This is a genomic window from Enterococcus hulanensis, from assembly GCF_005405485.1.
GTDB lineage: Bacteria > Bacillota > Bacilli > Lactobacillales > Enterococcaceae > Enterococcus_A > Enterococcus_A hulanensis.
In genome coordinates this window covers 57,672-103,702 of the sequence record NZ_BJED01000018.1, presented here as the reverse complement: position 1 = coordinate 103,702, position 46,031 = coordinate 57,672, and the positions used below count along the sequence as shown (strand labels likewise).

Genomic DNA, 46,031 nt, shown 5'->3' with positions numbered 1-46,031 from the left:
TTTTTCTGGTAGAAAAATAAGTCTGTTTTTCATGCCGTATATCATTCCTCTATACATCTGAAAATTTGAATTGATCTAACATCGATTTTTTCTTTTTTATTCTAGCAACCTGCTAAAAGAGGAACTGACATCCTTATTCTTATTAATGTATTTATTTTTCTGGTAGAAAAATAAGTTTGATTTTCATATCGTTTGTCACTATTTAATGATTTTGCGATAAATTTCTTTAATTTCTTCTGCCGTAAACTGAATTGGATTGGTCTTGAATGTTGTATCATTTAATGCGTTGTTTGCGATGACATCCTCAGCGGACAATGCCGCTTCTTCTTGAACACCAAAGCTATTCAATTTAATCGGCGCCTTACATTCGATCGCTAATTGCTGAACAGCTTGAGAAAGATTTGAAACTGCTAAATGATCCGGCAAACTCGGTGGACAAATACCCAATTTGCGTGAGATTCTCGCATAATTCTTTCTTGTCTCTTTATTCTTACTGTTTGCTTCTATGACATATGGAAGCAGCATCGAATTGGCTAATCCGTGAGGAACTTTAAAGTTTGCGCCTACTTGATGCGCGATTGCATGACAAACACCTAATCCGGCTGCGTCAAATGCTAAACCAGCTAGCGTTGATGCCTCATGCATTTGAATTCGAGCATCTAGTTCCATTCCTTGATTTACACAAGTCGGCAAATATTGAAAAACCAATTCTGTCGCTTTTTCTGCCAAAGCGTTCGTATAATTTGTCCGATTCACTGAAGCTAGTGATTCTATCGCATGAGTCAAAACATCCAAACCGCTGAAGGCCGTAACCGATGGCGGACTAGACATCACTAAACTCGCGTCTAAGATCGCCTCATGCGGGATAATGGCTTCATGAAAAATCGGATACTTTATTTTATTTTGCGTGTCCGTTATAACAGAGGCGCTGGTTACTTCCGATCCAGTACCGCTTGTTGTTGGTATGGCAACGAATCTTTTTACCTTATTGCCTGTTGTTCGTTTGTAGAAGAACAGCATCGCCTTAGCTGTATCAATCGCAGATCCTCCACCAACTGCGATCACCACAGTTGGCTGAATTTTCGTCATTCTTTCGATTCCTTCTACCACGGTCTCGATCGGAGGATCTGGGATAATATCAGAAAAAATTTCGACACTGTTTGTCCGCTTCACATAGCCTAAAATTCTTTTTAAACTGTCGGATTCCGCTAAATAAGGATCGCATACGAAACAGAGGTTCTCTTTTTCAAACTGCTGCAGCCGTTCCAGACTGGCAAAACCAGAATAAATTTCTGGTTTCATTGACCATTTTTTCAAAAAGAATCCTCCCCTCTAGCGAATTGAAAATCCGTCCGTCAGCACACAACGACGTTTCCGAGCAAAATCACGAGCTGATGTCGTACACTCTCCCGTCGGTGTTGCGATCGTAAACGTTGTCGGTCCTTCGCCGCCAAAACCTAATCCGGCAAATGATGACCCGTTTTTAACAAAGATCGATGTTTGGAATTTCTTAGCCGCCAGATTCATCCGGCCAACATTTTGTGAATGCATTGTCGCCGTGTGATGGCGGCGATTTTCGATCTGCAACGCAGTCGCTAATCCTTCATCAAAATCTTTCACGGTAACGATCGGCAGAATCGGCATCAGCATCTCCTTCACAACGAAAGGATGAATCTTATCTGTCCGTAAAATGATGACCCGCACATCGAAATCTACCTTGATACCTGCCTCAGCTAAAATATAGTTGGCATCCTTCCCAATAAATTTCCGGCTCGGTGCCCCATTTTCCATGATCGTCATGTCCACCATTTTTTGAATAACGGCTTCATCTTGAACTAGATATGCACCGCTTTTTTCCATCTGAAGAATCAGATAGTCGGCAACTTGTTCAACGACCACGACACTTTTTTCAGCAGTACACAAAATATTGTTGTCAAATGAAGCACCGATCACGATATCCTTCGCTGCTTTTTCAACATTTGCGGTCTCATCAACAAGTGATGGCGGATTCCCTTCACCTGCTGCGATAACTTTCTTCCCGCTTTTCAATGCTTGCCGTACAACTCCCGGTCCGCCTGTGATCGCCAACAGCGGAACATCTGGATGAACCATCATTTCTTGAGCCGCTTCGATCGAAGGCTCCGCAATTGTTACGATCAGATTTTGAATCCCGCAAGCTTCATAAACCAGCTCATTCATTTTGCTTACGACCCAGCGGGAAATTTTCTTCGCTCCCGGATGGACACTGAAATAAATTGCGTTTCCAGCCGCCAGCATACCGATCGAATTACAAATCAACGTTTCAGCCGGATTGGTACTTGGAGTAACCGCTCCAACAACACCATAAGGAGACAGCTCATACAAGGTCATCCCATTGTCGCCGGTTAAAGCTTCCGTGTGTAAATCTTCAACACCGGGTGTCTTATCTAAAACTAGTTGGAGTTTTTGCAGCTTGTCTTCATACCGTCCCATTCCAGTTTCTTCTAATGTATCGCAGGCGATCTTTTCAATATGCGGTCTCATCCCGCAACGAATCGCGTCAATCACTTTTCTTCTTGTTTCTAAGGTTTGATTTTCGTAACATTCTTGGGCAAATTTCGCCGCATGAATCGCTTCTTCAACGGTCTCAAAAACACCAAATTCCTTCGCTGGAGAGGTTGTTGTTTGAGCTTCTTGAAGAATTTTTACGATCAGTTCTTTTATTTCTTCTTCACGCATATCAAATCTCCTTCAACTTCTCTAAACCTTTTTGAGCGATCGCCATATCTTCTTCAACTGCACCGCCGCTGATACCTAATCCGCCGATAATTTCACCCATCGAATCTTTGATCACAAAGCCGCCGCCAAAAGTAACGACCTGTCCATCAGTTAGAGTCTCTAATTGATAAAGATCGCCAGCTGGTTGAATCAGCTCCTTCAATTCATGAGTATTGGCTTTCATCGCGACAGCCGAATAGGCCTTTTTCTGAGCCAAAGCCTCACTGACTAGCAGAGCGCCTGACATTCGATAAAAACTTACTAGGCTGCCTGTTTCATCAACCAAAGCCATTGAAACAGGAACACCCATCATCTCTGCCTGTTCTTCACAGGCTTGAAAGATTTTATGATGCTTGATCAATCGGCTGCTTGGCATTTGAGTGCCGCTTTGTTCAAGGTAACGCTGTAAAATCTCATCCACCAGCTTTTTTTCGGTTTCAGCTTGGTCCTCCATCCGCGCAAAAATATACAGACAATCGGATAACCGATTAACAAATTTTCGCACGTCTTCTCGTACCTCTGCTGTTTCCGATAAAGCTGTCAGCAGCCGCTCCCCTCGCCGACAAATAGCTCGCGCCACATGCAGTTGAGCTGCTGAGAGCGTCTGACCCGGTAAAATGAAACTATGCAATTCAGGCAAGCGTTTGGTGTATTGATCGATCCATTCTTCCATTTGCTGAATATCGCTTGATGCAATCAATGTGCTCTTTGCCTCCAGCTTGGTGAGATCCTTTTCCGTCGCAATTTCTGCATTCAATCGGAACAGCTTTTGCTGAACCCATTCCAAATGCTGAATCGTTTCTGAATCCTTAGCTAGCTTCTGAGCGACACTGACTTGTGCGCAACATTCATCAAATGTCCCGTAAGTATCGACTCGCAGATCTGATTTTTTTACCCTTGTTCCATCAAAAAGGCTCGTTGTTCCTTTATCTCCCGTTTTCGTATAAATCGCCATATACTTTCCTCAGCTCCCTAAAAATCAAACGTGTCAATAATTCCAACGATTGCATAATCAACAGCATCTGAAGAAGTCGAAAACAGTTTTCTGGCAGAAGAACCACTAGTCAATAAGACGTAATCCCCAATACCAGCCCCTACTGTATCCGCCGCCACCTGTTGGAAGCGAATATCCTGTTGCTCAGAGTTAATCGGTTGAATGATCATTAATTTCTTTCCTACTAATGATTCATCCTTCTGGGTCGAAACTACACTCCCAACTACTTTTGCCATCAGCATAGGGTTGAACTCCTTTCTACAACAATGACTTTCTTTTCCTTTAAGCGCTCTCTTGCCAAGTCCGTAACTAATTGCTTAGAGGCCAGTAATAAAATATCCTCCTGCGTCAGCATAGCTATTTGCTGGTAAGTGATGACTTTGTTAGAAAATCGGAAATATTGTTTTCCTTGATTGTTAAGCAATTTCACACTGCACTCGTTGAATAATTCATTTGGAATCAAATCCGTGTTTGAAAAAGCCAGTTCAAAGGTCAGACAACAATCATAGTCATAGCTTTGATACAGCCATTTCACTAAAGGGTCTTGATCGTCTTTTTTTATGAACCGCTCTAAAAATAGGATATCTACCTCGGTCAAATGAATATGCTTATTGTATAAAAAACCTCTAATTCCTTGATTAATATGGGAAGGCGTATGACAAGAAAGAAATAAGGTATTTTGTTCACGCTGATTGATGATTGAAATAATACGCTCAACTAACTCGTCCATATTCTTACTCCCAATTCTTATTGCAGATATAGTTACTATTCAATTGGAACACTGTTGCCCATCCACACGATCAGTCAATGATTGGAATGGAAGACATCGCGATTCCAATTGGCGTTACAAATTGAGGATATTTTGGTTTATAAACCTTTTGCTCCAAATAATTGGAGAATTCTTTTTCAAATTCAGTGAGATACGAAGCGCCGCCAACCACATAGATAGGATCCGCTGGATGCTTTTTCAATACATTGGCGGTAATGTTTGCCATTCGTTGAATCACTGGACGACAAATAATAAAATTCTCTCGATCACGTGCTGGATCTCGTTTGATTTGTTCAGCTTCTTCGATGGAAATTTTATTATTTCCGGCAATCACTAATGTCATATGCGTTCCGCCGGTAGGTTCATCTTCGACAATGATCGGCTGACCCTTCTCAAAAATACTGATACCAGTCGTTCCGCCGCCAACATCCACGACAGCTCCTTCGTCTACATCCAGAACTAAAGCGGCTGCTGTTGGTTCATCGACTAGTTGATCTGCCAACATATTCGCACTTTCGATGACATTCGCCACCACTCGTTTATTGTTTCCAACCGTTCCCGGTGGAATAGCTCCTGATGCAGCCTTTAGAGGAAAACCCAGCGCCTCTTCTGCTTCAGCACGCAAACGATTAACGATTTGAACGGATTGTTGATAATCAACGACCAGTCCATCGCGAATCACATCCGCATACTCAAAAGCACCAAAGATTGGTCGATTTTTCCCATCTAAAACAACCAATACAATAGAGGAAGTACCCAAATCGACCCCAACTTTATAGCCATCTTCAGGATTAAATTCCTGTGCTTGCTTTGTGTTCACAAGTTCATGAAAAGATGTTAATAATTGATTGGCTTTTTCGATTGATTCCATACTTCCTCCTTTGGACTATTCTCTGATAATCCGTCCTCGTGTATTTGGCTGAATATCTGCACCATTCGCTTCATCTGTATCCACATGCATTTCTAAAACGAAATTCTTTCCGGGACGCAATTCAACATCATGAAAAATACAGCGCCGCGTACCTTCGAAAATTTCTACCGAAACAACTTGACCTTCTTTTAAATTCAAACGCTCCATGTCCTGATAGTTCAAATGGATATGGCGTTTTGCCACGATCGCCGCGGGAATCGTCAACTCTGCCGCCTCACTGCGAATCATGATTTCGACAGCATCAGCTAAATGACCGGATAAACGGATCGGCGGCTGCACACCTAAATTCCGTGCGTCGGTTTTTGAAATCTCCACTTGCGAATGCTTCCGCAGCGGGCCTAAAATACGCACCTTTTTGATCTCACCTTTTGGCCCAACTAAGCTCACCGTCTGCTTTGAGGCAAATTCTCCCGGCTGCTTCAAAGGCTTCAAGGGTTCGATCGATTCATTTGGAAATAGAATATTAAAATGTTCTTCCGTTAAATGTATGTGTCGGTTAGAGATGCCGATTGGAAATGTTTCTGCCTGCATCTCCAATAACACTTCACGAACAATTTTTCTAATTTCCTCAATGCTGTAATTATTCATTGCCTACTTTGGGTACTAAAATTTCGTCAACATCGTGATGTGGTCTTGGGATTACGTGAACGGAAACCACTTCTCCCACTTTTTCAGCAGCCGCACTTCCTGCATCTACTGCTGCTTTGACTGCACCAACATCGCCGCGAACCATAACCGTAACTAGTCCTGAACCAATTTTTTCAGTTCCAACTAGTGTGACATTCGCTGCTTTGACCATCGCATCGGCTGCTTCCACAGCACCAACGAGCCCTTTTGTTTCAATCATTCCTAATGCATCATTCATGTCTATTCCTCCTATTACCGTCTATGATTACTTCTTCTTTTTTGACTCTGAAGCTTTCCTTGAACCCTTTGGTGGATTTTTTTTCTTTTTAGATTCCTCTTTGGCCGGTTTTTCTTTAACCGGAGCTTCGTTAGTCGGCTCTTCTTTTATTGCTTCATTTTTACTGCTGTCGTCTTTGATTGGTTCGTCGATCACTGGCTTTTCAACTGGTGTCGCTTCTTCCTCAACTTGCACAGACGGTTGTGGGTCACTCATCCCTGGTGTTTTTTCTGAGCTTTCAGCAGATAATTCCAATTGCTTTTGTTTCTTCATAAAAAATATTTTTTCTAAATTATTGGCTGGGCGAGGAATAACCAGTGCAGATAGATAAACGTTGTTCGCTACTGCTTTAGCTTTACCAGCGTCTACCGCTGCCTTTACAGCACCGACATCACCAGCAACCTTAACGGTCATCCAGCCGAAGCCTTTCGCTTTTTCAACACCTAAGAGTTCAACGTTGGCCACCTTGACCATCGTATCCGATACTTCGATGGCACTAGCTAACCCTTTTACTTCCACTAAGCCAATTGCTTGATTCATAGTTTCACCTCCGTAGGATCAATTGATTTGAATGGCACGCCCTTTACCAAACGTGCCGCATTCCCGCCGAAATTTTTTAAAATCGCCGGCGGACAAGTTACAACTCGTTGAATCGATTGATAAGGAGTTTCTGGTGCCAAATTTTTATAATGAAGGGCTGCTTCATTATTTACATACCCGATTCCGACATTGAGCGAAGAAGTATTGGACGCAACATATGCGGCTGCTATCGCATTTGTAAAATCCCTTTGCTCTATTGAAAAAGGAATTTTTTCCTCTTCCAAACCGTAAAGGATGTACTGAATATCATCTACCACAGCATTTTTAGAAATATAGATCAGTACCATTGGTCGAACATTTAGATCAAACTCCATCGAATCCCTCCCTCAAATAGGAAAGGATCAAGCCAGTCGCTACAGCGTTTCGCGGTCCTTCGATTTGCCGAATATTCCCGCGGCCTGCTACCAAGCCGTAATGAGACAGCGCATTGGTTACAATCTGCGGAATTTCAAAGTCTAGCGCAGAGCCACCAACGATTACAACAAATGGAATATCTCGAATACTTCCAGTCGGACTGACACGTCGCAAGGCTCGCAAGGCGTTTGTTACAAAAACACGTTCCTTCGCAGTTTGCCGAATCAAGCGAATTTTTTCAATGGAATCATCCCCTGGGATCGGTACATAACCATCCGGAGTAACCACCACCACTTTGGCAAATAACGCGGGATCTAAAGGTTCATCAAAAAATTGGACCGAGCCGTCTTCATGCCGGATATAAAAAATATTTTCCACTTTAGCTAATGGGTATTTCTTAATATCTTCGGCTAAATAAACATCCTCCAAGCCCAGCTCTGATTGAATCAGCATTGTAACCATGTCTCCTGCACCAGCCAAATGTGTAGCAACGATTTTCTCATCTTTTTTGATAATAGAGGCATCTGTCGAACCCGCACCTAAATCTAAAATAGCTAACGGTGCAGAAGTTCCCGGCGTTGTTAACGCCCCTAATATCGCGGCTTCTGCCTCCGCGCCGCCGATCTCAACTTTGATCCCTAGATCTTGTTGGATTTCATCGGCGATTTTCGACATCTGCAAATGATCAGATTTGACCATCGAGGCTATCCCAACCGCCTGCTCCATCGAGAATTCACCGGCTAATCCGCCTTTGACACTGATCGGTACAAAGGTATCCACCGCTAATAAATCTTGGATGAAGATTTGATTGACTGGACGATCCGTCAGCTCCGCCATCGTTAAGCGAACCTTTTCCAACATGCCGCCAACATTCGTGCCCGATTCTCCGGTTACGTTGTCGATCACTTCAAAGGCCGAAACAGCTTCCATAATTTTCTCAGCACCTGCCGAAATACCAACTGTACTCCGGCGATTGCCGCCAGTAATCTCGATTTTTCCAGCCGGTATCGTTCGCGCTTTGACATCGCCTTTGGGTGTTTTAATCACAACCGCAGAGCGATTGCCAATTAGCGCTCGGGCAACTGGAACAATGTTCTTAGTTGCCTCAGAATCAAGTTCAAAAACCGTTGCGATCCCATATGGATTGGATAACTGCGATACACCGCGGCCTGTTTCAGCAACTTCGACTGCTGCCAGCATATTGACGGGAACCTTATCGATATAAGAAACCTCATCAACGATCGGTATTTTTTTGGTTAAGCGATTGTTTACCAATACCCCATCATCTGATTGCATGATCGCAGCAGTGATGAGATAACCATTTGCTACAAAATGATTGATCTGCTGTGCGACATCATCAAAATCAAAAGACTTCTCAATGATCAAAATATAAGGAGTATCCTTCTTGCCAATCTTTTCAAGCTCAGCAAAGCGAAGCGTGGTTCCTACACCCAATCCTAAGCCGCCTGGCGTTTTTGGATTATGACCGATCATTGTAGACTCAGTGATGATCGTTTCGGTTATAGTCTCCATGGCAACATCGCCGATAACAGGCGTGGCCTCATTGATTCGAATCAAATCAATTTCTTCGACCTTTAATCGATTCTTAGAACAAGCCTCGTTGATCGCCTTGTAGATACCAAATAGATTTTTCTTCGTTCCTTTTATTCCGGTCGTATCCGCAATTGCTGATTCTAGGAATCGGACATGCTGATGGTCATCAATTTCAACCAAAGCAACTTCAGTTGAGGAATTTCCAATATCAATCCCAATTACACGTTTCATCATTCATTGCTCCTCTTCCTGAATTTCCGAACTAGAAATTAGTTATCACCTTTAAGTTTTTTCCGTTTTTCATAATGCGCAGCCGCTTCACGAATATACGCCGCACTGATTTTCGCATCATATTTCGTTTCCAACTCGCTCGCGATATCCAACAGCTCTTGTTTGCTTGAACGATAAGGCCGCAGCGCATTGTACATTTCCAGCACTCGTGCATCAGGAACAGCCGTTAACTCCGACGCGCGGTCAAAGTTATTAGCGATCGTTTTTCTACCTGCACTAGTTGCGATTTCTCCTTGTGCCTTCAAAATACGCGGCGTAATTTTCAAATCATCCGGTGTTAATGAGCCGTTCAATACATTTTCTAAAGTAATATCATCTAATGTCTTACCAGTTTTAGTTTTGATCCAATCTGGATGATTTTTTGCGATCGGATAATCAGCAACGGTTGCTGCTCCAGAACTTATTGGACTTTCTGATGCGGAAGAACTTGCACCATTATTCATATCTTTTAAGATTCCTCGAACCAAACTTTCGATAGATTGTTCATTCATTCTAGTCACCTCACTATAAAGTTACAGAAATTTCTTCTGCTGGTTTTCCGATTACTACGTGCTTCGTTTCCTTAATATGGAGCAATGCTGACAAAGCTTGATATTTCGGCCGAGCCATTTGATCGTTCATCATCGGCACTGGACTTGGTGACTCGCCTTTGGCATATTTCGCAGCGTTTTTCCCAATCGCACGATACGTTTCCAACGTGATCAGCGGAGCTTGCGGGAATAATTCTAAGTTTGATAACGGTTGCAAATCTTTTTGGTGAATGATTGCCGTGCCTTTTGATTGAATTGACACACAAACGCCCGAACCAGATAATTTATCTCCTTCAACACCCGCAAAGGCAACATCAGAAGTACGATAAACTTTAACTACTCGTGCCTTCAAGCCTTCTTCTTCAATCCCCGCAATCACTTGTTTTAGAATTTCTTTGTGAGGAACACCAAGAATATTGGTTGTTTGTGAATCTGCAAAGGCCGGTGCCACCGCAATAACTACTTCATCCTGAGAATTTCCTGGTTGGGCAACGCCAACAGATTTAAACCAATCAGACGATGCTGCAGGCTCTGTCTTTGATTGTTCAAAAGCAACAGGTTGATCTCCAGTATTCGCTTCCATTTCAGTTAAGACTTCTTTAATAATGGAGCGCAAAAGATTTTCATTCAGTTCTGTCATTTTAATCCTCCTAATTCCTATTAATGTATTCATTTTTTCTGTAAGAAAAAATAAGTTTGAGGTTCATGCCATATACCACTCTGCTAACTTTTGATTCCTTCTTTTCAGCAGAATGGACATCCTTAAATATCTTTCGGATTGATTGCTTTAGGGATTGCTTTTACTTTTTCCCACTCTGAACCATCAAGTCGGTAGCCTGTTCCCGGTCCAGCATAATCATTCTTGTCATTGACAGCAGAGATAACATTCCAGTCTGCATCAAAGATAGAAGACGTTTGTAAGAAATCTCCAGCTACACGTTGTTTCAAAAGATTGAGCAAGCTTGTTGCTACATCTTCAAAGCCGCTTTCTGATAACCCTCTAACAAGGTCTAAGCCTGTCTTTCCTTGTGTTAATAATTCTTGCGCCGCTTTGATATCTTGAACCATGTCGCGTTCTGGCATATCTTGTGATCCGCGAGCATAAGTTGCCGCTTCAACCTCTTCATCCGTGATTGTTGGCAAGCCTAACTTATCAAATAGGCCTTGCAACGCTCTCGCTGCTTTATTACGAACTGCGATTACGTCTTCTTCACTCACAGGGCGTAAACCGCCGTCAACGCGCAGGTCACGTTGGATGATATTATAATCATCGAAATCATCGGCATCGAAGTTTGAACCAGCAAACATGTTGTCATAGTTCGGTGTTGCAGAATAACCTGATGAAATGAAATCTGTTCCCGGCAAGAATTGCATCAACAAACGAGCAGTTCTACGAATATCAGAATGTGAGAAGGTTTGGTCATTTCCTGAAGCAACTTCCAAATCAAGCAGCATTGCAATCAAGTTTTCAGCTAAAATTGCTCGAATTCCTGATGGAACCGCACCTGGTACCCCGATACAACTGATCGAACCATTTTGCAATCCTTGAACCCCAGCAGCTTTTGCTAAATAGATACAACGTGTTTCAAGATAAAGCATTGATTTTCCTTCTGCATACCCCATTTGTACCTCTGAACCCGTTCCAGAAGTAAAGCGCATTTTCAATCCGCGAGAGGCATAACAAGAAGCTAAAAATCCTTTAGACCAAGGTGTGTCGTCACCATCGGTAAATACTTGTTCAGTTCCATAAACAGAGATCGTTTCAGCGTAGGCAGTAAATCCGCGCATCCCAAGGTCAAGCTCTGTCGCTTCTTCTAACGAACATTGAGTCAATACACCTGGACGGCCAGTTTGAGACCCTACCATGATCGCTACGGCATTGAAAGGTGCGTAACGAGCTACGGCAACGGTTGTTTCTTGTTCATCGAATCCACGTAAAGCACCTTCAGCTGCATCGGCAGCGATCTGAACAGGATTATCGCGGACGTTTGTTACGTGAGATTGGGTTGTTGGGCGACGACGTGCACGCATTTTTTGAACAGCCATCATCATTTCAACTACGTTCATATAACCAACAACGTCATTCAATTTACCTGGTGTAGCAGCCGTAGTTAATTGAACGATTTCTTCTCTTGAAATATTTGGATCAACGATTTTATTCGCTAATTCTTTAGAAGGAATAGCCATTACTTCTTCGGTGCGAGTCAAATCGATCCCGTATTGAGCAATATATGAATCGATCAAATCAAAGTCGGCTTTGTCTTTTCCATCAAGTTCAACTACTTCGCCGTTGACAATCTTGATACTTGGCTTAGGGTCATTAGGACTTTGCATCGCAATTAATCCTTCTTCTACCCATTCATCCACGAAACCATCTTGATTGACCGGTCTTTTTTCTAGTTCTTCAAATCGTTTTGATTTCATCTATTTTTCACTCCCACTCTTAAATGTATGATGGTTGATCATTTTTAGGCGTACTTCCCATAGTTCCCAGCAATTGGCAACCAATGTCGCGAGCTGAAATAATCGCTTGACGAACAGCACCTGAATCTCCTGTAATTGTCATCGTTACCTCATTTGAGAAGCTTTGCCCATTTTGCGGTGTTGCGTAAGAAACTACATCAACATTCGCTGATTTCAGTGCCGTATCAGCCATTACTACGCCAATTGCAGCAGGAGCACCAACTAAAATCCCAAACGCTTTTCCAACTGGAGCGCCAAATACTTTATTGCAGGCATAACTAGCACGTGCTGTATATTGACATTCGATATGCCCAGCTTCGTTGCCGTATACATCTCCGAATGTGCGGGTATCGACTTCCTTCAAGGTAACTTCAACCGCACGCTTCACATCCGATACATCGTCGCCGCCGAAGATCACGATCGATCCATGACCAGCACCGCCTTTAGTGTCACGAGGCATTTCAATCAAAATCACTTCAGTATTTGTTGCCTTAACCGCTTCATCAGCCGCCATAATATGAGGTCCGGCACCAGTACGGGCACCAACAATTCCGATTGAACGATATTTTTTCTCTAATTTCATTGTTTCTAATAAAGATGAATCTACGTTAGCAATTACTAAACCAATAGTGTCTCCAAACTCTGTTGCTCCTACAAATTCAGTCAATGCACATTGCTTTTCAATCATTTTTTGATCTCCTCCGTTTGTGGTTTTCATCTCATTTCCTGTTTCCATTTTTGCGAGCACACGCTTCATAATCTCTTCGATTTTTTGATCTGTGTTTGCCATCAGCTATTCCACCCTTCTTTCTATTCTGACTTAGGGAGCAAGCCTTCAACTTCAGTATGTGGACGTGGAATAACATAATTAGAAACAACTTCTCCTACCGCGTTGGCCGCAGAAACTCCCGCATCAACTGCTGCTTTTACCGCACCTACATCTCCTCTTACCATGACAGTGACTAATCCTGAACCAATTTTTTCCGTTCCAATTAAGGAAACATTCGCAGCTTTTACCATCGCGTCAGCTGCTTCAATGGCACCAATCAACCCCCTAGTTTCAATCATTCCTAACGCTTCCTGTTGCATAAAACATTCCTCCTAATTATTTTGATAGCACTTACATTTATAATGATAAACAAAAAAGATAGAACAAATTTGTCCTATCTTTTAGTCCGATTATTCGCGATGTTAATATTTTGTCATGGGAAAGTGTCAAGACAACGTCAAATAAGACCTAATTGATGATCAATTAAGTTCAAAAAATATCAATATTTTGTCTTCTGCTGGTCAAAATAATGTTATTGGTCTAAACAAGATTTAAAATAAATTTGTGTTCTGGTAGAATGATAGATGACTAGGAGGCGCTTACATGGAAAATATCAGTACATTGAATTCGCAAAGTTCCTTGCAACTTTCCAAAACAATCCAAGATTTCGCCCTTGCAGCAGATTTTGGCTCGGTCCTTGTTGACATACATGGAAAGGAGACTTCCGACCTGTATAACTTTTCCCCTTTTTGTCAGATAATGCGTTCAAACCCGGAATTCAAATCGCTTTGCCAAAAATGTGATGCATTTGGAGGCTTAGAGGCCTCAAAAAACGGTAACCCTTGTATTTATCGTTGCCATGCCGGACTCACAGATATTTCATTACCTATCATTCGCAATAATCAATTAATTGGATTTGCACTATTTGGCCAAGTAGAGATGAGTGGTGACACTGAGAACCCATTTACCCGTATCCACCCGATCGTTACTCACTGGGAATCTTCCCCAGAATTACGTCAAGCAAGAAAGAAAGTTAAGACTGTCAGTACGACTCAAATTGAATCTGCGGCTGCTTTACTAAAGACAATTGGCGACTATCACTTTAACGACACTGATCCTCGTGATCAAATTAAATTTAACTTCCATCCAAATAAAAAAGAAACAAAAGATTCGATAAGCTCAAAAAATGATGAAATTCGCAAAGCCATTTCTTATATTGATACCAACTTAACTACAAACTTAACACTCGAAGACGTTGCTAATCATGTTTATCTGAGTCAATTCTACTTCAGCCGTTTGTTCAAAAAAGAAATCGGTGTCAGCTTTATTACCTATTTAAATCAGCAGCGAATTGAACAAGCAAAAGTCCTTTTGACTCAATCCAATTTGAGTATTAAGTCTATTTCACAAAATATCGGTTATTCGCAAACAAGCTATTTCTGCAAAATATTCAAAGAACTTGTAGGGATGACACCAGTGAATTATCGAAAAATAAAATAATTTTTATTAAACAGCCGAATTACGGCTGTTTTTTTTCGCACAAAAAAATGAGGTGTCTGGAAGACACCTCACCAAATAAACGTCACTTTGACTATTTTAAGGTGAAATAATTCTCCCAATACAATTATCTCAGCAAAAGGGCAGGTATCCTGACTTCGCTTCATCCTCCATCTCGCCTTCCCGAAAGTGGCCTATTGAGATTTCGTCTGCTTATACAGTAGAAAGGGTCTGCCAAGGATTCGCACCTTGTTCCCTGTTCCAAATGCTTTTATTCAATTATTCACGAATTCATAATAACGCAGAATGTATCCGTTGTCAAAATTCATTTTTAAGTAAAAATTCTTTCAAAATTGAAATTCCATCTTGATTTACTGACGACAATGAAAAAATCTTTTTAGCGCCAGCTAGCCTTAATCTTTTTTTGGCTAAGTCAAACTCATCTTCACTATGCTCTAAATCAGTCTTCGTAATAATTCCAATCATCGGTTTAGTAAAACGCGAAGAAAAGCATGGCGGAAAATAATTTTGCTTGCTTGTAATGCTTTGAACGATGGCAACGCAGTCAGCTCCAACTGCCGAGCTCACCAATGCATTATAATAAAAACGATTTTCCATGAATTCACCAGGTGTATCAATCACGTTGTCCGTAAAATAGACCTGCTGTGTTTTATGGTACTTGATTTCCCAATCATTAAGAATCTGCATTAGTGTTGTTTTTCCTGAACCGGTTTCCCCAATAAAAATGACCCGCTTCATAATTATGTCCTAGTAATTTCTGCAACATCAAAATCCAAAATCGTTGCGAGTGAATTTATTACTTGTTTTAACGCAAATTCTACAGACGATACTTCGCCGATAATCACTACTGCTCCACTAAAACGATCCATAAAACCAATCGAAACATTTCCTGACTTTTTGGCAATATCCGCACCAATAATCGATGCTTCACTTGGTGTAATGGTTAAAATTCCGATCGCGTCACCGGTATGTTCAAGACCAAGCTTCTCAAAAACCTCCTGATTGGCATGAGGGATCAAGTGAGCAAGTGTGACTTGTTTTCCGGGAACGTATTCTTGAATGGAACGCTCAATATTTCTTTTTTCGCTCATGACAGTCACTCTCACTTTCACAAAAAGTTTAGCACAAAAAAATAGCATAGTTTTGTTCTCATACAACAAAATTATGCTTTCAGATTTTTAGCTTTAAAAAGCCTTTGCCGCGATTGGCAAAGGCTTAGTTATTTATTTACTTAAACGTTCGACGTCACGAGCAATCATTACTTCTTCATCAGTCGGGATAACATACACTTTCACACGAGAGTTTTCAGTAGAAAGTTCTGCTTCTTTTCCGTGAATGCTCTTGTTGATTGCTTCATCGATCTCAATCCCGAACCAAGTCATGTTTTCTAAGACCATACGGCGAACTGGATCAGCATTTTCACCAACACCTGCAGTAAACACGATAGCATCTACGCCATTCATTACTGAGATGTATTGAGCGATATATTTACGAATACGATCACAATAAATTTCTAGAGCTAAAATTGCCTCTTCATTACCTTCGTCGGCACCATTTTCGATGTCGCGCATATCACTTGAAATACCAGTCAGTCCTAAGATACCTGATTTTTTATTCAACACATCGATCATTTCGTTGATATCTTTGATTCCAGCTTTTTCCATTAAATATGGAAGTAATGAAGCGTCGATATCTCCAGCACGAGTTCCCATTGTTAATCCTGCTAACGGTGTGAAGCCCATTGATGTATCGACTGATTTACCGCCTTCAACCGCAGTAACAGAACCGCCATTTCCGATATGAGCAGTGATGATCTTTGTTTCTTCGATTGGTTTGCCTAATAATTCTGCTGCGCGTTCTGAAACATAGCGATGGCTTGTTCCGTGGAATCCATATTTACGTGCCGCATATTTATCGTAATATTCTTTCGGAATACTGTATAAATAATTTACAGCTGGCATTGTTGCATGGAAAGAAGTATCAAAAACAGCCACGCTCGTTACATTTGGTAAAATATGGCGGAATGCTTTGATTCCCATTGCATTAGCTGGATTGTGCAGCGGTGCAAATTCGCTTAGCTCTTCAATTTTTGCTAAGACATCATCATCGATCAAAACAGAATCTTTGAAGTATTCGCCACCAGCTACGACACGGTGACCAACGCCGGTGATTTCATCAAACGATGCAATGATTTTTAGTTCAAGCAATTGATCTAGTAACATTTGAACCGCAACTTCGTGATCTTTAATATCCAAAATTTGTTCAAATTTTTGTCCATTGCCATATTTGATTGTGAAGATTGAATCGTTCAATCCGATCCGTTCAACGATTCCTTTTGCGATGACTGACTCTTCAGGCATTTGGTAAAGTTGCCATTTTAGACTTGAACTACCTGCATTGATTGCAATTGTTTTTGACATTTTAACTCTCCTTTATAATTGAAATGCTTTTCGCTCATTTGAGCAGTTTATAAATTAGAAGACTTCCAGTCCTCGAATTTTTTGAAAAACTCTGTTACTTGATTCGGATCTTTTAATGACGGTAAGTGAACCAACAATACTTTTTCTGCTTGTTCGGTCATTTCACTTTTTTTCTGCAACAGTATAATACTTTTTCGCGAATGCTCAGACATGAATAAATCATTTGGCAGTTGAATAATCCCCTGCAAAAATACTTCATCCTTAAACCATTTTTGCAGCAGCGGCCCTTGCTCCGTCTCAAGAAAGTTGCTTGGCACTAGAAATAGCCCAAAGCCGTCTGGTTTCAAATAGTTCATCGCCTGCTCCATCAATAGATGATGCGCATAACTGTGTTCCTTTTCTGAATGCGTTACAAACTTTTTAGCTTGCTGATCATTTGGATAATAGCCAACTGGCAGATCACCGATAACATAATCAGCTGGATCGACTAGCAGGTCTTGCAGACTATCTTGGTGGAATAATTTAATATCCTCATCCACTAATATACTATCCGCAGCAGTAACGGCAAGTAACGTCTCATCGTTATCCACGCCGACACCTTTAACCGAATAGTTTGCCGCCTGCAAATTGATCAGTGTCGTCAATAAAAGATTGCCCATGCCAACGGTGATATCTAAAATTTCCAATGGCTGTTCTTTTTTTAATGTCAACTGTTCGATCAAAAAGACAAATAAAAAACCAATACTATCAGGCGTCAATTGATGATTGGGCTGTATGCTTTCAGTTTTTGATCCTTTAAGTAAAATCAATTGCGTTAGCTTGCGCCAATCTTCTTTCTCTAACTTTAAGTCCAAAAGTTTTTGATAAAGCGCCTCTACTTTTTTCACAGTGGCTTCATCTGGCTGTTGATCAAGTACACGTACTTTTGCATTGTCAACTAAGTTCTCCGTATTTTCGATGTAAGCGTCAAAAAAAGAAGTTCCTAGTGAACGTTGCAATGCGATGATCGCTTCTTCCATTAAAGGAAAAGCCGTCTCGATTTTTTCTGGATTCATCTTGCACCCCACTAACTAATATAACACTCACGATACCTGTTCTATTTTAGCGGACATGTTCCAATTAATCAATCGCTTTCTTTCTTTTATCATTGTTTTTCTAATTCAACATAAAAGTATCTTTTACAATATATCCGGCTATATTTGCTCGATCCCGCAGGCTATATCAATCTGAAGAATTTGATGTGCTATTTTTTTCATAAAAATGATATGTTTTCTTTTTAATTTTCACTGTGATCTTCACTTGATTTTGTTCCGTTTCATAAATTAATTCTCCTAAATTAAACATCCACGTACCATTTTTTGCGTCCAAATCAGGATAATCCGCTAAAAAAAGTTCCTTCGCAATTTTGGCCTGATACAACTGTTCGGTGCGTGAAACTAAATCAGCTGTTTGATGGTAGCTCGTGGTTAAATTCAGCAATAAAAAACTAAACAAAAAAATAGCCAATAGCACGGAGAGCAAAACTCCGCCTTGGCTATTTGAAAATCCACGTACCTTCTTTCTGTTTTCCATTAGTGAACGTAACAACAAAATCCACTCCTTGATTTTTTTCTTGGCAAACAAATTGATCCACTCCTGTCAATAATGGTTGATTCCCGCCAGATTGTCGTTTAATAATTTTTTTATTAACTTTCTGTATGATCAAAGGAACCATCTTGCCTTTATCTTCTACTTTAGTTGAAATTTCATTATGAGTGGTTGTTATGTACTCTGCATCATCTAATTCATTGTCTAACTGAAGCAAAAATACTTCCCACTCTAACTGATGATACCCGCTTAAAGCCTGCTCCATTCTATGTGCATGTTGAATTAATCCTGATAGCAGCAAAAGAATTCCGCTGAGCATCAAGAGTGCGACTAAACTTTCTAACAACGTAAAACCGTTACTTTTTAACAATCAGAATTCCTCCTTGTCGATTTGAGGCTAATCCTTGTTCTAAAATAATTTCAATCTGCGATTTAGTTGCACTAACAGAATGCAACCGACAACGGCGAGTTTCATTATAGAGATCACGATAATTGGATAGTTCGCTTAAACGTTGCCGGCTCTCCTTTTGCAGCTCAACCGTCACCTCTATGTAACTTGAGACGATCACTACTAAAATTGCTAAACTAATCAAACTCTCTAACAAGATATATCCCTTATTTTCTTTCAAAACGTCCACTTCCCATTTGAAATTGATAAACTACTTGGCCTTCATCAGAAAAAACGACTTTGGGAATATTCCCATTTCCCGGCTGATCAGTAGAAATATTTCCTTTTCCTGCACTAAAAAAGACAGTCCCCTTGCTTTCTAGTTGAATCGACTGAGGAACATTGAGTTGTTTCCATGGCAATTCTGTATGAATCGTATAAAAAATAATCACTTGCTGATCTTTATGAAGTTCGATCCGAGTCCCACGATAATCTGTGATCGCGACCTGCTGAAGATGTAAAATCGATTTTTCAAATTGATAGTAGAAAAAGGTTTTCTCTAATTGACGCTGCCAACTTTTAAGCGCAATCGTTGGCAACAAAACAAAGCTGCACACCACTATTAATACGATCAGGATCTCAATTAAAGTAAAACCAGCATTAGTCTTTTCCCTTATTACGTTCATAGGCTTCATATTGTTTCTCCTTAACATAGCCTTGATCAATCAATTCCTGCTTATTCGGCGCTCGACCATGATCTAATTCAAATACTTCAATCTGAGTCTCGACAACTTTTGCAATGGCTGCATCACTTTTTTTCGTCGCACTGTCTTTTTGATTGATCAGCTTAGGTACAAACAGTAACAACAGCAAACTAATAACGAAAAGTACAACTAACATTTCTAATAATGTAAAACCTGACAATTTCTTTTTCACAAGATTCCCTCCAAATTTGTTAAAGGCAGGAGCATCGTTAAGTACAAACTGACGATTAAAAGCGCGACAATCAAGAATACAAAGGGCTGCAACCAAGAACACATAAACTCCAATTGATTAAAAAAACGACGCCAGACTAATTCGCTGTAAGTCAATAATTCTTTAGCTAAATTCCCGCGAGCTTCTCCTTGGAAAACAATGCGGCTAAATTCCTTTGTCAAAAAAGGGTATCTTTTTAATTCTTCAGCTAACGTATTTCCTTGTGCTAAGCGTATTTTCAGCTCAGCAGCCAATTCCTGCATTAAAGATTTCCCTTCAATAACCAATAAGCATTCGATTATTTGGTTCAATTCTAGACCTTGTTGAAAAAGCTTTCCCCATTCTAAAGCAAAATAAGCAGAATAATAGTTGCTGAATAATGTTCCAATTAAAGGAATTCTTGCTAAAAAACGAAATCGAGTTAAAAAAGTGTGGCGCTTTCCAAAAGATCGCCAGCCTAAAAGAAGGAATAGTAAAAAAATAATCAATCCCAAGCCAAATACTGGTACTGATTTGATTAGCTGAACTGAAAAGTCTTCTGCTCGAATCATTCCGCTAGCCAATAATTGTGGTAATAGAAAAAAGCGCATGCCTAATAAAATCACGATCAAAAAAAATAGTAGAAGCAGCGGATAAGAGATTGCTTTGAGAAAATTTTCTCTTTGGCGCTGGACCAGTCTCATTTGTTCTGCAATACCCAATAATGTTTTCGCGAGATCACCATGAGATTCGGCCAGTTTAATTTGTAAAACCTGATCGTTTGAATAATCCAATTGACTAAAGCTCATCGCTAAGCTGTTTCCCTGATGAAGCTCTTGTTGTACATCGGCTAAAATTGAGGGAAGAAAAAGATTGGCATTGATAAAAAAATCAAATGCTTGCTGCAAACTGAAGCCATTCTCCAATAAATCGCCTAGTAAATGTACAAAATCAATTCTCTGTTTTCTAGTTAATCTGGATCTATTCCACACGTCTTCAACCCTTCTTCCCAAGTAAATAGCAAATCATCCTGATAAAAACGATAACTAGTCAATAATCCGATCGTTTCATTTATCGGTAAAAGTTCTTGATAAACGATGCCCTGCAAGCATTCTTTGAGTAATGAAGCTTCACCGCCTAATTCAAAAATCCTCGCATGTGCTGATTCCAAACTGGCCGCATGCAAAGTTGCGTAAACGCAATGACCTGTCAGAGCTGCTCTGATCGCTCCTTGAATCGTCTTTGTATCTCGTATTTCCCCGATGATCAACACATCTGGATGATGCCGTAAGGACAATTTGATCAATTCATCATAGCTCTGATAGATTTTTTCATTTACCTGCAGCTGTAAAAAATTAGGTTCTTCAATTTCTACTGGATCTTCAATCGTCAGCACTCGTCCGTCCATTTCCCGAGCCAACTTATACATCAATGTCGTTTTCCCTGAGCCCACAGGACCGCAAAACAAATAGAGCCCTCTCTTTCGAGTATGTTCCTGAATTATGCCTAACTGTTCGGGTATATGATAAACTTCCCTACTACGGCCAAATTGGTGTAAAAAACGAATAACTAGACTTTCACGCTGTAAGTAATCTCCTACAGTGGAAAGCCTCAACCTTTGAGTACCATGAGGTAAGGAATAGGAGATCGCACCCAATTGAGCTTTTCGTTTTTCACTGACATCCATCTGACCCAGATACTTGAAACGATTAATCAGCTGCAAGGCGGTAACTACACACAATTCATTTTTAGCATTAGTTAGATTTGATTCTTCGCGCTCATAGAAGGGTCCTCGGCGAAAGAAGCAACGGTACTTCTCTCCCTGAGGTAATAAATATAAATCTTGCATCTGATGTTCGAAACCGTACTGGATCAATTCGTCTGAAAGCTTTTCAATCTCCATTCCTTTCACCTCACAAATAATATACGTAAAAAAATCTGCTGACTTCAAAAAAAAGAAGATGAATCAAAAAAAGATTCATCTTCGTAAATTACATATTTTTATTTTTTGGTTTTATCTTGGAAACGCGCCTCTACTCGATAAATACGCTGGCCTCTATTCGAAAATTTTTCTTCGTATTCAGTCATAATATTTCCCTCATAAGAGCTCTCGTGTAAATCCAACCACACTTGTTCAAGAGTCATACCATATTTTGAAAAACTGCTTAGAGAATATTCGAATAAACCTTGGTTATCCGTTTTGAAATGGATCTCACCAGCTGGACGTAAAATTTCTTCATCTACAGCTAAAAAGCTTGGTGACGTTAAGCGACGCTTCTCGTGTTTCTTTTTCGGCCAAGGATCGGAAAAATTCAGATATATTTGATCAACTTCACTATCCGCAAAGTAATTGGTTAATTCTGATCCATCGACATGCAGTAGCTGCAAATTCGGCAATTCTGCTTCAACTAGTCTATCTAATGCAAGAGAAATCACACTAACCTGCATCTCTACACCAATATAATTGATTTCTGGATGCGCGGCGGCCATCCCAGTAATAAATTGACCTTTTCCCATTCCGATTTCAATGTGGATCGGATGATCATTACCGAAGCGTTCGGACCAGCGGCCTTTCCATGCCTCGGGATCTTGTACTACATATTCAGGTCGAGCCGCCAGCATTTCAGCGGCGCCTGGACGATTTCTTACTCGCATTGTTTTCCTCCAAAAAAATTCTATTAATCATTCACTTTACTGCATTTCCCATGGTACATACTGTTCAATTTATAACCTCAGCTCAACTTAATGAAGCTGTAAAAGGTTGGATTCGCAAAAAGAAAACTGAACAAAACGTTCAGCTTCCAGCAAAAATTCGTTTTAATTGTAAAATTGATTGATTCATATGATGATACTCGTTCCGTTTGTATTGGCGAGCGATTTCTAGAAGCAGACTCATCAAACCATACCAATAAACTCGCTCCATATTCTCATCCGTTGGCCGAATACCGTATCTCACAAGCCATTTACTCCAACTGGATAACGGCACATAATTACCTAAAATAGTTCCAATATCTAATGCCGGATCAGCAAACATAACCGAGTCCCAATCAACTAGATATAAATAATTAGAACACACCAACCAGTTGCGATGATTCACATCGCCATGGACAACGGTGTAATTTTTCTTAGCATATGTGGGAATATTTTTTTTCAAATAATCGTAAACTAATTCGATAAACCCATTTTGTTCGATCATGGTTGGTAAGTTAGCTTCATAATCCGCCAGCAGCTGCTGCGGAGAAACTTGCCGTCCACCCATTTTCTTTAGCATCACTTTCAACGACGGCGAATGATGAAGATGATATAACACATCCACAACATCATTCCGACGAGGGATTTCTTCTGGTTCAAGAAGTCTCCCATCCAACCATTCTTGTGCGGTCAACGTATCACCATTCCCTGTCCGTTTGATCCAGACAAGCTTTGGCGCGATTCCTTCACGGGATAAGGCTGCCAACATTGGAGTGGTATTTCGTTTAATGAAGACGCGATCTTCGTCTCGATAGCCGATATACGTTTTTCCCGTATCGCCTTTGATCGGCTGCACACGCCAGTCACTATCCAACTGAAACTCCATTCCCAAGGCCCTCCCCTAGCATTTTAAACGTAATTACTATTTTAGTCGGGGAAAGGCACTTCGTCAAGAGCATGTATGTTCTTCTTTGCTTATTTTTCATCGCGATGTGCTTGAACAGTTAAATTCACTGCTTCAATATAAGCATTAAGAACTTTTTTCGTAACCTTTCCGGGCATTCCATCACCAATTTTTTGATCATCGATTTCAATAATCGGCATGATTTCTGCTACTGAACTAGTCTTGAAGCATTCATCTGCTGCTAATAGTTCTTTTTTAGTGAACGTTTCTTCTCGCAGCTCGAGCCCTAAAGCATTTGCCAATTCACGAATTTTGATCTTCGCAATCCCCGGCAGAACTAAATTACCATCAGGGTGTGTGTAAATCACACCATCTTTTACCATCCATAGATTTGAAGCGGATGCCTCAGTCACGTTGCCATCACGAACTAAAACAGCTTCATCATAACCTTTTTGCTGCGCTTCATCTAAAGCGAGAATATTTCCTAATAAACTGATGGATTTGATATCACAATGCAACCAGCGTTTATCTTCAACGAATCCAGCTCGAATCCCGATATTTTGTTTAGAGGTTGGGCGTGAAGCAGGTTGGATATCGGCCATTAAAACTGGTGGAACCTCTTTTGGATCTGGAAAATTATGCAACCGCGGTTTTGCTGTTCCACGAGTGACTTGAAAATAGACACGCGCATTTTCCAGCCCGACTTCATCCGCTAAGCGGTGTAGTCGCTGACTTAATTCTTCTCTTGTAAAAGGAAGAGTCATGCGGATTTTTTCTGCACTAACCCATAAACGGTCTAAGTGTTCTTTTTCCATATACATGTAGCCATCGTAGATACGGATCACTTCATAAATGCCATCGCCAAATTGATACCCGCGATCTTCAAGATCAATCTTCACTTCTGATTCATCTACGATTTTTTCATTCCATAATACCTTCATTTACTAAACCTCCATTTTCTTTATTCTTGCCGGGAGATAGAACCAGGCAAACAAGCCGATTTCGATTAAAAGCACTGCAAATAAAACTAAACTTTCCACGACTGACAAATGAACTAGACTGCATAAAGTAAAAATAATCGCCGCCGCAAACAAAAGAAGTACCATCAATCGTTGCAAGGCTGCTTTCTTATATTTAGTTGGTACCGGATAAAGCTGCGTGGCACTAATGTAATCAAACTGATTATACAAAGGGATCATTTGAAATCCGATCAAGTAAATAAACAGCAGACTTACGCCTGTCGCAAAGCGAAAATCATTTAGTGAAAACAATAATACTCCGCCGACAATCAGCAATCGGAAAAACAAACCGCCAAACTCGGCCCCTCGCAGTGCACCGCGAGCAAATAAATATAGATAGGTATTTTCTTGTTTGAATGAAATCCTAGCTAACAAGCCATCCAGATATTTCCGCCGCCGAACCTTGGCTTCAACCTCCGGCACATCCGTAAATAGATTAATGAACTGATAGATCCGATGCAAACGCGCATTTTCGCGATCAATCATTTTGCTCCAATCTAATAGTTGTTCCTTTTCTTGAGTTAATGAAATAAAGGCAATAGTTACCGCTAAAGCCAGCACCGTCCCAATCCAAGCCGTAATATACAGACTGATAAAAATAGTCGCTCCGCTAACGATAAACCACAATATTAGTAATCGCTGGGTTTGATCTTGTGTTTTCTGGTAACAAGCCAAGCGCTGCAGTCGTAAATGAGAAAATTTCAATCCCCACAGCATTAATAAATAGAAGAAAAAATTTGTGAAACTGATCTGCTTAGCCAAAACTACTAATGGCAGCAAGGCTCCGCAAATAAGCAACTCGACAACAAACGGAAACGCCAGCGAATGACGTAACCCACGAGATAAATAGTCACCCATCTCCTTTTCCTTGGGTAATAAGAAGGTCATATCAGCCGGCTCGACCAGTGTTGCTAATTTACCAAACGGTAAAATCATCCACCACACAAGGCCAACAATCGGCAAACTCCAAGGAAAATCCGGCGGTAATTGTTTTAATAAATTTGAGTAATAAAAGGCTAGTCCGCCAACTAAAAACAAGCACACCAAGACAAAATGATCATTCAACACATAGCGCATGTACTTCATCATTTTTTTCTGATGGCGTTGTCGCCTTAATAGAAAAAAATCATGCATGTTCTTTCTCCTTTGTCAGTGCAATATAGATTTCATCTAAAGAAGAGCCCGGCAAATCAAATTCTGTTTGCAAATCCTGCAAGGTCCCTTGGGCTCGTACTTCTCCTTCGTGTAAAACAACAAAACGATCGCAATACTTTTCTGCTGTCGCTAAAATATGTGTCGACATCAGAATCGCTGCCCCTTGTTCTTTCATTGCCACCATTAATTCCAATAAAGCATTGATCGCCAGTGGATCTAATCCGAGAAATGGTTCATCGATGATGTACAAACTTGGCTGAATCAAAAAGGCGCATAGGACCATCACCTTTTGTTTCATTCCTTTAGAAAAATTCACAGGAAACCAATCCAAACGATTCTCTAAACGAAAAGTTTTTAGCAGCGACTCCGCTCGTTTCATCGCTTCTTCCTTTTGAATACCATAGGCCATAGCGGTCACTTCGATGTGCTCCCGTAAAGTCAGCTCTTCATATAAGGAAGGTGTTTCAGGGATATAGCCGATTTTTTTTCGGTAATTCTCAGGATCTTGCTGCAAAGTCAGTTCATCAACTGTGATCGTTCCTTTTTGCGGCGTCAATAACCCGATAATATTTTTGATCGTGGTTGATTTTCCTGCACCATTCAAGCCGATCAAACCAATCATCTCTCCATTTTTGACTTCAAAATTAATATCTTTTAAAACAGGCAAGTGTCCATAACCGCCTGTAACATGCTGAATTGTTAAGCTCATCTTTTCCCCTCCAATATCATTAGTTAGTATTATAGCAGAATCCCACAAATATTTAATCTTCTCCTGACCTTTTCCAGCACAAGTATAACAAGTTATGGTAAAGTAAAAGGAGATTTTACGACCGCTTCTGATTTTCTTTCAGCAGTTGTCGCCATAAAATAAAACCATCATGAATGATCAGAAAGGATGTTTGCAATGGAAAATTGTATTTTTTGTAAAATCATCGACCAAGAAATCCCTAGCTACAAAATTTATGAGGATGAAAAAGTCTATGCCTTTTTAGACATCTCACAAGCAACAAAGGGACACACACTAGTTGTTCCCAAACAACACGTGACAGATATTTTTGAATACGATGATACCTTGGCAGCAGATGTCTTTGCTCGTATTCCAAAAATTGCCCGTGCTATCGAGAAAGCTTTTCCTGAAATGGATGGATTAAATATTTTAAATAATAATAAAGAATTAGCTTACCAATCTGTTTTCCATTCTCATATACACTTAGTTCCTCGTTACAGTAAAAACGATGACTTCTCGATTCACTTCGGCAATCATACCGATCAGCAAACACCCGAAGAAATGCAGGCAATCGCTGATAAGATCAAGGAGCAGGTGAAATAAATGAGCTTTTTTAAAGGAATTCTATTTGGTGCCGGACTTGGGACACTAGGCGGACTTCTATTAGCCCCTCGCAAAGGCGAAGAAACACGAGAAAAACTAATTACTAATACACGAGAGTTAGTATTATTAACTGATGAGTTAAATGATAATTTGGCAGACTTCCGTGAATCTTTGGTTACTTTGAAAGGAACCTTCGATACTTTAGTACCGGCCTTCAAGTCTGGTGTCGAAAAGGATGTTGAGGAGTTCCGCTTTCAAGCTGAACCTCGTATCCAGCAGATCCAAGCACAGTTAGATAAAATCAATCAAGCATTACCGCAAACAGAAGAAAAAACAGTCATCAAAAAAGGCCGTTTCTCTTTAGAGCGTCCTGCCGATGAAAAGTAATAATTAACTTGTTTCACTTAAATAATTGTGCCTTTATTGTGAATTTTCTCGGAAACTATTTTTAACCCCCTTTCCTTTGCATTTTTAGGTGTGTTATAGTTGAAAAGGAATAACAAACGTATGTAAATATAATTTTAGGAGTTGTAGCAAAGAAATGAAAAAAAAGATTCTCTTAGCCACTACTGGCTTACTTAGCGTAATTGTACTGGGGGCTTGTTCAGGAAGTTCTAATCAAGACATCGCAACAATGAAAGGCGGAAAAATTACCGTCGAAGATTTTTATACCGAAGCGAAAAAAGAACAAACGAACCAAAGTTTAGTTCGTAATATGATCATCTATAAAGTTTTTGAAAATGCTTATGGTGATAAAGTGACGGAGAAACAAGTCGATAAAGAGTACGACAAGCAAGCAAAACAATTAGGCGACAGTTTCGAAAGCCAACTGCAATCTGCCGGCTATACGAAAAAATCTTATAAAGAATATCTGAAACAATCTTTAGCTTTCCAAGAAGGTTTGAAAGCTCATGTGAAGATTACCGATAAAGATATAAAAGCTGCTTGGGATTCATTCCATCCAGAAGTAACTGCCCGCATTATCTTAGCAAGTAGTGAAGACGAAGCAAAAGAAATCAAGAAGCAATTAGATGACAAAGGTGATTTCGCTAAAATCGCAAAAGAAAAATCACAAGATTCAACAACGAAGGAAGATGGTGGAGAAATCAAATTTGATTCTCAATCAACGACTGTTCCAACTGAAGTAAAAGAAGCAGCCTTCAAATTAAAAGACGGTGAAGTTTCTGATGTGATCACAGCAATGGATTCATCTACTTACCAATCAAGCTATTACATTGTCAAAATGGAGAAAACTTCTTCTAAAGGCAATGACATGGACAAATACAAAAAAGAATTGAAACAAATCGCCGAAGATACAAAAATGGCTGACCAAACCTTCTCTTCTGAAGTTATCTCAAAAGAATTGAAGAAAGCTAACGTGAAAATCAAAGATGATTCATTCGAAAACATCTTATCTGATTTCTTAACTACTAATTCAAGCGAAAAAGCAACAACCGAATCAACGAAATAATTTGAATTAATCAAAAGGGGAATTCCTAGCGGAGTTCCCCTTTTTTGATTATTCATGCTACAATAAAGTGGCTAATACTTATAATAAGAAGATGGGTGAACAAAGCATGAAAAAATTTGCCTCTAAAGAAGCAGAAAAAGATTATTATGAACACGAAGCGGATGAAGCTGAATTCATCGCTTGGTATAAGGAACAAGATCAGCCCGAATATGACAAACCTTCTGTCACTGTCGATATTGTTATCATGGGCTATAACAAAGAAGAAGATCAACTGAAAATTTTACTGATTCAACGTCGCGGAAACCCGTATCGTAATTCTTGGGCTTTGCCGGGCGGTTTCGTTGAGCGTAATGAATCAACGAATGACAGCGTTCGTCGCGAAACAGCCGAAGAGACAGGATTAGTCATCGGCAGAAAAAATGTCGAACAGCTGCATACCTTCAGTTCACCAAATCGTGATCCTCGCGGCTGGGTGATTACAGTCAGCTATTTAGCCTTTATTGGTCAAGTGCCGCCGACTGCTGGTGATGATACTCAAGACGCCCGCTGGTTCAACATGGAACGTCGCGGCGAGACAATCTATCTAACTAGTGACGACGATATCTCCATCGAGATCGATTTGGAAACGGGAAAATCACTTGGCAAAGATACCTTGGCCTTTGACCACAACGAGATCATTCGTAAGGCCTTCAATCGGGTCGTTAATAAAATGGATCATGAACCCTTAATTCTGCAGGTCTTAGGTGAAGAATTCACGATCACAGAAGCACGCAAGGTGTTTGCGAAATTTCTAGGGGTTGATTTTAAAACAGTCGATCACTCGAATTTCAAAAAAGCCATGCTGCAATACTTCGACGAGATCGGTGAACGTCCTGTCGGAATTGGCCGTCCTTCAAAGATTTATCGCTTAAAAGATGAGATCGGTGAAAAAAAATAAAAGTTTTACTTACATGAAAGACAAAAATCTGTATATAATGGAAAAAGCAAAAAATGTCTTTCCATAACGCAGTGAAGATCCCAAGTGGCAATCGTAGCGAGTTATACGATTGCCACTTTTTTGTGAGTTCTGCTTTTTGCAGTGTATTAAATTATAAGATGGATACATGAATCAAATTAGCTGTATTCAAAAATTAGGAGGATCTTTATGCCAAGAAATAAAAGAGAAAGTTTTGTTTATACGATAATGATGTGTTTTGTGATGGTGTTCTGGATGAGTTTGTACAATATTTATTTACATTCCGGTACTTTCACTTTAGAGGTTCTTAAAACTGCTTGGCTCGGATTGCCGTTGGGGTATTGCTGTGCGTTGTTTTTAGATTGGTTTGTTGTTTCAGGACCTGCCAAAAAAGTCGCATTTAAGCTTTTACCGACCTTTGCTAGTCCTTTACGCAAAGTTCTGACCGTTTCCAGCTGTATGGTTTTACCAATGGTCTTCTTCATGTCCCTTTATGGTACGCTTGAGGTCTTAAGCCAGACACAAGAATGGAACTTGCTGTTTGTTATTTGGGGAACGAATATTTTGAAAAATCTTGTTATGGCGCTGCCTTTTCAACTACTCATTGCCGGCCCCCTTGTTCGAAAAATTTTCAGAAGAATCTTTCCAGTCGGAACGATTGTAGCATGATTAGAAAGGCTTCGCGAACTCGCTCAGCTTTTGAGCACCAAGTAGGTACTGTTCCACATCAGCTCCAAAAACCAATCGCTGTGTCTCACAGCAATAAGACTAAAATTTTGATAAGTTGTCAAGAAACACAGCGATCTTTAGGAGCTGATGGCGATTATTCCTACTTGGTGTTTCTCAGACTTAAAAAAATTTTCTTACTCGCGATATGCTAGTTCTGCTTAATGCTAATTTAGCAGCAACTGGCTGGGTCACACCGTTGTGTAGAAAAGCTAGTTCGTGAAGCTGGACATCGTTAAAGCTGTGGATTCAATGTTTTCACTTTTGAAATTTTATACTTTCTATACAGTAAAAAACAGTCGGGAACACACTATTCGTGTTCCCGACTGTTTTGCTTCATAGTCATTGCTAATTGCTCTGTTAGAATATACACCTGTTTTTCAAGAATTGTGAGTCGCTTTGCTACATCAATAATAGACGTCTTTTCTTGTTCATCCTTTTGCTTTTGCTGAGAATACAGCTTCGGCAATCCTGAGGACTCATAGCGTTCTAAAAGCTGTGGGACCTTTTGATTATCAATTGTCACCTGCGTCGTGATCAAAACTTCGCCATCCTCATTCACCCGTTTATTGGTGCTTGTCTCCATTCCTTCCAGAGCATTGGGACCAACCACATAGCCAGTTATTTCCTTGACGATCAGCTGATTTTCTCTCAACCAACCATAAAACGTATTTTGATTGAGTCCATACTTTCTTTTTACATCGATTAATTTCATTGCGCGCCTCCTTATTTTTTAAAAAGATACGCAAAAAAATTAAGAGGGCTCTTATTTCGCTAGATTAGCAAGAATTTCCTGATAGCGTTCGGTCGCTAACACGCTGACTTGATCCTTTTTACAGAAATTCAATTTACGTAATTTAGGAACGACCCGCTCTACCACAATTTGATCTTCTAAGGTTTTTTCCTTTAATGTCTCAAACGCTTCCTTGAAACGCGAATCATTGCGAGCTTTTTCATAGAAGGACAGCACATAGAGATAATAAAATAGGCCATAGCCGCGATACGGATGTTCCACCTGCATGAACAATGTTCCGATGCCATAATGACAAGGGCCCAGCGGCAATTTAGTCTCCCAATGTTTCAATAGAAATTCTACGGCATCATCTAATTCGGCTTCTTCGACAAAGTTTGTCCGACGAAACAATTCCAACGCATTCAATGTCGGTAATGGATTTGAGAATTCTGTTTCTGGTCCTTTTCCAAAATAAAATTTCTTGCACCACCAGCCGCCATCTTCGTAGCGTGTTGCTAATAAATGCTCCATCGTCTGGATCATGCGCGGATCATCGCCGTGGCCTAATCGAACTAACAGTATTGCCGCTGGAATCGTTTGGCAAGGAAAGACCGCCCCTTTAGGATAAAGCTTGAACTCGCCGGGTTCACGCCAGCTTTCCCACAAAAGCTCAGCGACCTTTTGCAATATCTCTGATTGCGGGTCCATTCCCAATTCCAACAAATATTCTGCTGATTCTAAACAAGAAAAAGGCGCCCCCTTACTTAAACGCCTATCTTCAGTCGTCCAATAATCCCAGCCTTGATCGTAGCGATGATCTAAAATTGTTTGAATGTCTGCTTCATTCATGACTTTCACCTCAACTGCATTTTCTTTTAAGTGTATCATAGCTGATTAATGCAAGGGAACGTATTTTCGCATATATAATGGTCTGAACCTGCTTCTTGCGTGATTCATTTTATAAGAAAGGCTTTGCGAACTCGCTCAGCTTTTGAGCAATAAGACCAAAATATTTCTAAATTGCTTCTCAAATTTCGAAATATTTTTGCTTATTGCCGATAAAGCTAGTTCGTGAAGCCAGACATAGATATACCCGCTACAAAGCGATTTATTCATGTAAAGATTTTATACTTTCTTTATAGTCAAAAAAATCCCTCATTATAATGAGGGATTCAACCATTTATTTAGTTGCAACTTTTTTCATTTGTTTACTGCGTAATTGTCCGCAAGCTGCATCGATATCCGTACCATGTTCTTTACGGATGACGCAATTGATGCCGTTCTTCTTCAAAACATCGTAAAAACGTAAAACATCTGCTTTGCTGCTGCGAGAGTATTGGTCATGTTCACTGACTGGATTATATGGAATCAAGTTCACGTAAACCAATTTTTTCTTGTTCTTCATTAAATCCGCCAGCTCTTGTGCATGATCCGGACGATCATTCACACCTGATAGCATGATATATTCAAACGTTACCCGACGATTGGTTTCTTCTATATAATAGTCGACAGCATCCATCAATTTTTCGATTGGGAAGCTGCGGTTGATTCGCATGATGGATGAACGAACTTCATTATTTGGCGCATGCAAGGAAATTGCTAAGTTGACCTGCAAGCCATTTTCTGCGAATTTTTTGATCTTCGGAACTAAACCACTTGTTGAAACAGTGATATGGCGTGCCCCGATCGCCATTCCTTTATCATCATTGATAACGTTAAGGAAGTTCATTACATTATTGTAATTATCAAAGGGTTCGCCGATTCCCATCACAACGACATGGGAAACTCGTTCTTCTTCAGCGCGTTCATCAAAATAATGTTGAACTAACATGATTTGCGCGACGATTTCGCCAGCAGTCAAATCACGCTGCTTCTTTAATAAGCCTGACGCACAAAAGGTGCAGCCGATATTACAGCCGACTTGAGTCGTCACACAAACGGACAAGCCGTACTCTTGCCGCATCAACACCGTCTCGATCATCAAATGATCCGGCAGTTCAAATAAATATTTGACCGTACCATCATTCGCTTCTTGTACAACCAATTGCTTTAATGGGTTGATAATAAAATTTTCTTCTAACAGAGCGATCGTTTTTTTCGAAAGGTTGCTCATTTCCGCAAATTCAGTCACGCGGCTGCGATAAAGCCATTCCCAAACTTGTGTCGCACGGAATTTTTTCTCCCCGTGTTCTAGAAACCATTCAACTAATTCTTCTCTTTTTAAACCATAAATTGAGGGTTTTTCCAAAGTGTTACCTCCTACTATATCCTTATTAATAAGGTAAGAAATCTTTATAAAATTTCTCTTTTCTTCGTACGCATTCCATTTTTCTTATCATCCTAAATAGGAAGAAAACTGGAAACATTCGCTACATACTATAACCGATTCACAAAGAGAAAACAATCAACTTTGAAAAAAAGAAATGATTTCACAAGCTAATTTGCAGAAAAAGAGAGGCACGAGGCCTCTCATTCCAAACCGTCAATATTCGCACGGATTCCTGCTCGTTCAAATTTTGCTTTGATTGTATCTATTTCTGTCTGTGTCAACGTTTGAACATCCTTCATCTTGTATTCCCAGCCCAGATAATCATATTTGCTGCTGCCGTATTGATGGAAGGGCAGTAAATGAACTTCGCCTATTTTTCGTGCTGTCAAAAAAACGATAAGCTGCTGAATATTTTTTTCATTCGTTGTATATTCTGGAATCAGCGGAATGCGCGGGATCACTTGAATCTGCTCTTGCGTTAAAAGGTACTCAAAATTTTCTCTGACAGTTTCAAGATCAGCTCCGATGACTTTTTTAGCCTCAGAGCGATCCATGATTTTCAAATCAAACAGCACTTGATCAACATAAGGGGTTAGCCTTTTGATCCGCTCTACTGGAAAGCAGCCAGTTGTTTCAATTGCCGTATGGATCCCAAGCTTTTTCAGCTCGTGCAAGAACGCACTGGCAAATTCGGACTGCATCAAGACCTCGCCGCCTGATAATGTCACACCGCCGCCTGATGTACGATAAAATATTTCATCCTTCAGCACTTCATCCAGCAGCTCATCGATTGAGTGCCAAGCTCCGATCTGCTCCGTTTTGCCGTTCTTTTTCCAAGTCGTCGGTTCAACCTTTTTTCGTGATTCTGGATTGGAACACCACGGACAACGCAACGGACAACCCTTCAAAAATATCAGTGTTCGGATTCCTCCACCGTCGTGAACGGAATAGCGTTGAATATTGAAAACTAATCCTTGATCCATTTTTATCCCTCATCCTACAATTGGTGTTCAACACGCGCGATAATATCGTCTTGAATTTGTTTATTCAAATCAACGAAGAAGGCACTATAGCCGGCTACACGAACTAAGAGGCCTGAATATTTTTCTGGATGCTTCTGAGCTTCTAACAGTGTTTCCTTCGATTGAACATTGAATTGAACATGCTGAATTTTTAATTTGGTGAAAGCTAACAAGAAATCAGCAAATTTATTTAGACCTTGTTGCCCTTTCAACGTATTCGGCTGAAACTTCAAATTCAATAAGCTGCCGTTGACAGTTAAGTAGTTGTCTAGCTTGCTGACAGATTTTAACACAGCAGTCGGGCCTAAATGATCCCGTCCTACCATTGGAGATAAGCCGCCATCGGCTAATTGCTCTTGGGCCTTTCGACCATCTGGTGTCGCTCCAACCGCTTCACCTAATGGGATGTGGGCGGATACCGTGTAGGCTCCGGGGATAAATTGCCCGCCGCGAACATTTTTATATTGCTCCAATTTTTTGGCGTAGTGGCGGAATAATTTTGCCGCAATGATATCCAATTCCTCATCATCGTTGCCGAATTTTTCAAAGTCTTGGATCACATGTTGCTGCAGCTCAGCGTGTTCTCCGGTGAAATTCGACTCTAACGCATCCACCAATTTGCTGAAGCTCATTTCTTTATTTTCGAAGATCATCTTTTTAATAACATACAGTGAGTCGCTTAGGTTGGCCTCACCGATACCTTGTACACCAGAAAAATTGTAGCGCGCACCGCCTTCGGTTACGTCCTTGCCATTTTCTAAACAATCATCAATCAAGACAGATAGAAACGGCGTCGGTGCATAATGCCGATGCCCCAAATCAACAATGTTCGAACCCTTGACCACCAGCTCTACATAATAATCGATCTTCTGCTCAATCGTTTCAACTAATCGATCATAAGTTAATTCAGACTCATCTCTTAACTCGTACATGCTCAATTCCATGATTCGTAATAAATTAAAGAGGGCAATATCGTGCAAACCATAAGTTTTACCCGGAATCGATGTCTCTACACATCCCACTGTCGCATAGTCCCGTGCATCATCCAGTGAGACTCCTTTGCTTAAAAAGGCCGGTACACAAACCTCGTCGTTAAATAATTGAGGAATTCCTGTGCCTAAACGAATCGTCTCCACCGTTTTAAGTAAAAAGCGGCGGGGGATCAATTCATTCATCCGCACTGATAGATTGGGCTGCGGCAATAAGATCTCATGGTAAAGCTCCAACATCACAAACGACAGCGGATTCACCGAAGTATGACCTAACTCATCCAGTCCGCCTAAAACGACCGTGTAGCCCGTTGGAAATCCTGCGAAACACTTGGCACTGCTCTCGGAACGCAAAAGCACCACATCATTGGTCTTAATATAAAAGTCGCCTAAAACTTCATATAGAAAATTTTTATCGATCCCAGCTTTTATGGATGCTTCATAAAATGGATACAAATATTGATCCATTCGACCTAACGAAAGTGAAGAAGCATTTGATTCATATTGCCCGACAATACTGGTCATCCATAATAACTGGAGTGCCTCGTAAAACGAGTCAGGCTTTTCTGTACTTAGCTTGCGGCACATTTTTCCAATCTGCTGCAATTCTTGTTGGCGCTGGTTTTCTTTTTCATGTTTGCTCATCGCCTCGGCTAATTCAGCATAGCGTAAAAAATGATCGCGCATCGCAGTAAAAACGATTTTTCCAGCTTGGTAAAAGTGATTGTCCGACTCTTCCCAGATTTTCTTGTCTAATTGTTCAAGGTAGTTGCCGATTCCTCGTGCTAGTATTCCGGGGAAGTCCATAATGATATGGCCTTGTCCTTTATCCGTTTGGTTCAATTTGAAGACTTCATCTTTCAAGGCTGTTTTTACTTCGTCAGTCAACTCGCCATTGATAAAATCCTTCATCGAGCGCTTCTCCCAGTAAGGGTATAATTCCTCGCGATAGATCTTTTTATCTGCTTCTGTGAATTCAAATTGATCCTGCGGGCGTGCAGCAATCGTATCAATCTCCTGCATGATCCAATAAGGGTCCATCTCCGGTGAAAGAATCCCAGAGCGCGGGCGAACTGTTCGATTGCCGACTAATAATTCTCCTTCACGAATACTGATCTCAACATTCGCTAAAATATGTGCCACCGCTTTTGCTCGCCGAACGATCGTAGGCTCGCCTTCAGTCTGGCGATAGCTTTCCGTATAAAGCAATGCTCGCTCCAGCGATATTTGCCGTTTCTCCTTGAATAAATGATCTTTCATCTTTTGAATGCGAGGATTTCCTTTGACCACTACATTGGCAATATTTTTTTCCTGATTGATTACTCCCGTTCCCATTTTGTTCACTCCTTTTTTTCACTTCTGTTCACTCTTAGTATAGGAATATTTTCTGGGTGAAACTATCGATTTCTTTGAAATACAAGTAAAAAGTTGGATTTGCTCACTTTTTCCCAAGTTTTTAATTGTTTTTGTTGGAATCTCATGCTACCTTAGAGCAAAAGAAGGAGGTTGCTTTATGAAGGCCGCTGAAATTGCACAACGCCGCAAAGAAATTACCGAACTTTTATATCAGCAAAACGAAATGAAAGTCCAAGAGCTAGTGAAAAAGTTTCACGTCTCTGATGAAACCATTCGTAAAGACTTAACTTATTTAGCTGAAGAAGGCATTTTAGAAAAACACCACGGCAAAGCCCGGCTTGTACAAGAAAAAGAATTGGCACCGGTCTTTCGCCGAACCTCCCAGTTTGCAGAAAAGGATAAAATTACGCAAGCCGCCTTAAATTTTATTACTGCTGAGGACTACACGATCGGCTTAGATCAAGGAAGTACTTTGGCTCTGCTCGCTAAAAAGATTGTACCCTTGGAAAAAAAGCAAATCTTTACCAGCTCGCTTGCCGCTATTTCTCAACTGGCGAACAGTCAGCATAAACTTTTTTGCTTCGGCGGTGAATATTCTCCTGCCGACATGGCCTTTCGCAATAGCGGCGGCGAGATGTATCCCGATATTCAGTTCGACTTATGCTTCTTCGGCTCCAGCGGTGTCAAAAATCGTAAAGGCTTTTGCACCTCTTCTCTGATCGATGCCGAAGCAAAACGGCGGATGCTTAAAAAAGCGACAAAAAAAATCGTGCTGCTGGATCACACGAAATTTGAAAAAACTTCTCTTGTCCAAGTCGCTCCCTGGTCTGAAATCGATGTCGTCATTGCCAGCAAAGGTCTGCCGTTAGATTATGAACGGATGATCAGTGCTTATGCAAAATTGATTTTGGTTTAAAAAAGATGTGCCGAAATTTTTTCGCGGCACATCTTTTTTATTACATAATCTCGATATCTAAATCAAAGTCATCATCCAGATCGATCGCTTGGGATGCTTCCTCAACGACCGGCTTCTTCAAAGCAATGACGATACCGGCAGTGATTACTGAACCGATCACTGTTCCAAGAATATAAACTAACGGATTCTGTGCTACCGGAGCAACGATCCAGCCGCCCCAAGGTGCTGGATTCCCAGCGCCTAATACCATCGCGATAGCTGCTCCAATGGCGCTGCCGATCATATTCGCCGGAATACAACGCAATGGATCAGCCGCTGCGAATGGAATCGCACCTTCTGAAATCCCGACCATTCCCATCACAATCGCAGCTTTTCCAGAATTTCTCTCTTCGACTGTAAACTTCTTAGGTGCAACGATAGTTGCTAATCCCATGGCAAGCGGCGGAATACAAATCGCTGCTCCGATCCCCGCCATGATCGTCAATGCCGTATCGCTTGGCAAACCAGTCGCAGGATTGATCGTTCCTACCATCGCAGAGCCAAAACTAAAGGCAACTTTATTGATTGGTCCGCCCATATCAGAAGCGATCATCGCTCCCAAAATCAAGCCAAGTACCACTAAATTTCCAGTTCCCATTGACTCCAGCCATTTTGTTAAGGCCGTCATTAATGCCGCAATCGGCTGTCCAATCACCCAATACATCAAGACCCCGACAATCAAGGTTCCAAATAATGGAATAATAAAGATTGGCCCTAATGAACGCAGGCTTGACGGTAATTTAATTTTCTTTAGATAAAAGACCACTACTCCTGCCAAAATCCCTGATAAAATCCCGCCTAGAAAACCAGCACCAATATTACTAGCGATCAATCCACCAATAATCCCCGGTGCCAAACCTGGACGATCCACCATTGAGAAGGCGATATAACCAGATAAGATCGGTACCATCATCCCGAGCCCGGTAATCCCGATATTCGCAATATCCGCCAACCAGCCTTTATCCGGCACTGACGCATTTCCCGACAGCAAAACACTCAATGCCAACAAAATCCCGCCGGCAACGACAAAAGGAATCATGTATGAAACACCGGTCATCATATTTTTTCTTGTATTCTTTAATAATTCAATCATTGCGGTTCCTCCTATTTCGCTAATTTCTGCTGGAGCTTTTTGACGATCGTTTCTCCCTTGTTGATGCAATCCCCAGCACTCACCCGGACGACTGGCTTGCCCTTGAAGCGATCTTCATTTTTGATTCCAATATTATTGGTTAAAATCACTGCATCCGCCTCATTGATCAAATCCATTGATAATTCATTTTCGATCCCGATCGAACCTTGAGTCTCGACATGAATTTCTACGTTATTCTTTTTGGCTGCCACCTCTAAGCTTTCAGCGGCAAGATAGGTATGAGCAACTCCTGATGGACATGCTGTTACAGCAACTAATTTCATAATTTTTTTCTCCTTCATTCTTCAATTTGTTTTTAAACTCGCTAGGCAACGACACCTGCTAAGCTGTCGTTTAGTAAATCAACAATTTCCCGATCACTTGCTGCTTGTTCTAATGTATCGCGAAACTCTTGATGGACTAATTTTCTTGATAAACCGGCAATGATTTTTAAATGCTGATCTCCCTGACATGCTTCTGGAACAGCCAATAAAAAGACTAAACCAACATTTTCACCATCCAGACTCTGCCAATCAATTTTATTGTTCAGGCGTCCGAAAGCTACAGTCGTTTCTTTGACATGGGGACTTTTCCCATGAGGAATCGCGATCCCAAAGCCGATCCCTGTCGTTGTCAAATTCTCCCGCTCTACAACACTTTCAACGTATCCTGCATGGTTATGTAACCGTCCCGCTTGATTGATTCGATCGGCTAAGATATTGATGGCGCTCATCTTTGAATCTGCATCAATCGCCAGATCGACTAATTCTTCATTAATCACTTGCATTTTTCTACCTCCTGCTAATGTCGTTATAAATTGCGATTGCATCTTTTTCTGCGAAGAAACATTTTAATTGTTTCTCTGATTGAACGATTTTATGAATGTCTGTGATTACACCTCGAACAAGGTTGCGATCCTCTTTTGCGATACACATCAACAAAACATAGTGAACCTTCCGCTGATCCCAAATGATCGGCTGGTCTAAGGTAACGATTGCGATCCTTGTCTGCAAAACATTTTGCGGAGATGCATGGGGAATCGCTACTCCTGTGGCAAGCGCTGTCTCGCCGATCGCCTCCCTTGCAAAAACCTCTTTGCGGAAAGCCTTAGTGACCACTTTCTTCTTCTCCAGACGATCAATCAGCCAGTTTAAGCACGCCTGCTTGTCTGAAAATCTTTTTTGTGTGTAAATAAAATCCAGATCAATTACGTTCTTTAAAAAAGGAAATTCTAAAATCTCCGCTTCATCGGATTCTTCCGAATAAAATAAATTTGAGTAGAGTGCGGTAATATTCTTGATATCTTCTTGAGTCACTAAAGTTGAGACTTGGATAATCGGTTTATGGATCGCTTCCAATTTAACTGAAGAAATAATCAGGTCAACGTTGTTCAGATTTTTTCTATAAAGTTTATCAAGTGTCGTGATCTCCGCAGTATCCTGTGCAGGTAAAATTCGTTTGATCTTATTGAAAATCAATTCTGAAGTACCCACACCATTGGGACAGACGATCAAAATCTTTTTGCCATTTTGACTTTTTTCCAGTGAGACCTGAAAATACATTGCCACCAAAGCAACCTCTTCATCGTTGAACTGAACACCTAATTGTTCTTCAGTATTTGCTAACGCATATCTGGTTGCACTAAAAGTAACTGCATATTGACTCCTGATTTCCTCAACTAATGGATTCGTGATCGCAATCCCCATTTTTAAGCGATAGATCATTGGAACAAAATGGCTGGCGAACCGTTCAGCTAATTGTGTATCCGCCAAAAAATCCACCTCCATGATCTCACTCATGTTTTCTAAAATCTTTCGAATCGTTCCAGCGTATCTCTCATAGTTTTTTTGACCGTTAGTGTTCGGCTTTACACCGTAGCCGACTAGTTGCCGATTTACATAAGAAATATCTTCCTCGTTATATTCAACACCATGCACCTTTGCTATCTTCTCCAATAATTCATTCGCGATCAGATAGGTATCGATCAGCTTGATTTGATCAAATAGAAAGTCTTTTTCTTCAATATGCTGACCGCGGCTTAAGCGAAAGCAAAAAACTAATAGACGAATGACCAAGGATTTTACGTAATGCTCAGGGAAACAGAACTCCGTTTGCAGCTTTAATTCTTCGATTTGTTGAAGCGTCATTTTAACTAATGACGGTGTAAAGAGCTTAGACAATAATTCCTGTGTTGTCTCTTGAAACAGCTCCTCCGGATTGATTCCGTGATAATCCAAATAGTCTTCACAGAATCGAAAAAGACTATTCTGAATTTCCTCCTCGCTGCCAACCATTTTCGTGCCCCGTTTTGATGGCTCCAAAGTCAAACGATACTTTTCAATGATTTTCTCCAAATCACTCACGATCGAACTTGGACTCACATGAAACTGTTGCGCAAGCATTTGCTGGGTCACTGTCTCTTCATCAATCAATAATTGTTTGGTGATCAGCCATTGACGTTCTTGTGATTCAGCAACAGCCGTCGTGCTTATCCCAGTGATTTGTTCCAAAAATTGCAGCTTTGCTTCAACGGTTCCTCTTAATTGAATTCCGATTCGCGGTTTCTTTTCTAAAACAAGTTGCTCCTTTGGTAATAACTTTTGGATTTTATCCAAATCAGAATAAATCGTCCGGCTCGATTTTTCTAACTTCTCGGAGTAGAAAGACACCGGCAAGTAGTTTTCATTCTGAACAAGTAAATAAATTAATTTTTTCTGCCGTGGATTCAATCCTTTCATTTTTTACTCCTCCAATTGTAAGCGCTTATCAATCTAACAAAAAGATAGCACAGGCTTTTTCTATTGTATAACACATAAAAGTTACACATTAATGTTGAAATTCAATCGTTTTGCCGTTGCTATAGCGAAAAGAATCGTCGTAATTACGTTTAAAACCCTATGGTAACAGCTTTTCTAGTTGGAAGCTGAAAAAGTATTTTTCTGAAATCGACTGTTTCTATCCACTTCAATTGGTTTTGATTCTGCACATATGTGCAACTCAAGAAAACAGAAAAAAGCCTTGCCAAAACTGGCAAAGCTTTCTTATGGTATTACTCATCTAATGGATTTTCTAGTTCTTCTTCTACTTTTTCTAACAGGACCTCTCGCGGTTTGCTGCCTGTTGATGGTCCGATTACACCATGCTCTTCTAGTTCATCGACAATCCGAGCCGCTCGGTTGTATCCGATGCGGAAACGTCGCTGGAGCAGCGAAATACTAGCTGTCTGCATATCGACCACTAAGGCCTTGGCTTCCTCATACAGCTCATCCTGCGGTGTTTCTGATGGGGATGAGGTTGTTTCTTCTGTCGGCATCATTTTTTCTTCGTAATGAGCCTCTTGCTGATCCGAAACAAATTCCACGACACGCTCGACTTCATGATCCGAAATAAAGGCCCCTTGGACACGAATTGGTTTATTTTCTCCCATCGGTAAGAACAGCATGTCTCCGCGACCTAGCAGTTTTTCAGCACCATTACTGTCAATAATCGTTCGCGAGTCTGTCCCGCTCGAAACCGCAAAGGCGATCCGCGATGGTACATTGGCTTTGATGATCCCGGTGATAACATCAACACTTGGTCGTTGTGTAGCCAAAATCATATGGATTCCGGCTGCCCGAGCCATTTGCGCTAGACGCGTAATCGCATCTTCGACCTCGTTACTGGCAACCATCATCAAGTCAGCTAATTCATCGACGATCACAACGATAAATGGCAGGATCGGACGATTTTGTCCATCTTCCAGATTTTTCTGGATCACTAATTCATTAAAGCCGGAAATATTCCGTACACCCGTAGCCGCAAATTTTTCGTAACGTTCTTCCATTTCCTGAACGACCTTTTGTAAGGCCTGCGCCGCTTTTCGCGGATTCGTTACAACGGGGGTCAATAAATGGGGTATCCCATTATAAACATTCAATTCAACCATTTTCGGGTCGATCATCATTAGTTTTACTTCGTTCGGTTTTGCCCGCATCAAAATACTGGTGATGATCCCATTGATCGATACGGACTTCCCGCTACCAGTCGAACCGGCAACTAGCAAGTGGGGCATTTTAGACAAATCAGCCGTTTGGACCATCCCTGAGATATCTCGACCTAAAGGTACTTCCAATAATTTATCTGGATGATTTGGCTGAGCTTCAATGATGTCTCGGAATGAAACCGTGCTGATGGTGCTGTTAGGTACTTCGATCCCGATCAAAGATTTCCCTGGAATTGGTGCTTCCATCCGTACGTCTTTTGCCGCTAGCGCTAAGGCGATATCATCAGTCAAGTTAACGATCTTGCTGACCTTTACGCCAACTGCTGGTTGGACCTCAAACTTGGTTACGGATGGTCCCAAGCTGGCTTTGACGACTTTTGCATCTACACCAAAGCTGTTGAAGGTTTTTTCCAATACTTTGATGTTTTGCTCGATTTTCTTGTATTCATCACTTTGATCCGCCGCTTGAATCGAGTCTAATAAAGTTGAAGGCGGTAATTGGTAATCATGATCTTCCGGTTCGGCATTGATCTCAAATTCCAAATCACCGGGATCATCGATTTCTTCTTCATCAAGATCTGTTTTTTTGGCCGGTGCTGGTGCCGCTGTTGGCTCCAAATTTTCTTGGAAGCCTTCGATTGGCACTAAGGTCATTTGCTCTGGTTCTTTGACCAGTTTTTCTTGATTTTCTTTTGCCAACTGCTCACCTGGCGTCATTGAACGAACTTTATTTTTTTCACGCTCTGCCTGTTCCGCTTCCTTCTTCGCTTTCTCGGCGGCTTGTTTTTCAGCTTTAGCCTGCGCTTTTTGAGCCTGACGTTCTTCCTTTTTGGCAGCCCGCAGAGCTTTTTTTTCGTCTGATTCCGAGAATTTTTCTTGCGCTGTTTCAATCAGATTTGCCAAATAATCGGCCACTTGATTAAATTCTAGGAGACTAAACAAGAAGACACCGAGAATCAATAACAGGCCGGCAATCAAATAGCTGCCTACTTGGGAAACTAAGAAATGCGTCAAACTATAAAGAATACCGCCCAGCATTCCGCCGCCGACATTTTGGGTGATCCTATTGCCTAAGAAATCAGTCATCAATAAGTCCCACGTCGTTTTTAGGATATTCGGATCTTGATTTGCTACATTCGCAAATAAGCGTGCATGAAGAATCAGCAGAATCCCTAAATAAAAGACACCAATCCCGACCCAGCGCCGCGGTTTGGTTAAACGCAGCTTCGTATTCTTTACGACAAGCAATCCACCATATAAACCTAAAAGTACAGCTAGAAATTGGTAGGTATTTCCTCCAACTAATCGCAGTACGTTAGCAATCAAATTTCCTAAAAAGCCCAGCTTAAATAAGGCGAAGACCGCAAATAAAATAAATAAAAGCCCAATCCCGATAATCAGGCGCTGTTCTTGCAGTTGTTTTTGTTTTTTTGTTTTTCTTTTTTTCTTTGTACGCTTCTTCTGCGCCATACTATCCCTCTTTCCATTCTGTACCATTATACAAAAAAAAGAAGGCGAACAAAAGTTTTGCTCGCCTTTTCTTTTTGGTTAAATAAAGTTTAAATTTTTTAGGGATAAAAACTGCTGCTTACTCTTTTGGCAACGATAATTCTTCGCCGAACCATTTCTTCGAGATTTCAGCGTACTTGCCGTTGTCTTGCAGCTCTTTGAAGGCACTATTGATCTTCTTAACTAGCTCTTTATCGCCTTTGCGGGCACCGACCGCAAAATCTTCATTTTTAAAGCCGACACTAAAAATATTGTAAGCATCTAATTTTCCTGCTTGTTTCAAATAGTAATCTGCATAAACTTTATCGATTAAAAGTCCATCGATCCGTCCATTTTCCAAATCAATCATCGCTTCATTAAAACTGGCATATAAAGTCGCATCGTTTTCCTTCACGATATCCTTCAAAGTTTTTGTTTCGTTGTTGAAGGCTTCATAGCCGGAAGAACCTTCCTGCGCACCTAAAATTTTGTCCTTCATACCTTCAGAGCTCGTAATCCCGCTGTCCTTTTTAGTGACTAAAATTTGTTCGTTTTGAGCATAAGGATCAGTAAACAGTACTTTTTTCTCACGAGATTTTGTGACTGTGTAACCATTCCAAATCAAATCGATCGTACCATTTTCCAATTCATTTTCTTTCATTGACCAGTCGATTGGCTGAAAATCTGCTTTGATACCATATTCTTTAAAGACTGCTTTCGCAAGATCTACGTCAAAACCAACGATTTTCCCATCTTTATCCTTAAAGCCCATCGGAACAAACGTATCATCTAAACCAATCGTTACTTTTTTATCTTCCTCAATTGTTTTCCAACTGTCGTCACCGCTGGCCTCTTTCTTACCGCAGGCAGTTAACGTTACCAAAGTTAAAAAAGCTGCCATTCCCAAAATAATTTTTTTCAATTTCATACTTACTCCTCCTGTATTCTTTTTTATTTGATAGGTTCAACCTTCAATAACTGATCACCAATTTCTTCTGCGAAAACTAAATCATGGGTCACGACGATCTGAGTTACACCATCGGCCTTCAACTCTAAAATTAAACTAGCAACTTGTTGACGTAACGCGGGGTCTAAAGCACTCGTAGGTTCATCATACGCCAACACCTTAGGATTCATCGCCATCGCCCGAGCAATCGCCAGACGTTGTTTTTGTCCACCAGATAATTGATATGGATAGTTATCCAGCAGTTCTTCGATACCTAACAGGCTGGCTAAATGCTTTGCCTTGTTCGTATAGGTTTCTTTGTCTTGCTTTAAGACCAAACGCGGACCGATCGTGATATTGTCCAGTACGCTCAAATGTGGAAATAATTGAAAATCTTGGAAAACCACACCGACGACTTGTTCCTGTTGTTTCGAAGACGTCGGATCAAAAGGTTTTCCATCTAATAAAAACGTCCCGCTATCTGACGTCTCTAAGCCAGCTAAGGTTCTTAACAATGTGGTTTTCCCGCCGCCGGATGGTCCGACGATCGCTAAGATTTGTCCATCAGGAATTACCAAGTCTAAATTATCAATCACTTTTTTATTGCCAAAAGATTTGTTTACATTTTTTAATTCGATCATTTTTTCCACCTGCCTAACGATAATAGTTCAAACGATTTTCTAATTGTTTCAAGATGACTGACGTAACCCCCGTCAATGCCAAGTAAATAATTGCTACCCCGAATAACGGCAGTAAGGTCGTATCTCGTTCCATCGCGATTTTACCAGCCCGCATCACATCGGATAGACCAAGAATATATACTAACGATGTATCCTTCACCAAGTTGATCACTTCATTACCAACAGATGGCAAGACGATTTTGACAACCTGCGGGATAATGATTCGCGTAATCGTTTGAACAGGCGTCAATCCAATAACTTTCGATGCTTCATATTGTCCTAATGGAATCGATTGAATTCCTCCGCGGAAAATTTCAGCATAGTACGCTGCATAGTTCAAAACAAAGGCAAAAAGTGCAGCTTCGAAGCGGTCAAAAATGATTCCGACTAGCGGCAGCCCGTAAAAAACAAAAATCAATTGCAGCAGCAGCGGCGTGCCCCGCAT

The 46,031-nt window shown here is 40.7% G+C and carries 52 protein-coding genes and 1 riboswitch (1 of these 53 only partly in view); of the genes, 7 read left to right on the top strand and 45 right to left on the bottom strand.

All coding sequences use genetic code 11. From position 1 onward, the window contains the following. Positions 1-198 precede the first annotated feature (198 nt). The 16 genes from FFR60_RS18020 to FFR60_RS17945 all read right to left on the bottom strand — a co-directional run bounded on the left by FFR60_RS18020 (position 199) and on the right by FFR60_RS17945 (position 13,236). A complete protein-coding gene (locus tag FFR60_RS18020; protein ID WP_088932006.1) occupies positions 199-1,317 on the bottom strand; it encodes a 1-propanol dehydrogenase PduQ in 1,119 nt (372 codons plus the stop codon). 15 nt (positions 1,318-1,332) lie between these two features. Beyond that, positions 1,333-2,718 carry an aldehyde dehydrogenase family protein gene (locus tag FFR60_RS18015; RefSeq protein WP_137665211.1) on the bottom strand — a complete coding sequence of 462 codons (1,386 nt, stop codon included), beginning with the start codon at positions 2,716-2,718 and terminating at the stop codon, positions 1,333-1,335. A gap of 1 nt (position 2,719) precedes the next feature. Next, positions 2,720-3,712 carry a cob(I)yrinic acid a,c-diamide adenosyltransferase gene (locus tag FFR60_RS18010; RefSeq protein WP_137665210.1) on the bottom strand — a complete coding sequence of 331 codons (993 nt, stop codon included), beginning with the start codon at positions 3,710-3,712 and terminating at the stop codon, positions 2,720-2,722. A gap of 17 nt (positions 3,713-3,729) precedes the next feature. Next, complete coding sequence (locus FFR60_RS18005) at positions 3,730-3,993, bottom strand: EutN/CcmL family microcompartment protein (protein ID WP_088932003.1); 264 nt, start codon at positions 3,991-3,993, stop codon at positions 3,730-3,732. After that, complete coding sequence (gene pduM / locus FFR60_RS18000; RefSeq protein ID WP_137665209.1) at positions 3,987-4,481, bottom strand: PduM family microcompartment protein; 495 nt, start codon at positions 4,479-4,481, stop codon at positions 3,987-3,989. Before pduM ends, FFR60_RS18005 begins: the two co-directional genes overlap by 7 nt. A gap of 70 nt (positions 4,482-4,551) precedes the next feature. Beyond that, positions 4,552-5,391, bottom strand: a complete 840-nt coding sequence (gene eutJ / locus FFR60_RS17995; protein WP_137665208.1) for an ethanolamine utilization protein EutJ — start codon at positions 5,389-5,391, stop codon at positions 4,552-4,554. Between the two features lie 15 nt (positions 5,392-5,406). After that, the gene (gene pduL / locus FFR60_RS17990) at positions 5,407-6,039 is read right to left on the bottom strand and encodes a phosphate propanoyltransferase (protein WP_088932001.1); all 633 of its coding nucleotides are present in this window, start codon (positions 6,037-6,039) and stop codon (positions 5,407-5,409) included. Further along, positions 6,032-6,316 (bottom strand): BMC domain-containing protein, encoded by a 285-nt coding sequence (locus tag FFR60_RS17985; protein WP_088932000.1) that lies wholly within the window; start codon positions 6,314-6,316, stop codon positions 6,032-6,034. The genes pduL and FFR60_RS17985 overlap by 8 nt, the downstream gene beginning before the upstream one ends. A 27-nt stretch (positions 6,317-6,343) precedes the next feature. Beyond that, positions 6,344-6,895: a BMC domain-containing protein gene (locus FFR60_RS23105; protein WP_137665207.1), complete on the bottom strand. Its 552-nt coding sequence runs from the start codon at positions 6,893-6,895 to the stop codon at positions 6,344-6,346. Further along, positions 6,892-7,269 (bottom strand): glycerol dehydratase reactivase beta/small subunit family protein, encoded by a 378-nt coding sequence (locus FFR60_RS17975; RefSeq protein WP_137665206.1) that lies wholly within the window; start codon positions 7,267-7,269, stop codon positions 6,892-6,894. Before FFR60_RS17975 ends, FFR60_RS23105 begins: the two co-directional genes overlap by 4 nt. Then, positions 7,259-9,094, bottom strand: coding sequence for a diol dehydratase reactivase subunit alpha (locus FFR60_RS17970; protein WP_137665219.1), 1,836 nt, complete (start codon positions 9,092-9,094; stop codon positions 7,259-7,261). The genes FFR60_RS17975 and FFR60_RS17970 overlap by 11 nt, the downstream gene beginning before the upstream one ends. 38 nt (positions 9,095-9,132) lie before the next feature. Next, the gene (locus tag FFR60_RS17965) at positions 9,133-9,645 is read right to left on the bottom strand and encodes a diol dehydratase small subunit (protein ID WP_137665205.1); all 513 of its coding nucleotides are present in this window, start codon (positions 9,643-9,645) and stop codon (positions 9,133-9,135) included. A gap of 13 nt (positions 9,646-9,658) precedes the next feature. After that, positions 9,659-10,324, bottom strand: a complete 666-nt coding sequence (locus FFR60_RS17960; protein ID WP_088931996.1) for a propanediol/glycerol family dehydratase medium subunit — start codon at positions 10,322-10,324, stop codon at positions 9,659-9,661. 122 nt (positions 10,325-10,446) lie between these two features. Continuing rightward, positions 10,447-12,108, bottom strand: a complete 1,662-nt coding sequence (locus tag FFR60_RS17955) for a propanediol/glycerol family dehydratase large subunit (protein ID WP_088931995.1) — start codon at positions 12,106-12,108, stop codon at positions 10,447-10,449. Positions 12,109-12,127: 19 nt separating this feature from the next. Further along, positions 12,128-12,937, bottom strand: coding sequence for a propanediol utilization microcompartment protein PduB (gene pduB, locus FFR60_RS17950; protein WP_088931994.1), 810 nt, complete (start codon positions 12,935-12,937; stop codon positions 12,128-12,130). Positions 12,938-12,957: 20 nt separating this feature from the next. Continuing rightward, the gene (locus FFR60_RS17945; RefSeq protein ID WP_137665204.1) at positions 12,958-13,236 is read right to left on the bottom strand and encodes a BMC domain-containing protein; all 279 of its coding nucleotides are present in this window, start codon (positions 13,234-13,236) and stop codon (positions 12,958-12,960) included. 283 nt (positions 13,237-13,519) lie between these two features. Between FFR60_RS17945 and FFR60_RS17940 the strand changes: the two genes are divergently transcribed. After that, on the top strand, positions 13,520-14,416 hold the full coding sequence (locus FFR60_RS17940) for a PocR ligand-binding domain-containing protein (RefSeq protein WP_137665203.1): 897 nt from the start codon (positions 13,520-13,522) through the stop codon (positions 14,414-14,416). 122 nt (positions 14,417-14,538) lie between these two features. Then, positions 14,539-14,711: riboswitch (cobalamin riboswitch) on the bottom strand. Between the two features lie 20 nt (positions 14,712-14,731). Here FFR60_RS17940 and FFR60_RS17935 read toward each other — a convergent pair. From FFR60_RS17935 to FFR60_RS17860, 16 genes are all read right to left on the bottom strand, one after another. Next, on the bottom strand, positions 14,732-15,172 hold the full coding sequence (locus FFR60_RS17935; RefSeq protein ID WP_137665202.1) for a EutP/PduV family microcompartment system protein: 441 nt from the start codon (positions 15,170-15,172) through the stop codon (positions 14,732-14,734). A gap of 2 nt (positions 15,173-15,174) precedes the next feature. Continuing rightward, positions 15,175-15,525, bottom strand: coding sequence for a BMC domain-containing protein (locus FFR60_RS17930; protein WP_088934597.1), 351 nt, complete (start codon positions 15,523-15,525; stop codon positions 15,175-15,177). 132 nt (positions 15,526-15,657) lie between these two features. Further along, positions 15,658-16,854 (bottom strand): acetate kinase, encoded by a 1,197-nt coding sequence (locus tag FFR60_RS17925; protein ID WP_137665201.1) that lies wholly within the window; start codon positions 16,852-16,854, stop codon positions 15,658-15,660. Positions 16,855-16,901: 47 nt separating this feature from the next. Further along, positions 16,902-17,909, bottom strand: a complete 1,008-nt coding sequence (locus FFR60_RS17920) for a class I SAM-dependent methyltransferase (protein ID WP_137665200.1) — start codon at positions 17,907-17,909, stop codon at positions 16,902-16,904. A 166-nt stretch (positions 17,910-18,075) separates the two neighbouring features. Then, positions 18,076-18,366, bottom strand: coding sequence for a competence type IV pilus minor pilin ComGG (comGG, locus tag FFR60_RS17915; RefSeq protein WP_249355035.1), 291 nt, complete (start codon positions 18,364-18,366; stop codon positions 18,076-18,078). Positions 18,367-18,388: 22 nt separating this feature from the next. Then, complete coding sequence (gene comGF, locus FFR60_RS17910; RefSeq protein ID WP_137665199.1) at positions 18,389-18,811, bottom strand: competence type IV pilus minor pilin ComGF; 423 nt, start codon at positions 18,809-18,811, stop codon at positions 18,389-18,391. Then, a complete protein-coding gene (gene comGE, locus FFR60_RS17905) occupies positions 18,798-19,079 on the bottom strand; it encodes a competence type IV pilus minor pilin ComGE (RefSeq protein ID WP_249355034.1) in 282 nt (93 codons plus the stop codon). The genes comGF and comGE overlap by 14 nt, the downstream gene beginning before the upstream one ends. Beyond that, positions 19,057-19,524: a competence type IV pilus minor pilin ComGD gene (comGD, locus tag FFR60_RS17900; protein WP_137665197.1), complete on the bottom strand. Its 468-nt coding sequence runs from the start codon at positions 19,522-19,524 to the stop codon at positions 19,057-19,059. The genes comGE and comGD overlap by 23 nt, the downstream gene beginning before the upstream one ends. Next, positions 19,490-19,765, bottom strand: coding sequence for a competence type IV pilus major pilin ComGC (gene comGC / locus FFR60_RS17895; protein ID WP_088931984.1), 276 nt, complete (start codon positions 19,763-19,765; stop codon positions 19,490-19,492). The genes comGD and comGC overlap by 35 nt, the downstream gene beginning before the upstream one ends. After that, a complete protein-coding gene (gene comGB, locus FFR60_RS17890; RefSeq protein ID WP_137665196.1) occupies positions 19,762-20,775 on the bottom strand; it encodes a competence type IV pilus assembly protein ComGB in 1,014 nt (337 codons plus the stop codon). Before comGB ends, comGC begins: the two co-directional genes overlap by 4 nt. Then, positions 20,754-21,686 carry a competence type IV pilus ATPase ComGA gene (gene comGA / locus FFR60_RS17885; RefSeq protein WP_137665195.1) on the bottom strand — a complete coding sequence of 311 codons (933 nt, stop codon included), beginning with the start codon at positions 21,684-21,686 and terminating at the stop codon, positions 20,754-20,756. Before comGA ends, comGB begins: the two co-directional genes overlap by 22 nt. 98 nt (positions 21,687-21,784) lie before the next feature. After that, the gene (gene trmB / locus FFR60_RS17880) at positions 21,785-22,438 is read right to left on the bottom strand and encodes a tRNA (guanosine(46)-N7)-methyltransferase TrmB (protein WP_137665194.1); all 654 of its coding nucleotides are present in this window, start codon (positions 22,436-22,438) and stop codon (positions 21,785-21,787) included. Positions 22,439-22,577: 139 nt separating this feature from the next. Continuing rightward, positions 22,578-23,360: a phosphotransferase family protein gene (locus tag FFR60_RS17875; protein ID WP_088931980.1), complete on the bottom strand. Its 783-nt coding sequence runs from the start codon at positions 23,358-23,360 to the stop codon at positions 22,578-22,580. Positions 23,361-23,449: 89 nt separating this feature from the next. Further along, positions 23,450-24,319 carry a D-amino-acid transaminase gene (gene dat, locus FFR60_RS17870; RefSeq protein WP_137665193.1) on the bottom strand — a complete coding sequence of 290 codons (870 nt, stop codon included), beginning with the start codon at positions 24,317-24,319 and terminating at the stop codon, positions 23,450-23,452. A 3-nt stretch (positions 24,320-24,322) separates the two neighbouring features. Continuing rightward, entirely contained in the window at positions 24,323-25,531 is a 1,209-nt protein-coding gene (locus FFR60_RS17865; protein WP_137665192.1) for an ABC transporter permease, read from the bottom strand. Next, a complete protein-coding gene (locus tag FFR60_RS17860; protein ID WP_137665191.1) occupies positions 25,524-26,261 on the bottom strand; it encodes an ABC transporter ATP-binding protein in 738 nt (245 codons plus the stop codon). The genes FFR60_RS17865 and FFR60_RS17860 overlap by 8 nt, the downstream gene beginning before the upstream one ends. A gap of 195 nt (positions 26,262-26,456) precedes the next feature. Here FFR60_RS17860 and FFR60_RS17855 point away from each other — a divergent pair, with 195 nt between their 5' ends. The 5 genes from FFR60_RS17855 to FFR60_RS17835 all read left to right on the top strand — a co-directional run bounded on the left by FFR60_RS17855 (position 26,457) and on the right by FFR60_RS17835 (position 29,977). Beyond that, positions 26,457-26,882, top strand: a complete 426-nt coding sequence (locus FFR60_RS17855) for an HIT family protein (protein ID WP_088931976.1) — start codon at positions 26,457-26,459, stop codon at positions 26,880-26,882. Then, positions 26,883-27,269 (top strand): YtxH domain-containing protein, encoded by a 387-nt coding sequence (locus FFR60_RS17850; RefSeq protein WP_088931975.1) that lies wholly within the window; start codon positions 26,883-26,885, stop codon positions 27,267-27,269. A gap of 154 nt (positions 27,270-27,423) precedes the next feature. Continuing rightward, positions 27,424-28,353 carry a peptidylprolyl isomerase gene (locus FFR60_RS17845; protein WP_088931974.1) on the top strand — a complete coding sequence of 310 codons (930 nt, stop codon included), beginning with the start codon at positions 27,424-27,426 and terminating at the stop codon, positions 28,351-28,353. Between the two features lie 106 nt (positions 28,354-28,459). Next, entirely contained in the window at positions 28,460-29,290 is an 831-nt protein-coding gene (locus FFR60_RS17840; protein ID WP_088931973.1) for an NUDIX hydrolase, read from the top strand. 207 nt (positions 29,291-29,497) lie between these two features. Then, positions 29,498-29,977 carry a DUF2798 domain-containing protein gene (locus FFR60_RS17835; protein WP_137665190.1) on the top strand — a complete coding sequence of 160 codons (480 nt, stop codon included), beginning with the start codon at positions 29,498-29,500 and terminating at the stop codon, positions 29,975-29,977. A 367-nt stretch (positions 29,978-30,344) separates the two neighbouring features. On the opposite strand, the gene FFR60_RS17830 is transcribed toward FFR60_RS17835, so the two are convergent. The 5 genes from FFR60_RS17830 to FFR60_RS17810 form a co-directional block, all read right to left on the bottom strand. Continuing rightward, a complete protein-coding gene (locus FFR60_RS17830; protein ID WP_137665189.1) occupies positions 30,345-30,749 on the bottom strand; it encodes a hypothetical protein in 405 nt (134 codons plus the stop codon). A gap of 51 nt (positions 30,750-30,800) precedes the next feature. Then, a complete protein-coding gene (locus FFR60_RS17825; protein ID WP_137665188.1) occupies positions 30,801-31,616 on the bottom strand; it encodes a prenyltransferase in 816 nt (271 codons plus the stop codon). A gap of 331 nt (positions 31,617-31,947) precedes the next feature. Next, positions 31,948-33,015 carry a dual-specificity RNA methyltransferase RlmN gene (gene rlmN / locus FFR60_RS17820; protein WP_137665187.1) on the bottom strand — a complete coding sequence of 356 codons (1,068 nt, stop codon included), beginning with the start codon at positions 33,013-33,015 and terminating at the stop codon, positions 31,948-31,950. 221 nt (positions 33,016-33,236) lie between these two features. Next, complete coding sequence (locus FFR60_RS17815; RefSeq protein ID WP_137665186.1) at positions 33,237-34,019, bottom strand: glycyl-radical enzyme activating protein; 783 nt, start codon at positions 34,017-34,019, stop codon at positions 33,237-33,239. Between the two features lie 14 nt (positions 34,020-34,033). Next, positions 34,034-36,382 (bottom strand): formate C-acetyltransferase, encoded by a 2,349-nt coding sequence (locus FFR60_RS17810; RefSeq protein ID WP_137665185.1) that lies wholly within the window; start codon positions 36,380-36,382, stop codon positions 34,034-34,036. A gap of 178 nt (positions 36,383-36,560) precedes the next feature. Here FFR60_RS17810 and FFR60_RS17805 point away from each other — a divergent pair, with 178 nt between their 5' ends. Beyond that, complete coding sequence (locus tag FFR60_RS17805) at positions 36,561-37,319, top strand: DeoR/GlpR family DNA-binding transcription regulator (RefSeq protein ID WP_137665184.1); 759 nt, start codon at positions 36,561-36,563, stop codon at positions 37,317-37,319. A 40-nt stretch (positions 37,320-37,359) separates the two neighbouring features. Here the strand turns inward: FFR60_RS17805 and FFR60_RS17800 are convergent, their stop codons facing one another. The 8 genes from FFR60_RS17800 to FFR60_RS17765 all read right to left on the bottom strand — a co-directional run. Then, positions 37,360-38,451, bottom strand: coding sequence for a PTS fructose transporter subunit EIIC (locus FFR60_RS17800; protein ID WP_137665183.1), 1,092 nt, complete (start codon positions 38,449-38,451; stop codon positions 37,360-37,362). 11 nt (positions 38,452-38,462) lie between these two features. Beyond that, entirely contained in the window at positions 38,463-38,774 is a 312-nt protein-coding gene (locus FFR60_RS17795; protein WP_088931964.1) for a PTS fructose-like transporter subunit IIB, read from the bottom strand. A gap of 41 nt (positions 38,775-38,815) precedes the next feature. Next, positions 38,816-39,277, bottom strand: a complete 462-nt coding sequence (locus tag FFR60_RS17790) for a PTS sugar transporter subunit IIA (RefSeq protein WP_088931963.1) — start codon at positions 39,275-39,277, stop codon at positions 38,816-38,818. A gap of 4 nt (positions 39,278-39,281) precedes the next feature. Beyond that, positions 39,282-41,228, bottom strand: coding sequence for a BglG family transcription antiterminator (locus tag FFR60_RS17785; RefSeq protein ID WP_137665182.1), 1,947 nt, complete (start codon positions 41,226-41,228; stop codon positions 39,282-39,284). A 311-nt stretch (positions 41,229-41,539) separates the two neighbouring features. Next, the gene (locus FFR60_RS17780) at positions 41,540-43,942 is read right to left on the bottom strand and encodes a DNA translocase FtsK (protein WP_137665181.1); all 2,403 of its coding nucleotides are present in this window, start codon (positions 43,940-43,942) and stop codon (positions 41,540-41,542) included. Between the two features lie 118 nt (positions 43,943-44,060). Further along, the gene (locus FFR60_RS17775; protein WP_137665180.1) at positions 44,061-44,888 is read right to left on the bottom strand and encodes an amino acid ABC transporter substrate-binding protein; all 828 of its coding nucleotides are present in this window, start codon (positions 44,886-44,888) and stop codon (positions 44,061-44,063) included. 23 nt (positions 44,889-44,911) lie between these two features. Beyond that, the gene (locus FFR60_RS17770) at positions 44,912-45,547 is read right to left on the bottom strand and encodes an amino acid ABC transporter ATP-binding protein (RefSeq protein WP_088931959.1); all 636 of its coding nucleotides are present in this window, start codon (positions 45,545-45,547) and stop codon (positions 44,912-44,914) included. Positions 45,548-45,560: 13 nt separating this feature from the next. Beyond that, positions 45,561-46,031: the 3' portion of an amino acid ABC transporter permease gene (locus FFR60_RS17765; protein WP_088931958.1), read on the bottom strand. 171 nt of this gene lie beyond the right edge of the window; 471 of the gene's 642 nt are visible here — the last part of the coding sequence; the start codon falls outside the window, past its right edge; the stop codon is at positions 45,561-45,563.

Bases quoted from the DNA above. Each gene is read 5' to 3' on its own strand.
- FFR60_RS17970 (WP_137665219.1), bottom strand. From the start codon at position 9,094: ATGAAACGTGTAATTGGGATTGATATTGGAAATTCCTCAACTGAAGTT.
- FFR60_RS17965 (WP_137665205.1), bottom strand. From the start codon at position 9,645: ATGAATGAACAATCTATCGAAAGTTTGGTTCGAGGAATCTTAAAAGAT.
- FFR60_RS18005 (WP_088932003.1), bottom strand. From the start codon at position 3,993: ATGCTGATGGCAAAAGTAGTTGGGAGTGTAGTTTCGACCCAGAAGGAT.
- FFR60_RS17840 (WP_088931973.1), top strand. From the start codon at position 28,460: ATGAAAAAATTTGCCTCTAAAGAAGCAGAAAAAGATTATTATGAACAC.
- FFR60_RS23105 (WP_137665207.1), bottom strand. From the start codon at position 6,895: ATGAATCAAGCAATTGGCTTAGTGGAAGTAAAAGGGTTAGCTAGTGCC.
- FFR60_RS17830 (WP_137665189.1), bottom strand. From the start codon at position 30,749: ATGAAATTAATCGATGTAAAAAGAAAGTATGGACTCAATCAAAATACG.
- FFR60_RS17790 (WP_088931963.1), bottom strand. From the start codon at position 39,277: ATGCAAGTGATTAATGAAGAATTAGTCGATCTGGCGATTGATGCAGAT.
- pduL (WP_088932001.1), bottom strand. From the start codon at position 6,039: ATGAATAATTACAGCATTGAGGAAATTAGAAAAATTGTTCGTGAAGTG.
- FFR60_RS17835 (WP_137665190.1), top strand. From the start codon at position 29,498: ATGCCAAGAAATAAAAGAGAAAGTTTTGTTTATACGATAATGATGTGT.
- FFR60_RS17775 (WP_137665180.1), bottom strand. From the start codon at position 44,888: ATGAAATTGAAAAAAATTATTTTGGGAATGGCAGCTTTTTTAACTTTG.
- eutJ (WP_137665208.1), bottom strand. From the start codon at position 5,391: ATGGAATCAATCGAAAAAGCCAATCAATTATTAACATCTTTTCATGAA.
- FFR60_RS17815 (WP_137665186.1), bottom strand. From the start codon at position 34,019: ATGGATCAAGGATTAGTTTTCAATATTCAACGCTATTCCGTTCACGAC.
- FFR60_RS18015 (WP_137665211.1), bottom strand. From the start codon at position 2,718: ATGCGTGAAGAAGAAATAAAAGAACTGATCGTAAAAATTCTTCAAGAA.
- FFR60_RS17925 (WP_137665201.1), bottom strand. From the start codon at position 16,854: ATGTCAAAAACAATTGCAATCAATGCAGGTAGTTCAAGTCTAAAATGG.
- FFR60_RS17855 (WP_088931976.1), top strand. From the start codon at position 26,457: ATGGAAAATTGTATTTTTTGTAAAATCATCGACCAAGAAATCCCTAGC.
- FFR60_RS17985 (WP_088932000.1), bottom strand. From the start codon at position 6,316: ATGAATGATGCATTAGGAATGATTGAAACAAAAGGGCTCGTTGGTGCT.
- FFR60_RS17770 (WP_088931959.1), bottom strand. From the start codon at position 45,547: ATGATCGAATTAAAAAATGTAAACAAATCTTTTGGCAATAAAAAAGTG.
- FFR60_RS17975 (WP_137665206.1), bottom strand. From the start codon at position 7,269: ATGGAGTTTGATCTAAATGTTCGACCAATGGTACTGATCTATATTTCT.
- FFR60_RS18010 (WP_137665210.1), bottom strand. From the start codon at position 3,712: ATGGCGATTTATACGAAAACGGGAGATAAAGGAACAACGAGCCTTTTT.
- FFR60_RS17795 (WP_088931964.1), bottom strand. From the start codon at position 38,774: ATGAAATTAGTTGCTGTAACAGCATGTCCATCAGGAGTTGCTCATACC.
- FFR60_RS17865 (WP_137665192.1), bottom strand. From the start codon at position 25,531: ATGCATGATTTTTTTCTATTAAGGCGACAACGCCATCAGAAAAAAATG.
- FFR60_RS17930 (WP_088934597.1), bottom strand. From the start codon at position 15,525: ATGAGCGAAAAAAGAAATATTGAGCGTTCCATTCAAGAATACGTTCCC.
- FFR60_RS17805 (WP_137665184.1), top strand. From the start codon at position 36,561: ATGAAGGCCGCTGAAATTGCACAACGCCGCAAAGAAATTACCGAACTT.
- FFR60_RS17875 (WP_088931980.1), bottom strand. From the start codon at position 23,360: ATGGAGTTTCAGTTGGATAGTGACTGGCGTGTGCAGCCGATCAAAGGC.
- FFR60_RS17920 (WP_137665200.1), bottom strand. From the start codon at position 17,909: ATGAATCCAGAAAAAATCGAGACGGCTTTTCCTTTAATGGAAGAAGCG.
- FFR60_RS17945 (WP_137665204.1), bottom strand. From the start codon at position 13,236: ATGCAACAGGAAGCGTTAGGAATGATTGAAACTAGGGGGTTGATTGGT.
- FFR60_RS17785 (WP_137665182.1), bottom strand. From the start codon at position 41,228: ATGAAAGGATTGAATCCACGGCAGAAAAAATTAATTTATTTACTTGTT.
- trmB (WP_137665194.1), bottom strand. From the start codon at position 22,438: ATGCGAGTAAGAAATCGTCCAGGCGCCGCTGAAATGCTGGCGGCTCGA.
- FFR60_RS17780 (WP_137665181.1), bottom strand. From the start codon at position 43,942: ATGGCGCAGAAGAAGCGTACAAAGAAAAAAAGAAAAACAAAAAAACAA.
- FFR60_RS17955 (WP_088931995.1), bottom strand. From the start codon at position 12,108: ATGAAATCAAAACGATTTGAAGAACTAGAAAAAAGACCGGTCAATCAA.
- FFR60_RS17940 (WP_137665203.1), top strand. From the start codon at position 13,520: ATGGAAAATATCAGTACATTGAATTCGCAAAGTTCCTTGCAACTTTCC.
- FFR60_RS17810 (WP_137665185.1), bottom strand. From the start codon at position 36,382: ATGGGAACGGGAGTAATCAATCAGGAAAAAAATATTGCCAATGTAGTG.
- FFR60_RS17800 (WP_137665183.1), bottom strand. From the start codon at position 38,451: ATGATTGAATTATTAAAGAATACAAGAAAAAATATGATGACCGGTGTT.
- dat (WP_137665193.1), bottom strand. From the start codon at position 24,319: ATGAAGGTATTATGGAATGAAAAAATCGTAGATGAATCAGAAGTGAAG.
- pduB (WP_088931994.1), bottom strand. From the start codon at position 12,937: ATGGCAAACACAGATCAAAAAATCGAAGAGATTATGAAGCGTGTGCTC.
- FFR60_RS17850 (WP_088931975.1), top strand. From the start codon at position 26,883: ATGAGCTTTTTTAAAGGAATTCTATTTGGTGCCGGACTTGGGACACTA.
- comGA (WP_137665195.1), bottom strand. From the start codon at position 21,686: ATGGAGATTGAAAAGCTTTCAGACGAATTGATCCAGTACGGTTTCGAA.
- pduM (WP_137665209.1), bottom strand. From the start codon at position 4,481: ATGGACGAGTTAGTTGAGCGTATTATTTCAATCATCAATCAGCGTGAA.
- comGD (WP_137665197.1), bottom strand. From the start codon at position 19,524: ATGAAGCCTATGAACGTAATAAGGGAAAAGACTAATGCTGGTTTTACT.
- FFR60_RS17825 (WP_137665188.1), bottom strand. From the start codon at position 31,616: ATGAATGAAGCAGACATTCAAACAATTTTAGATCATCGCTACGATCAA.
- FFR60_RS17960 (WP_088931996.1), bottom strand. From the start codon at position 10,324: ATGACAGAACTGAATGAAAATCTTTTGCGCTCCATTATTAAAGAAGTC.
- FFR60_RS17860 (WP_137665191.1), bottom strand. From the start codon at position 26,261: ATGAGCTTAACAATTCAGCATGTTACAGGCGGTTATGGACACTTGCCT.
- FFR60_RS17935 (WP_137665202.1), bottom strand. From the start codon at position 15,172: ATGAAGCGGGTCATTTTTATTGGGGAAACCGGTTCAGGAAAAACAACA.
- FFR60_RS17845 (WP_088931974.1), top strand. From the start codon at position 27,424: ATGAAAAAAAAGATTCTCTTAGCCACTACTGGCTTACTTAGCGTAATT.